Genomic DNA, 56,890 nt, shown 5'->3' on the forward strand with positions numbered 1-56,890 from the left:
AGTCGCGGGAGCTCTCGAGCGGGGTCTCGTCGATGCGCTGCTCGACCTGCCGGTAGTGCACCGGCACGGTCAGCCAGCGCGGCCCCTGCGGGGTCTTGATGCGGTTGCGGTTGCGCCAGTCGTTCTTGGTGTACTGCAGGTCGTCGTGGAACACGAAGAGGTCGACCTGGCGGATGAAGTCGAAGTACCCCCGCCAGGGGAGGTAGTTGGACTGGATGACCCCCACCCTCACCAGTCGACCTCGATGTAGCCGGTGGGGTTGCTGTGCCAGGTGAACTTGTGGAAGCGGGGCCGCCGGCCGAAGCGCGCCGCGAAGTACTCGTCCACCGCCTTGGTCTCGCCGCCGAAGGTGTCCACCGCGTACTCGTCGCAGACGATGACCCCGCCCGGCGCCATCAGCGGCACCAGCTGCTCCAGGGCGCAGCGGGTCGGCTCGTAGAGGTCGAGGTCCAGGTTGAGCAGCGCGATGCGCAGGCCGTGCCCCTTCTGGCGCACGAACTCCGGGATGGTCTGGACCGCGTCCCCCTTGACGAGCTCGACCCGCTCGACGTGGCGCAGGTGCCGGTCGTGGTTCATGGCCTCGCGGGCCAGGGCCAGGTCCTGCTCCACCGAGGCGCCGCCGAAGTAGCCGCCGGGGCGGACGTCGTTGCGGGCGTCGACCGGGCCGTCGGCCGGGCTCAGGGACGGGAAGCCCTCGAAGGTGTCGAAGCCGTAGACCACCTTGCGGGCGTCGGTGGGGCAGAAGATCTCGCAGAGCTTGGCCCAGGTGAAGGTCGAGGCGCCGCGGAAGACCCCCAGGTCCACGATGACGCCGGGGACGTCGGCCACCCGCTTGAAGATCTCGTAGTGGGCCAGGAAGCGCGCCAGGTTGAAGCGCGGCGTGAAGACCGGGAAGGACCGGAACATCTCGAAGGTCGAGAGCCCGGTGCCGGCGAAGAGCCGCTCCAGGGCCTCCCGCTGCAGCCGCTCCGGCTCGTGGCGCTGCGACATGTCGCTCATGGAGCCCCCGGCGGCGCCGGGCCCGCCCTCCGTGCCCACGCCGCTCATCGCCCCGCCTCCTTCTTGCGCGCCACGAAGAGCTTGCGGGTCAGCTGCTGGCAGCACTCGTAGGCCGGGTTGGCGAGCACCAGCTCGGAGATGGCCCGGTCGACGCCCTGGTAGACCGTGAAGGCGTCGTCGAAGCAGATCCAGCCGCCCGGCACCAGCCGCGCGTCGATGCGGCGGATGTCGCTGCAGACCGCCTCGTAGCCGTGGTCGCCGTCCAGGAAGGCCAGGCGGCAGGTGAGCCCCGGCCCGGCCGCTGCCAGCATGGCCTCCAGGTCGCCCTTGAACGGCCGGATGACGTCCTGCATCCCGCGCGCCGCCACCGTCTCCTGGAAGCAGTCGAAGACCCGCTCGTAGCGCTCGTAGATGCGGCCGGTCTGGGTCTCGTAGGCCTCCTTCCAGACCGTCTGCTCCTCGTAGCCGCCGTAGCGCTTGCCGTCGATGACCACCTGGAAGGAGTAGGTGCCGTCGGCGTTCTGCCGCCAGTCGGTCTTCTCCGGGAAGAGGTCGACGCAGATCACCTTGGAGCGGCCCCCCAGGCGGGCGGCCCGGGCCAGCACCACCGCCGAGCGGCCGCACCAGGAGCCCACCTCGATGATGTCGCCCTCCAGCCCGGTGGTGGCCATGGTGAGGGTGAAGAGCGCGGTGAGCTGGTCGATGGGCGTCCAGCCCGGCACGTCGCGGACCAGCTCCTCCAGCTGGGCGATGATGGGGCGCGTCACGGCGCCGGGCGGCGGTGGCGCGGGCGGCGCGGTGGTGGCGGCGGTGGTGGCGGCAGTGGTCATGGGGATCCGTCGGGGGTCAGGAGGCGAGGACGGCGGCGGCCGCCTCGACGCAGCGGTCTTCCTCGGCCGGCGTCAGGGCGGGGTGGATGGGGAGCGACACGGTGGAGGCGAAGTGGGCCACGGCCACCGGGAAGAGCCGGTCGTCGAGCCCCATGGCGCGGTGGAGGAGCAGGTCGACGCCGCGGCGCACCTGGACGCCGCGGGCCAGGAAGGCGGCCTGGCAGCCCTCCAGCCCACCGGCCGGCGCCACCGGGAAGCGGAAGAACATGCTGCGGGCCATGGCCGGGCGGCGCAGGCAGGCCGGAGCCGCCACCTCGAGGGCCGCGGCGTAGCGCGCGGCCAGGCGCCGCCGCCGCTCCAGCCCCTCGGGGTAGCGGTCCAGCTGGGAGAGGGCCAGGGCGGCCGCCAGGTCGGAGAGCGGCGCCGGCACGCGGGCGCAGGGCGCCTCCCGCGACCCGTCGCGCAGCCGCCGCAGCACCTCGGCCAGGGCGGGGTCGCGGGCCGCGGCCAGGCCACCCTCCCCGGCCGTCAGGCACTTGGTGGGGTGAAGGGAGAGCACGGCCACGTCGGCCTCCAGCGGCCGGGACCCCGCCGCGCCCAGCGCCTGGGCGCAGTCCTCGATGATCGGGACCCCGAGGGCGCGGAAGGCGCCCACCTCGGCGAAGACGCCGTACTGGTGCGGCACGATGACGGCGCGGGTGCGCGGCCCGAGGTGCCGGGCGGCGTCGGCGGCGCGGACCACCCAGTCGTCGCCCACGTCGCACAGCACCGGCGTCGCGCCGCAGGACAGCACCGCCTCCAGCACCGAGACGCAGACGTAGGTCGGCAGGATCACCTCGTGCCCCGGCCCCACCCCCAGGCCGCGCAGCGCCAGCACGAGCGCCGCGGTGGCGCTGCCCACGGCCACCGCCTCGGCCGCGCCCACCCACCCGGCCAGCCGCTGCTCCAGCCGGCGCGCCAGCGCGCCCTGCCCCAGCATGCGGCCCTCCAGCACGGCGGCCACCGCCGCCTGGTCGGCCGGGGTGATCCAGGGGCGGGAGTGCAGGACGGGCACCATCAGGCCCCCTTGAGCTCCTGGATGAGGTCGGCGTAGCCGCGCCCCTCCTCGGGCCAGCGGGTCTGCGCCCAGTCCGGGCACTGGCCGCAGAAGGCGTGAGACCGGTAGTCGCCGCCCAGGTGGGCCTGGCGCAGCCGGTCGTAGAAGGCGCCCCGCCAGGTCTCGGCGATGGTGGTGGTGCGGTAGTCGGCCACCGACGACCCGTGCGACCAGTCGGCCGGACAGAAGGCCAGGAAGCCGCGCGGGTTGAGCACCAGCCGCTCCCACGGGTAGACGCAGGCCCTGCGGGGCTGGCCCGCCTGGGCGGTCCGCAGCGCCGCGGCCACCGAGCCGACCGCGCCGGCGGCCGAGTGGAGCCGCCGCACCACCACCCGCTCCACCCCCTGGTCGGTCCAGTAGCGCTGGAAGTCGGCCGCCTCGGCGGCGTTCTCGGGCTGCTCGATGAAGCTGACCACCACCTTGGTGGCCGCGCGCGACTGGCGGATCCAGTCGAGCAGCCGGAGCACGTTGCGGCGGGTCACCTCCAGGTCCCCGTTCACCCGGATCTTCGCGTAGGTCTCCGGGCGGAAGGCGTCGATGCTGATGTCGATCATGTGGACGCCGGACTCGAGGAGCCGCTGCGTCCGCTGCTCGTTCATGATGGTGCCGTTGGTGGTGAGCGTGACGTAGACCCCGGAGGTCCGCGCCGCGTACTCGATCATCTCGTAGCCGCCCGGGTGGACCAGCGGCTCGCCCTCGCTGGAGTAGCGGATGTACTGGGTGTGCCCCCGGCCGTGGGTCCGGACCTCGTCCACCGCCTTGGCGTTCAGCTCCGCGCCCAGCTGGGCCCCGCTGTAGTGCTCCGACTTCTTGAAGGCCGGGTGCGGGCAGTGGGTGCAGGCCAGGTTGCAGATCTCGGTGACGTCGATGATCACCTGCGACGGGAAGACCGCCGAGAGGCGTCCCCCGAAGCCGTGGGCCGGGGCGGCCGGCGCCTCGGTCGCGGCGCTCACGGCGCCTCCAGGCGCAGCCCGGCCGACCGCGGCGCCGCCGCCGCCGGCCGCAGCGCGGCGCGGTACACCTCCGCGAACGCCGTCATGACGTCCTCGGCGTCGGCCAGGGTCATGCTGGCGCTGATGGGCAGCGTCATCACCGAGGCGGCCAGCGCGTCGGTGACCGGCAGCTCCGGCGCCGCGTTGCCCTGCGTGTAGAGCGGCATGCGGTGCAGCGGCGCGTAGTGGATGCTGGCGCCGATGTTCCGCTCGCGCAGCGCCAGGATGAAGGTGTCGCGGTCCTGGCGCAGCTTCTGGACGGGCAGCACCACCGGGAAGAGGTGGCGGGCGTGGGCCGCCTCCCCCAGGCCGCGCTGGACCCGGATGTCCGGGTCGAGGTGGCGCAGCGCCTCGAGGTAGAGACCGGCGACGCCGCGGCGGGTGGCCGCGAACTCCGCCTGGCGCGCCAGCTGGACCCGCCCGATGGCGGCGTTCAGGTCCGTGAAGTTCATCTTGTAGCCCAGCTCCTCGAGCGCGAAGTAGAGCATGGCGCGCGGCTGGGTGAAGCGGTTCCAGGCGTTGTTGGGCAGCGCGTTCTGGCGCAGCGAGCGCAGCCGGTCGGCCACCGCCGGGTCGGCCAGCGCGATGGCCCCGCCCTCGCCGGTGGAGAGGTTCTTGTTGGCGTAGAAGCTGAAGCAGGTGAGGTGGCCCGAGCTGCCCACCGTGGCCCCGCCCTGGAAGCGCGAGCCGAAGGCGTGGGCCGCGTCCTCCACCACCGCCACGCCGGCCGGCACCGCCGCGCGGATGCCGGCGATGTCGGCGGCCAGCCCGCCGTAGTGGACCGGCAGCACCGCCCGGGTGCGCGGGCCGAGGCGGGCCCGCACCGTCTCGGGGGTGAGGCAGAGCGTCTCGGGATCCACGTCGGCGAAGACCGCGGTGGCGCCCAGGTAGAGGGCGGCGTTGGCGGTGGCGCACCAGGTCAGGCTGGGCACGATGACCGCGTCGCCCGGGCGGATGCCGCTGGCCAGCATGGCCAGGAAGAGCGCCGAGGTGCAGGAGTTGACCGTCACCACGTGGGGGGCGCCCAGGTAGGCCGCCAGCTCCGCCTCGAAGGCCAGGGTCTCCTTGCCCATGCCGATCCAGCCGGTGCGCATGACCCGCGCCACCGCCTCGATCTCGCGGTCGGAGAAGTTGGGCTTGCCGAACGGCAGGTACTCCCGCTGCGGCCGCCCGGCGCCGGGCGCGGGGTCCTCGTGGCCCCTGGCCAGCTGCGTCGCCTCGCTCATGGCGCCTTCCTCCAGACGGTGCGGTTCACGTAGTCCACGTACGACAGGATGATCTGCACGACCTTCATCGAGACGTCGGGCTCCAGGTAGTCGGGCGGCAGGCCGGCCCGCTGGCCCGGGCCGCGGCTGGTCACCAGCGCCACCGCCTGCAGCACCCGCGCGGCGTCCAGGCCGCACATCACCAGGGTGCCGGCGTCCATCCCCTCGGGCCGCTCGTGGGCCTCGCGCAGGGTCACCGCCGGGAAGCCCAGCAGCGCGCTCTCCTCGGTGATGGTGCCGCTGTCGGAGAGGACGCAGCGGGCGCGCTGCTGCAGCGCCACGTAGTCGAAGAAGCCGAAGGGCGGCAGGAGGCGCACCCCCTGCCCCTCCAGCCCCTGGGTCCCGCCGGCCAGCGCCTCCAGGCGGGCCCGGGTGCGCGGGTGGGTCGAGACCACCACCGGCAGCCGCCAGCGCCCGGCCAGGGCCCGCAGCGTCTCCAGGATGGCGCCCAGCCGCGCCGGGTCGTCGACGTTCTCCTCCCGGTGCGCGCTCACCACGAAGTACCCGTGCGGCGCCAGGCCCAGCCTGGCCAGCACCGGCGAGGCGGCGATCTGGGCGGCGTGGTGATCCAGCACCTCCTTCATGGTCGAGCCGGTCTTGATGACCGTCTCGGGCCGCAGCCCCTCGGCCAGCAGGTAGCGGCGGGCGTGCTCGGTGAGCGGCATGTTCACGTCGGAGAGGTGGTCCACCACCTTGCGGTTCAGCTCCTCCGGCACCCGCTGGTCGAAGCAGCGGTTGCCGGCCTCCATGTGGAAGACCGGGATCTTGCGCCGCTTGGCCGGGATGACGCTCAGGCAGGTGTTGGTGTCGCCGTAGAGCAGCAGGGCGTCGGGCCGCTCGCGCTCCAGCACCGCGTCGGCCTTGACGATGACGTCGGCGATGACCTGCGCCACCCCCTGCCCACCCACGCCCAGCAGGTGGTCGGGCGCCCGGATGCCCAGCTCGTCGAAGAACACCTGGTTGAGCTGGTGGTCGTAGTTCTGGCCGGAGTGGACCAGCACGTGGTCGGTGTGCCGCTCCAGGGCCGCGATGACCCGGCTGAGCTTGATGACCTCGGGGCGGGTGCCCACGATGGTCATGACCTTGAGGCGCTTGGGTTCGGTCATGGTGGTCCCCTCAGGCCAGCAGCTCGCCGCCGTCCTTCACCACCGCCTGGTCCGGCATGAGGCAGTGGCGGCGCAGCAGGGCGGCGGTCTCCTCCAGGTCCAGCACCAGGTCGGAGGAGCTGAACTCCTTCTGCAGGGCCGGCGGCTGGCGCTGGTCGGCGTCGCGGATCAGCTCGGGCAGCATGGGCAGGATGGCGTAGTAGTCCCCGCGCACGATGCAGCGGCGGGCCTCCTCGTCGGAGATCATGATCTCGTCCAGCTTCTCGCCGGGGCGGATGCCGGTCACCTGGATGGGCACGTCGCGCTGGCCCACCAGCGCCCTGGCCACGTTCATGACCGTGGCCGAGGGGGCCCGCGGCACCAGGGTCTCGCCGGCCCGCGCCGTGCGCAGCGCGGCGATGAGGGTGTCCACCGCGGTGTCCAGGCTGAGCAGGAAGCGGGTCATCTCCGGCACCGTCACCGTGACCGGGCCGCCGTGGGCGATCTGGTCGAGGAAGAGCGGCACCACCGAGCCGCGCGAGGCCAGCACGTTGCCGTAGCGGATGCAGACGAAGCGGGTCTTCGGCACCAGGATGTTGGCGGCCACGAAGATGCGCTCCTGGATGGCCTTGGTCATGCCCATGGCGTTGACCGGCTTGCAGGCCTTGTCGGTGCTCACCCCCACCACCACCTCCACCGGGTAGTCGTGGTCCTTGAGCGCCTGCACGATGTTGGCGGCGCCCAGGCAGTTGGTGGCCACCGCCTGCTCCGGGAAGTACTCGCAGGTGGGGACCTGCTTCATGGCGGCGGCGTTGATGACCACGTCGGCCTCGCGCATGGCGGAGCAGACGTCCGGGTAGCTGCGCACGTCGCCGATGCGGAAGGAGATGGTGCGGGCGAAGTTCTCGTAGATGACCTCCTCGGTGGTGGTCTTCCGGTCGAGGTAGGCCAGCCGCATGACGTGCTGCTTGGCCTCGTCGCGCGAGAGGATGATGATCCTGGCCGGCACGCCCAGCTCGCCCGCCAGCAGGCGCCGCACCAGCTTCTTGCCCATCGAGCCGGTGCCGCCGGTCACCAGGACCCGCTTGCCGTGGAGGTTCATGTCCCGCTCCCTCTGCGCCGGACGGCCTCAGCCAGCTCGTCCAGCATGGCGTCCCAGCTGGGGACGCGGTAGGTGGTCCTGGCCCGGAGGGCCGAGGCGTCGAGGCTCCGGTCGCAGGTGAAGTCGTCGTCCGGCGTGAGCGTCACGTCGGTGCGTCCCAGCCGGCGCGCCAGGCGCGTCAGCAGGTCGTGCTTGTCGATGGGCTGCGAGGCCAGGTGCCACACGCCGCACAGGTCGGGCGCCTCGCTGACCAGCGCCTCGATGGCGCGGGCCAGCTCCTGGGTGGTGAGGCCGCTGTAGATGGCCCGGCGGTACCCCCGCACCGGCCCGCGCTGGGCCAGGAACCACTCCACCAGGCTGCCGGCCCGCCCCAGCTCCAGGCCGATGATGGAGGTGCGCAGGGTCAGGCAGCCGGGCCCGTCCACCTCGCCGAGCAGCTTGGTGCGGCCGTAGAGATCCGTGGGGTCGGGCGTGTCGGTCTCGCGGTAGTTGCCCCGCGCCCCGGAGAAGACGCAGTCGGTGCTGAGGTGGATGAGGCGCGCCCCGGCGGCCGCGCAGGCCCGCGCCAGCCGGTGCGGGTAGAGGGCGTTCACCTCCAGGCTGGGGAGCTCCTCGTGGGCGGTCGGGCGCTGCTTGACCAGGCCCACGGCGTTGACCACCAGCTCGGGCCGGACCGCGGCCAGCGCGCCCACCAGGTCGTCCAGCCGGCGCACGTCCACCCCGTAGAGCGCCCGGTCGCCGAAGCGGGCCCGGTGCGCCGCGTAGGCCGGCGCCAGCTGGCGCAGGGTGACCTGCACGTCGTGGCGGGGCGCCCAGCTCTCCAGGAGCTGGTGCCCCAGCATGCCGTCGCCGCCGAAGACGAGGATCTTCATGGTCCGTCCAGGAGCGTGAGCGTAGCGCCCCGCCGGGGGGGGGCCACAAATCGGCCGGTGGCGCGGGAGGGGCTCACCCGCTCCTCACCCGGCCCGGTTGACGCGCAGGCCGCGCGGCGCCTGGGCCCGCGGCGGGTCGATGAAGCGGCCGCCCGCCTGGTGGCCGGCGCCGGGGCCGGTGCGCACCCAGCGCGCCCGGGTGAACTGGCGCAAGGCCTCGAGCAGCTCGCCGGGCTCCAGCAGCAGGATCTCCGGGAAGCGCTCCTTGCCCGAGCGGCCGATCACCTGCATGACCCGCGCGCCGGCCTCCTCCACGGTGGGCTGGTCGGGCCGGCCGGGATCCAGCGCCAGCAGCAGGGCCACCGGATCGTCGGGCCCGAAGGCCTGCAGGAAGTCGAGCACGGTGGAGATCCACTCGCTGCCGTCCCAGGCCGGCTCGAGCAGGTAGGCTTCACGGAGAGTGGACACGGTGGCTCCAGGCGCGGCGGGCGCGCAGGGCGAGGGGGCTGGGGGTGGGGCGGGCGCGGGCGGCGGCGCCGCGGCGGCGCCCCGGCGCGCCGCCAGGGTCCGGTAGCGCGCCAGCCACCCCGCGGCGTCGGCCTCGATGGTGGGGGCCACCGGCGCCGGTCGCAGCCGCGCCAGCCTGGACGGGTCGTCGGCCAGCGACTGCAGGCAGGCGGCCAGCTCCCCCGGCGCCAGCGGGTCGAAGAGCAGGCCGTTCTCCCCGTGCCGCACCGCCTCGGGCAGGCCGCCCACCCGGGAGGCCAGCACCGGCAGGCCGGCCGCCAGCGCCTCCCGGGCGGTGAAGCAGTAGCTCTCCACCAGGGAGGGCACCACCACCACGTCGAGGCGGGCCAGCAGCCCGGGCAGGTCGGCGGGCTGGTAGGGGCCGCGCAGCGTGATGCGCGGGTCGGTGGCGCGCCGCGCCAGCTCGGCCAGCGCCTCGGGCGCGCCGCCTCCGGCGATCTCCAGGCGCACGTCGCCGCGCACCGCCGCGAAGGCCTCCACCAGGGAGAGGACGTTCTTCACCCCCTGGATCGAGCCGATGTAGCCGAAGGTGAGCGGCCGGGCCGGGCGCGGCGGCGCCGGGGCCAGCACCGGCAGCCCCAGGGGCGCCACCTCGATGGCGCCCCCACCCGCGCCGGCGCGGTCGAAGGCACGGGCCACGAAGGCCGACGGGGCGGTCACCAGGTCGGCGGCGGCCAGAGTGGCCCGCCCGGCCTCCAGGCGCGCCGAGAGGAAGCCCAGGGTGGGGGCGCGCTGGGCCGGGCCGAGCCCCTGCCAGGCCTCTCCCATGAGGCAGGCGGCGCAGCCGGCGGCCGACTCGGGGCCGTCGCAGGCCGGCCGGCCCGGCGCGACGAACAGGTGGGTGCGCGGGCAGATGAGCCAGAAGTCGTGCAGGGTGAGCGCCACCGGCAGGCCGGCCGCCCCGGCCACCGCCACCAGCGACATGGGGAACCGGAGGGTGTGGTGGAAGTGGACCAGGTCGTAGCGCCCGGCGGCCAGGAGGGCGGCGAAGGCCGCCTCGGCCTCAGGCTGCGACAGCGTGGCGGTCGAGTCGCCGGCCGGGGCCGAGAGCCGCCGGACCGGGACGCCCTGGAACAGGTCCGCCTCGACGGCGCTGCCCCGCGCCGACGGCGCCCCCGGGTGGAGGACCGTGACCTGGCACCCCTGCCCCTGGAGCGCTCGCGCCAGGTTGAGGGCGTAGGTCTCGACCCCGCCCCAGTTGTGCGGAGGGAAGCTGTGGGTGACGAGCAGGACGTTCACGGGCGATTCCCTGGCGAGGCGTCACGAGGGCGACAGCCCTGCTGGGATTGCAAGAACGTCGCCTGGCCAGCCCGGCCGCGAATCTCGGGGGAAACCGTCGGGTTGGCCGGGGCGCGGGCCCTGCCCGGCCGGAGCCGTCAGCGGGTTGACGCGGCCCCACCCTTGCAGTCAGGTCACCCGCGGCAGGCCCGTCCCCGCACGGGCGGGCGGAAAGGGATCACCCGAGATGGCCTCGACCGGTGTTGCAGGGGAGCCCCTCGTCTCCATCGTCATCCCGGCCTGGAACAAGTGGGACTTCACCTTCCGCTGCCTGGTCTCGCTGCTCGAGCAGACCCGCGGCGTGCCGTACGAGACCATCGTGGTGGACAACGGCTCCACCGACGAGACGGCGGTGGCCCTGCCGCTGCTGCCCGGGATCCGGGTGCAGCGCAACGACCAGAACCTGGGGTTCTCGCGGGCCTGCAACCAGGGCGCGGCCCTGGCCCGCGGCCGCTACCTGCTCTTCCTCAACAACGACACCGAGGCGCGGCCCGGCTGGCTGCCGCCCCTGGTGGCGCCGCTGGAGCGCGACCCCGGCATCGCGGTGGCGGGGGCCAAGCTGCTCTTCCCCGACGGCACGCTGCAGCACGCCGGCGTCGGGGTGGCCTACGCCGACCCGCTCCCGGTCTTCCCGTTCCACCTCGACTACCGCAAGCCGGCCGGCGCCAGCACCCGGCCGCTCGAGCTGTCGGCGGTGACCGCCGCCTGCCTGCTGATCCGGGCCGAGGTCTTCCGCGAGCTGGGCGGCTTCGACGAGGCCTTCCTGAACGGCTACGAGGACATGGACCTGTGCTTCAAGGTCCGCGAGTCCGGGCGGCGCGTGGTCTACGTGCCGGAGAGCGTGCTCGTCCACCACGAGTCGGTGAGCGACGGCCGCTTCCTCAAGGCCAGGGAGAACGAGGACCTGCTGCAGCGCCGCTGGATGGGGCGCTTCACCGCCTTCGACGTGGACCGCCGCCGGGGGCCGCCCCCGCCGCCGCCCGCGGCCGGGCGCCCGCCCCTCTCGGTGGTGGTGCCGACGCTGGACGCGCTGCGCACCATCGCGCCGTGCCTGGAGGACCTGGCCGCCAACCTCGGGCCGGCCGACGAGCTCCTGGTGGCCGACGCCGGCTCGACCGACTGCACGCTGCAGTTCGTCCGGCGCTTCGCCGCCGAGCACCCCGGCCTGGTGCGGGTGGTGGAGGGGCCTTTGGGCCTGCCGGCGGCGGCCCGGGCCGGCCTGGCCGCGGCCTCGCGGGGGGTGGCGCTGCTGGTCCACCCGGCCCTGCGCTCGCCGCTCGGCTTCGCCGACAAGCTGGCCTCGGCCCTGGCGCGCCTCGGGGCCGGCGCCCTGATCGCCATCCCCGTGCCGGGCGTCGGCTTCTGCGCCGCGGGCGGGCTGGCGGCGCTGCGCGCCCTGGGCGGCGCCGCGCCGGAGGTGCTCTTCCAGGACGCCGCCCCGGCCCTGGAGGCGGCCGCGCGGCGGAGCGGCGCCGGCCGGCTGGTGATCACGGCCCCGGCGGCCTGACGGCGCAGAGGGGCCTCTCAGGCGCCCGGCTGGCCGGCCGCCCCGCGCCCGGCCAGGTAGCCCGACAGGATGGCCACCCCGAGCCCGGTGCCGTCGGCCGCGTGCTCGTGGCCGCCGATGAGGGCGCCGGCGGCGAAGAGCCGGAAGTGGACCGGCAGGCCGTCCTCGCCGAGCGGCCGGCAGGAGGGGTCCACCATCAGGCCGGCCGCCAGCAGCGGCTGCGCCGAGAGCCGCTGCCGCACCGTCAGCGAGGCGGCCGGGCGGGTGGCCAGCCGGACGCCGGAGGCGCCCGACTCCGAGGCCAGCACCGGCAGGGCCAGCAGCGGCTCGCGCAGGGCGCCGCCGCGCACCAGCCCGCCGCCGAGGAACCGCCCGGTGGCCAGCACCCAGGCCGGCGCGGTGATCTCGAGGTCGGCGCCGGCCTCCCGCGCGGTGGTGACCGCCGCCGCCCGCCCCGGCCTGCCCCCGGGCGCGAGCTCGCCGTGCACCACCTCCACGCCGGCCTCGCGCAGCCGCGCCAGCAGGGCCGCGTCGAGCCGCAGGCCCGGCACGCTGGGCGGATCCGACATCACCTCGGCCACGGGCAGGCCGGCCGCCGCCGCCACCCGCTGCGCCACCCGCGCCGCCGGGTCGAGCCCCAGCACCGGCGGCAGCAGCGCCACCGCGGCCCTCGGCGGCAGCGCCAGGCGCAGCGCCGCGCCGAGCGCCTCGGCCGCCCCCGGCGCCTCCAGGGCCCGGGCCAGCTCGACCGGCCGCGCCTGGGCCAGCGCCGGCCCCACCGGCCAGGCCACCTCCACCGCCAGCGCCGCCGGGCCCCCCACCGCGGTGCGCGCCGCCACCCCGGCGGCCACCAGCCCGGCGTCGAAGCCGAGGTGCCCGCCGAAGCCGGCCACCACCAGGAGCCCGCGCACCCGCCTGAGGTCGCCCGCGGCCTGGGTGCGCTGGCAGAGCGCCGCCTCGGCCACCGCCCCGGAGACGTGGGCCAGGAAGCGCGGCCGCCCGTCGGCAGGCTCGAGGACCGCCGACAGCTCGGCCCCCGCGAACCCCAGCGCCTCCTCCAGCGCCGCCACCCCGAGCCGGGCGTAGGGGTGCTCGGGGCGCCGCTCCGCCAGCCGCCGCGCCGACTCGAGGGGCGAGCGGCGGTCGAGCAGCAGGTCGGACGGCAAGGCGTCCAGGTCCGGCGCCACCCCGATGGCCCCGCCGGAGAGCGCGCTGGCCCCGGGGGCGCGCCGCACCAGGATCACCGTGGCGCCGGCGGCGCGCGCCGCCAGCGCCGCCACGGCGCCGGCCAGGCCGCCGCCCACCACCAGCACCTGCGCGGAGAGCGCCCTCACCGGCCCACCCCCCAGTGGGCGCCGCGCAGGAGCTCCTCCTGCTGGAGCTGGGCGCCGTCCAGCACCACCCGCCGCTCCCGCCACCCCACCTCCAGCAGGTCGGCCAGCTCGGCGCGCACCTGCCCGGGCGACCAGCCCAGCTCGCGCCCGGCCAGCTGCGCCGCCAGGCGGGCGCAGTCCAGGCCGCCGCAGCCGCAGACCGCCAGCTTGCAGCGCGAGCGCAGGTCGCGCAGCCGCCGCACCAGCTCGTGGCGCAGGCAGTGGACCACCTCGGCCGCCAGCAGGCCGGCGTCCCGGCACACCACCAGCCGCAGCCGCGGGTCCTCGTCGCACAGCCGGAGCACGGCCTCGGCCCGCGCGCCGTGGCGGTAGGCCACCCTCGCCACCACCGGGGCGGCCACCTGGTGGCGCGCCGCCAGCGCCGCCACGTCGGGCACGGCCTCGCCGCCCGGCAGCGCCACCTGGTGGGTGCGGCACGGCACCGGGGGGTTGGCCCAGCAGCGCCAGGATCCGGTCGGTGGCCTCCTCGGCCTGCACCCGGTAGGAGGCCAGCTTGCCCCCCACCAGCGAGAGCAGCCCGGCGGCCCCCTCGGCGGCGTGGTCGCACAGCTCGTGCTCGCGCGACAGGGCGTCCTCGTTCGGCCCCCAGGCGTGCAGGGTGGTGCGCAGGCCGCACCAGGCCCGCGTCACCCGGGCCTGCCGCACCGCCGGCAGCAGCGAGGCGGCGCCGGCCAGGAGGTACTCGACCTCGTCGTGGGTCACCTCCAGGTCGTCCGGGTCGCCGTGGAAGTCGTCGTCGGTGGTGCCGATCCAGGTCTCGTCCTCGTGCGGATAGGCGAACATCTGCCGCCCGTCGATGGCGGCGCAGATCACCGCGAAGTCCGACAGCCGCCGGTCGAGCGTGAGGTGGACCCCCTTGCCCGGCCGCATCCGCACCGTGGCGCCGCTGCGGGCCGCCAGCCCCGGCGACCAGGCGCCGGTGGCGTTGAAGACCACCGGGGCCCGGGCCACGCCGGTCTCGCCGGTCAGGGCGTCGAGCCAGCGCACCCCGGAGACCCGCCCCCCCTCGCGCAGCACCTCGCGCGCCTCGGTCCAGGTGCGCACCTCGGCGCCGTGCTCGCGGGCCGCCAGGGCGTTCACCACGCAGAGCCGGTGCCCGTCGATGCCCCACTCGTCGAAGGTGACGGCCCCGTGCAGCCCCGGGCGCAGCCCCGGCTCGAGCGCGTAGAGCTCGGCGGCCGTGAGCCGCGCCGAGGGCTGGCCGCGCTTGAGCGGCTGGAACTTGTCGTAGGCGCCGAAGAAGGCCTCGGTGGCGTAGTGGACCGCCCGCTCCCAGGGGCCCGGCGCGGCGCCCCTGGAGGTGAAGGGCAGCAGGAACGGCACGCGGAAGAGCAGGTGCGGCGCGATGCGCTGGATGAAGCCGGAGTCGGTGGCGGCCAGCCGGGTGACCGCCGGGTCGGACAGCATGTAGCGCGGCCCGCCGTGGATCATCCCGGAGCTGGCGCCCGACGCGCCGCTGGCCAGGTCGCCCTTCTCCAGCAGCAGCACCCGCAGCCCGCGCTGGGCGCAGTCGCGGGCCGTGCCGAGCCCGTTGACGCCGCCGCCGAGGATGATGACGTCGTAGGTCACGGGGCCCCTCGGGTCAGGCGCCGCGCTGCACGTCCACGCCCACCAGCCGCGCCAGCGCCAGCAGCGCAGGCTGGGGCCCGGTCATGATCCAGGTCCCGGCCCCGGCCAGCAGGCGCGTCCAGCCGGCGTCGTCCACCGGCGCCTCGGTGAGCAGCAGGTCCACCTCGACGCCCTCGACGGCCCGCACCAGCGCCTCCGGCGGCGGGGACAGGAGCCCCGGCGGCAGCGCCACCCCCAGGGTCACGCCGGCGTTGCCGGAGAGGCCGGCGGCCAGGCCGGCCACCGCCTCCAGCCAGGCGTCCTCGGGGTTGTCGAGGTCCGGGGTGACCAGCACCTTCACGGCGCGCGAGCCGCGCCAGGGGTCGGGCAGGGCGGCGGCGGCCTGGCCGAGGGGCTCGGCGGGCCGGGCCGTCAGCACCGCCCGCACCAGGGTCAGCCCGTCGGCCACCTTGGCCGCCTCGGCGCCCAGCGCCTCGCAGAGCTTCCGCAGCACCTCGGCGGCCTCCCCCGGGGCGGAGCGCACCACCGTGACGTCGTCGTCCACCAGGAACCCGGCGGCCAGCACGGTCTCCAGCGCGGTGCCGATGGAGCGCGGGCTGCGGCCGGCGCTGGCCGGCCAGCGCCCCTCCCCGAGCAGCGCCAGCAGCGCGGCCTCGTGCGAGCCGTTGTGGGCCGCCGCCACCAGCCGCCCGCCGTCGGAGAGCCAGCGGCGCAGGTGCTGCAGGGTGGGCCCGGGCGCCAGCAGGCTGGAGAGGTCCTCCACCAGCAGGACGTCGAAGTAGCCGTCGGCGTAGGGCAGCTCGGGGGCGGCGTCGGGCGAGACCCGGTAGGTGGCGGTCAGGCGGGACCGGGTCAGGCCGCGGGCGCAGGCGTCGAGGCCCACCACCTCCAGGGCCCCGGCGGCCAGCAGGCCGGCGCCGAGCTCGCCGTCGCCGCAGTTGAGGGCCAGGATCCGCTTGCCGGCCGGCGCGGCCATGGCCACCACGTCCTCGAGCGAGAGCGGCGGCGTGGCGGGCGAGGTGGCGGTGGACATGGGGGGGCTCCTCTGGTCGGCGGATGGCTCGCGGTGCGGCGGCGAGGGGGCGGTGGAGGGCGCGGCGGGCGGCGGCGGGGGCGCCGGGCGGGCCGGGGTGGAGGCGGCGGGCCGGACGGGCGGCGTGCCGCCCACCAGCGGCGCCAGGATGGCCGCGGCGTCGCGGCGCGACATGAGCTCGAACCCCAGGGCGGCGCGCCGGGCCCGCTCGGCCGGGTCCTGCACCAGCCGCCGGCAGGTCTCCACCAGCCCCTGGTACGGCGCGAAGGCCACCGCCGCCTCGAGCTCGCGCTCCTCGGCCGGGTCGGCGCCGCGCTCCGAGACCACGCAGCGCCGATTGGCCAGCAGGTAGGAGACCCGCACCACCTCGAAGACCTTGGCCTCGAAGTAGTGGACGTTGAGCACCACCTTGGCGCGGGCGATGAGCCGGTCGCGCGCCTCGCCGTACACCCCGAAGACCGCCTCCACCCGCAGCCCGGCGGCGCGCAGGGCGTCGAGCACGGCCAGGCGGCGCGGGTTGACCGAGCCGTAGAAGAGGACGTCCAGGTCCTCCAGGGGCGCCGGCGGGATGCGGGTCAGCTCGGGCACCCAGCCGATGGGCACCACCCGGGGGCGGTCCAGGCCGAGCTCGGCGTAGCGGGCGGCGTTGCGCTCGCTGTAGTCCCACACCGGGTGGCGCCGGAAGAGCGCCAGGAGCTGGGGCGTCAGCCAGGGCGAGCCCGGCTCGATCTGCTCCAGGTTGTAGAGGATGGCGTCCGGCGCCAGCCGCAGCGGGTGGCCGGGCAGCAGGTTGGAGCCGAGGACGATGGCGGTGCGCCCGGCCGGGGCGTCGGGCCCCAGCACCACGTCGTGCCCCAGCGCCGCCAGGGCGTGGAGGAGCGTCTCCCCCACCTCCTGGAAGGCGGCCGCGTGGAGGTATCCCGGCGGCTGGACGACGGTGACGGCGTAGCGCGCCATGGTCCCCCGCCAGGGCCCGCTACGTGCTCGGCTCCACCGTGCTCTTCACGTACAGGTCGCGCAGCTGCTTGGGGTCGACGTCGCCGGGGGCGCCGGTCATGAGGTCGGTGCCCTTCTGCGACTTGGGCCAGGCCACCACGTCGCGCAGCGACTCGGCGCCGGTCAGCAGCATGACCAGGCGGTCCATGCCGAGGGCGATGCCGCCGTGCGGCGGGGCGCCCATCTTGAGCGCGTCGAGCAGGAAGCCGAACTTGCTCCGGGCGTCCTCGTCGGAGATGCCCATGGCCTTGAAGACCCGCGCCTGCACGGCCGGGTCGTGCAGGCGGATGGAGCCGCCGCCGATCTCGAAGCCGTTGAGCACGCAGTCGTAGCGGTAGCAGTCCACCTTGCCCGGGTCGGTCTCGAGGTACTGGAGACACTCGTCGTGCGGCCGGGTGAAGGCGTGGTGGGCCGCGGCCCACTGGCCGCTCTCCTCGTCGAACTCGAAGAGCGGGGGGTTGATGACCCAGAGGAAGCGCCAGCTCCCGCCCGAGCCGTACTCGGGGATCAGGCCCATGCGCTTGCCGAGGTGCAGCCGCAGGTTGGCCATGACGGTCTGGACCACCGACTCCTTGCCGAACTGGAAGAGCAGCAGGTCGCCCGGGGCCGCGCCGCAGGCGGCGTTGATGGCCTGGCGCAGCTCGGCGGTGATGGTCTTGGCGAAGGGTGACTGGGTCCACTCCCCGCCCTCGCCCACCTTGGCGCGGGCCAGCCCCTTCGAGCCCATGCCCTTGACGTACTCCTCCAGCTTGTCGATCTCGGTGCGCGAGAGGTTGGCGGAGGCCGGCACCTTCATGCCCTTGACGAGGCCCTTGGCCTCGACCGCCTCCTTGAGCAGCGGCACGCCGCCGCCGTCGTGCTGCCGCACCAGGTCGGTGAGCACCACGTGCTCCATGCCGAAGCGCAGGTCGGGCTTGTCGTTGCCGTACCGGTCCATCGACTCGTAGAAGGGCATGCGCTGGAACGGGCGCGGGATCTCGACCCCCAGCACCTCCTTCCAGAGCTTCACGATCAGCCCCTCGATGGCGTCGAAGATGTCGTCCTGGACCACGAAGGACATCTCCACGTCGATCTGGGTGAACTCGGGCTGGCGGTCGAGGCGCAGGTCCTCGTCGCGGAAGCAGCGCACGATCTGGAAGTACTTGTCGAAGCCCGCGATCATGTAGAGCTGCTTGAAGAGCTGCGGGCTCTCGGCCAGCGCGTAGAACTTGCCGGGGTTGAGGCGGCTGGGCACCAGGAAGTTGCGGGCGCCGCCCGGCGTGTACTTCACCATGAACGGGGTCTCGAGCTCGAGGAACCCCTTGTCGGTGAAGTAGTTGCGGGTCAGGTGGTTGACCCGGGCGCGGGTCATCAGGGAGCGCTGCAGCGGGGCCCGCCGCAGGTCCAGGAAGCGGTACTGCAGGCGCTTCTCCTCCGCGGTGTCGAGCTTCTCCTCGATCTGGAAGGGGGTCGGCTCGCTGCGGTTGAAGATCTCCAGCTCGAAGGCGTGGACCTCGATCTCGCCGGTCCTGAGCTTGGAGTTGACGTTGCCGCCGCGCGAGACCACCTTGCCGCGCACGCCCACGCAGTACTCCAGGCGCAGCTGGCCGGCCAGGTCGTGCACCTCGGGCCGCACGTCCTCCTCGAAGACCACCTGCGTCACGCCCTCGCGGTCGCGCAGGTCGATGAAGACCGCGCCGCCGTGGTCCCGCCGGTTGTTGACCCAGCCGAAGAGGATGACCTCCTGCCCCTCCTCCGCCTTGGTCAGCTGTCCACAGCTGTGGGTCCGCTTGAGCTCGGTGATGAAGCGCGCCACGTCTGGCCTCCAGAAGGTCCTGCGCAGGTGAAGACGGGCAGCTAACACCGCGAAAGGACGGAGGTCAAGGACGTGCGACGGGCGCGGCGCGGCGACGCTGCCCGCGGCCGCCGGGAGTGTTCGGGCTGCATTCCTGACCGTTCGCCGCCCGGTAAAGAACGCCACCCGGCCACCCCTCCTCGGGCCTAACCATCCGGGATCACGGGGTCAGGCCACCTGGCCCGGTGTGTGCTTTCCCTCCAGGCATGGAGCAGGCGCGCCGTCCCAAGGCGCTGCAGAGGAGCACCCGTGACGATTCGAGTCGGTCTGGAGCGCGAGGACTTCGGCGTGGAGCCTGGCGAGGCGCGCGACGGCGTGGCGGTCGACCCGGTCTGCGGGCAGCTGGTCCAGGCCTCGGGCGCCGCCACCCAGGCGGTCTGGCACCACGGCCGCACCTGGCACTTCTGCGGCCTCGCCTGCCAGGAGGAGTTCGTCCGGATGGCCGAGCGGATCCGGGTGGTGGAGCTGGCCCGGCGCGGCGGCCTCTTCACCCCGCTGCAGCGGGTCCGCTGGGGCGTGGCCTGAACGGCCGTGAGGCCATCCCCTCCCGTCGCCGCACCGGCCGCTGAGCGGGCCCGCTACCCCGCCGCCCGCACGTCCCGCACCTTGAGCTGCAGCCGCCTCAGGCCGTTCCAGTCGTCGAAGCCGAAGGTGAAGGCCACCTCCACCGGCCCGCGGCAGAGCGCGGCGTGGCCGCCCAGCCCGAAGCCGATGGCGTCCAGCCCCTTCCCCACGGTCAGCTTGAGGTGCTGCTGCTCGGCCCCCACGGTGCGGGCCTGGCTGGCGTCGGCGCGCAGGGCGAAGACCGGCTCGGGGTGGCCGGCGCCGTAGGGGCCGAGCTTCTCCAGGTCCTCGGCGGCCCGGGCGGTCAGGTCGCCGGCCTGCACCCACCCGTCGATGCGGCAGCGCGGCGTGAGCTGCTCCTCGGTGAGGGCCGCGCCGGCGTGCGCCTCGAAGGCCTCGCGGAAGGCGGCCACCCGCGCCGGCTCGATGGTGACGCCGGCGGCGTGCCGGTGGCCGCCGAAGCGGGCCAGGTGCCCCTGGCAGGTGGCCAGCGCGTCGTAGAGGTGGAACCCCTCGATGGAGCGCCCGCTGCCCTTGCCCACCCCCTCGGCCACCCCGATCAGGACCGCCGGCCGGTGGAAGCGCTCGGCCACCCGCGCCGCCACGATGCCCACCACGCCCGGGTGCCAGCCGGGGCGGGACAGCACCAGCCCGCGGGCGCCCCGCGCCACCGCCGCGGCGGCGTCCAGCAGGGCCTCCTCGAGCATGGTCCGCTCGATCTCCTGCCGGGCCTGGTTCTCGCGGTCCAGCTCCTCGGCCAGCGCCCGCCCGGTGGCCTGGTCGGCGTCGAGCAGCAGGCGCACCCCGCGGCCGGCGTCGTCGAGCCGGCCGGCCGCGTTGATGCGCGGCCCGAGCCGGAAGCCCACCTGCCCGGCCGTCACCGGCGCGCCGTCCACCAGGCCGGCCACCCGCTTCAGGGCCGCCAGGCCGGGGCGCCGGGTGCGGGCGATCTGCTCCAGGCCCCAGCGGACCAGGACCCGGTTGGCGCCGGTGAGCGGCACCACGTCGGCCACCGTGCCGAGCGCCACCAGGTCGAGGGCGTCCTTCAGGTTGGGCTCGGGGCGGGTGGCGCCGAAGCGCCCCTGCTCGCGCAGGCGCCGGCGCAGCGCCATCACCAGCGCGAAGGTGACCCCCACCGCCGCCAGCTCCTTGGAGGGGTAGGCGCAGCCCGGCTGGTGCGGGTTCAGGATGGCGGCCGCCGCCGGCAGCTCCACCGGCACGGTGTGGTGGTCCACCACCACCGTGTCGAGCCCCAGCGCCGCGGCGGCGCGCACCTCCTCCACCGAGGTGATGCCGCAGTCCAGGCTGACCACCAGCTGGACCCCGGCGGCCGCCAGCTTCTCCACCGCCCCGGTGTTGAGCCCGTAGCCCTCCACCAGCCGGTGGGGCGTGTAGGTGACCACGTCGGCCCCGGCGGCGCGCAGGAACCCGGCCAGCAGCACCGTGGAGGTGACGCCGTCCACGTCGTAGTCGCCGTAGCAGGCGATGCGCTCCCCGGCCGCCACCGCGCGGGCCAGGCGCGCCACCGCCCCTTCCATCCCCTTCATGCTGAACGGGTCGGGCAGGTCGGCCAGGCTGGCGGCCAGGAAGCTGGTGGCGGCGGCTGGCTCGGCATGCCCGCGGGCCGCCAGCACCCGGGCCGCCAGGGGGTGCAGCCCCAGCGCGCGCCCCAGGGCCAGGGCCCCCTCGCCGGCGGGGGGCCCTTCGATCCAGCGCTTGACCACCGGTTGGTTCACGAGGGGGGCGGATAGCAGCCGGGTCTGACAGGGTGCCACCCCGCGCTTTACGGCTGGCGGTCCGCCACCTACAGTCAACCACCCATGCCGACCCGCCTCCCTCGCCGCCCCTCGCGCCGCCTGGCGCGGGCCACCCGCCCCGCCGCCCTGCCCTGCCTGGCCGCCCTGGCCGCCCTCTCCTCGCTGGCCGGCTGCGCCGGCGGCCAGCGCGGCGACAGCGCCGTGGTCCCCCCTCCCGCCGACCCGGTCGTGGCGCTGGCCGGCTGCCGCTCGGCCCAGGTGGAGCGGGTCCGCTGGCGGGTCGAGTGCGGCGGCCTGGTGGCGGAGGTGGTCGACCCCTACGGCGAGACCGACGCGGCCCTCCGGACCACCGGCCAGGCCGAGGTGGCGCTCACCACGGGCGGGCAGCCCACCGCCGAGGTGGTGACGCTGCCGCTGGCCGGGGCGCGGCGGTCGGTCACCCGCCTGGGCCTGGCCTCGCGGGCCAGCCCGGCCCGCAGCCGCGGCACCGGCCTGGTGGTCACCGTCCCCTTCGGCGAGGGGCGGACCCGGCTGGTCTGGTGCGCCGCCCAGGCCGGGGTGGCGCCGGCCCGCTGCGAGCTCGTGGCCGACGCCACGGGGGCGCTGCCGTGGCGGGCCGGTCCGCCCCGGGCCGCGCCGCTGGCGCCGCTCCTGGCGGGCCGGCCTGTGCTGGTGCCGGCGGGGTGCGAGGTGGCCGCCCACCCGCAGGGGGGCGACGTCTCCTGCTCCGCCTCCGACGGCTGGCGCTGGCGCCGGGTCGGCCTGCCCAAGGAGATCGCCCCCTCCGACCTGGAGTACGCCGACAGCGCCGCGGAGGCGGTCGGCCAGGCGCCGCCGCCGCTGGAGCCGGTGCCGGCGCCGCCGGCCGACGGGCGGCCCTGCCTGGTGGATGGGGTGGCCACCCGCTGCGGCGTGGCCGAGGCCTGGGGCGGCGCCATGGTCACCGTCTCCACCGTGGCCACGGTGCGCGGCCAGCCGCTGGAGCTGACCTGCAGCTTCTTCGGCTCGCCCGACGACCTGCCGCTGGTCTGCGACGGGCTGGAGTGGGCGCCCTGAGGGGCCGTGGCGGGCTCTCCTCCCGACCCCTCTACGCGGCGCGGCCCCATCACCGCCACGGGTGAGGGGGCCGCGGTCCGCCGCGGGTGGCGGCCCGGCTACTTGGTGGCCACCGCGGGCTGCTGCGGCCCGGCCTTCCGCTTGGCGGCCCGCTCCTCCAGCCAGATGGTCATCGGCGCGGCGATGAACCAGGTGGAGTAGGTGCCGGAGACGATGCCGATCAGCATGGCGAAGGCGAAGTCGAAGATGGTGCCGACGCCGAAGACGAGCAGGCCCACCAGCGACAGGGCGGTGGCGAACGAGGTCAGGAAGGTCCGGCCCAGGGTCTCGTTGATGGCCAGGTTGACCATGTCGCCGAGCGACTTGCCCTTGTACTTGGTCTGGTTCTCGCGGATGCGGTCGTAGACCACCACGGTGTCGTTCACCGAGTAGCCCACCACCGTGAGGATCACCGCGATGGAGGTCAGGTTGAACTCGCGGCCGGTGAAGGCGAAGTAGCCCAGGGTGACGATGGCGTCGTGGACGATGGCGATGATGACGCCCGGGCTGAAGCGGAAGTCGAAGCGCAGGCCGATGTACACCACGATCAGGGCCATGGCGTAGAGGATGGCCTTGAACCCCTGGTTGCGCAGCTCGCGCCCCACCGCCGGGCCGACGAACTCGACGCGCCGCACCTCGGGCGTGGCGGTGGCGAAGCGGGCGTTGAGATCGTGCTCCACCTTCTCGCGGATGCCCTGGGTGATGACCGCGTAGGACTTGGTGCCGGCGGTCAGGCCGGCCTCCTCGCGGACCTCGCGCACCTTGATGCCGGCGCCCTCCACGGCCGCCTGCAGGTCGGCCACCGCCACCGGACCGGTGAACTGGAAGTCGATCTTGTCGCCGATCTCGGCGTTGAAGGAGGTGGAGGCCACCGGCAGCTTGGCCTTGACCGCCTCCTCGACCCGCTTGACGTCGGCCTCGCCCATCAGGGCGATGCGGCCGACGCGGATCAGGAAGGTGTTCTCGGACTCGGCGCCGTAGACCTGCACCGAGGCGTCCTTGAAGCCCAGCTCCTCGATGCTCTTGCGGATGGCGCCGGGGTCGAGGGCCTCGCCGAACTTGACCTCCATCTCGGTGCCGCCGGCGAAGTCCACGCCGAAGTTCAGGCCGTGGATGGCCGGCAGCGCCCAGAGGATGACGGTCAGGTTGACGATGAGGGACAGCACCACCGCGATGCGGCGCTTGCCGACGAAGTCGAAGGTGGTGCCGTGCGGCAGGATGTCGAAGGTCTTGAATTGCATGGCCGCCTACACGGAGAGACGCGCCGACTCGTGGCGCGTGAGGTATTCCATGATGACGCGGGTCACCACGATGGACGTGAACATCGAGGCGATGAGGCCGATGGCCAGCGCCACCGCGAACCCGCGCACCGGGCCCGAGCCGTACTGCATGAGGACCACCGCGGCCACCAGGGTGGTGACGTGGGAGTCGACGATGGTCCAGAAGACCTTGTCGTAGCCCGCCTGCACCGACTGCTTGACGGTGCGGCCGGCGCGCATCTCCTCGCGGATGCGCTCGTTGATGAGCACGTTGGCGTCCACCGCGATGCCCAGGGTGAGCACGAAGCCGGCGATGCCGGGCAGCGTCAGGGTGGTGCCGATCATCGACATGACGGCCAGCACCAGCAGGCCGTTGAGCAGCAGGGCCACGTCGGCCACCAGGCCGGAGACCCGGTAGTAGAGGGCCATGAAGAGCAGCACCGCGGCCAGCCCGACCAGCGCCGCCAGGGTGCCCTTCTTGACCAGCTCGGGCCCGAGGGTGGCGCCCACGGTGCGCTCCTCGAAGATGGTGACCGGGGCCGGCAGCGCGCCCGCCTTGAGGACCAGCGCGATGGCGTTGGCCTCCTCGAAGAGCCGGTTGTAGTCGCTGCTGGAGCCCAGCGTGATCTGGCCGTTGGAGGAGATGGTGCCCTGGATGTAGGGGGCGGTCTCCACCTTGTCGTCCAGCACGGTGGCCATGCGCCGGCGCAGGTTGGTGGTGGTCAGCTTCTCCATGAGGCGCGCGCCGTCCGGCGACATGGTGAAGGTCACCACCGGCTTGCCCTGCCCGGGGCCGCTGTTGTCCACCGAGGCGCGGGCGTCGGCGATGTAGTCACCGGTCAGCTCGGTCTTGGCGCGGATCAGGTAGGTCCGGTAGTAGGTGTTGCGCACCAGGTCGGTGCTCACCTCGCCCTCGCCGATGCCGATGACGTTCTTGGCCGGGTCGATGAGGGGCGTCACGTGCTGGGCGATGGCCGCCTCGAGCTCGGGGCGCTTCTCGGCGGCCAGCAGCAGGGCCTGGCGCGACCCGCCGCTGGGCAGCTCGATGCCCTCCACCGTCCAGCAGCCGCCGGCCGGCAGGGGGAAGGTCAGCCCGGCGCGGGTGCTCTGGCAGGGGGGCAGCTTGGACTGGAGCTGGTCCAGCACCGCGTTCTCGTCGTCGCAGATCTTGAACTCGAGCTGCGCGGTGCGGCCCAGCAGGTCCTTGGCCTTCTCCGGATCCTTGAAGCCCGGCAGCTGGATCTGGATCTGGTTGTTGGCCTTGCGCTTGATGTCGGGCTCGCTGACGCCCCACTTGTCGACGCGGTTGCGGATGGTCTTCTCGGCCTGCTCGACGGCCTTGCCCTTGAACTCGCGCAGCACCTGGTCCTTGAAGGCGAACAGGACCTGGCCGGCGGGCGAGCCGCCCGGCGCGTAGAGCTCGGCGCCGTAGAAGTCCAGCGCCTCCTTCTCGACCTCGGCGGGCGCGGTGGTGGCCACCGCGATGCGCAGGCCGCTGGCGTCCGGCGCCGCGGCGGTGAAGGCCAGCCCCTTGGTCTTGAGGTGCTCGGCGATCTCGTCGGCGCGCCGCGCGATCTTGGCCTTGACGGCCCGATCGACGTCCACGCCCATGGCCAGGTGGATGCCGCCCTGCAGGTCCAGGCCCAGGTTGATGTGCTTGCGCGCGTCGGGCGCCCAGCCGGGCACCGAGGCGTCGTACACCTCGCCGAGCCGCTGGTCCGGCGGGAGCTTGAAGTAGTACCAGCTGGGGACCAGCTGCCAGATCGAGAAGAGGGCGACGGCGACCACCAGGCCGACGCGCCACGACCAGTTCCGTTCCATCTACTTCTTCTCCTGCTTGGCGGGTGAGGCCGGCAGCTTCTCCTGCCAGGCGCCCACCACGTTGCCCTTGAGGACGCGGACCTTGTTGCCGCCCCCCACGTCCAGGGTCACGGTCCGGTCCTCGACCAGGACCACCGTGCCGATGAGCCCGCCCTGCGTCACCACCTCGGTGCCCTTGGCGAGACCCGCCAGGAAGCCCTGGTGCTCCTTGGCCTGCTTCTGCTGGGGGCGGAAGAAGACGAAGTAGAACACCACCGCGATGAGGATGAACGGCAGGAACTGGACCAGCGGGTTGGGCGCCGGCTGCGCCTCCGCGGTCTGCGAGAGGAAAGCGTGGAGGACGGGAACCATGGCGACTCCGGTGAGGACGGGAAAAGGCCCCGGTTTCTAACAGCATTTTCGCGGCGGGGGCAATGGTTATCTCGGGAGCGCCGGGGGGGCCTCCCCGGCGTGCCGCGCCAGCCCTCGATCACCCGTCGAGGCCCGCCCTCCAGGCGGCGGTCCGCTCGGCCCGGAAGGCCTCGAAGCGCCCGGCCTCGATGGCGGCCCGGGCGTCCGCCATCAGCGCCAGGTAGTAGTGCACGTTGTGGATGGAGTTGAGCCTGAGGCCGGTCAGCTCGTCGGCCCGGAACAGGTGGCGCAGGTAGGCCCGGGTGTGGGTGCGGCAGGTGTGGCAGCCGCAGGCCTCGTCGAGGGGGCGCTGGTCCTCGGTGAAGCGGGCGTTCTTCACGTTGAGCCGCCCTTGGCTGGTGAAGAGCAGGCCGTTGCGGGCGGTGCGGGTGGGCAGGACGCAGTCGAACATGTCGATGCCGGCGGCGATGCCGGCCAGCAGGTCCTCCGGCGTCCCGACCCCCATCAGGTAGCGGGGCCGGTCGGCCGGCAGGAGCGGGGCGTCGCGCGCCACCCCCTCCCACATGGTGGCCGGCGTCTCGCCCACCGCGTAGCCGCCCAGGGCGTACCCGGGCAGGTCCAGGGCCGCCGCCTCCTCGATGGCCCTGGCCCGCAGGTCCGGGAAGAGGCCGCCCTGGGCGATGCCGAACAGGGCCGAGGGGGTGAGCCCGGCGTCGGCGCGGCGGCCCGAGCCCACCTGCCAGGCGTGGCGGCAGCGCACCAGCCAGCGCTGGGTGCGGGCCAGCGACTGCTCGTGGTAGGCGCGGTCGGCCAGCGAGGGCGGGCACTCGTCGAAGGCCATGATCACGTCGGCGCCCAGGGCCAGCTGGATGTCGGTGGCCCGCTCCGGCGAGAGGAACTGCTTCGAGCCGTCCAGGTGGGAGCGGAAGGTGACCCCCTCCTCGGCGATGGTCACCAGCCCCGGGCCGGGCCGCGGGGCGCCGCCGCCGGCCTTCTCGGCCCGCTCGCCCAGGCTGAAGACCTGGAAGCCGCCCGAGTCGGTGAGGGTCAGGCCGGTCCAGGCCATGAAGCGGTGCAGCCCGCCCAGCTTCTCGATGAGCTGGTGCCCGGGCCGGAGGAACAGGTGGTAGGTGTTCCCGAGCACGATGCGCGCGCCCATGGCCTCCAGGTCGCGCGGCTCCAGCGTCTTGACGCTGGCGGCGGTGCCCACCGGCATGAAGACCGGCGTCTCCACCGTGCCGCGCGCGGAGTGGAGCCGGCCGCGGCGCGCCGCGCCGTCGGTGGCCAGGAGCTGGTAGCGGATCACGCCCGCGGTTTCCCCCGGGGCGACGGCCGCGTCAAGGCCCCGGGCCCAAGGGACCGGGCCGGGCCGAGCGGCTACGCGGCGCGGGCGCCCGACCGGGCCACGTCGGCCACCAGGGCGCGCCAGGCCTTGCCGGCCCGCCCCTCGGCGATGACGCGCAGGCCCACGCTCCGCTCCACCGGGCCCCCGGGCTGGTTCCAGCAGACCACCACGCGGGCCGACGGGGCGAAGAGCCCCTCGCCCAGCCGGAGCTGCAGCACGTCGCCCACCAGCGGGAGCTGGCCGGCCCAGCGGACGGCGCAGCCGCCCTCGGAGAGGTTCAAGGTGGTGGTGTCCTGCACGGTGTCGCCGTGGGTCACCGGGACGCGCCGCTCCACGGCGTAGCGCGGGAAGCGCTCGCGGAAGCTGACCGGCTCGCCGCGCGCCGCCATGGCCAGGAACCCGGCGGCCGGCTGGCTGGCCCGGTCGAGGGTCAGCTCCACCCCGGGCGGCAGCGCCGGGCGTCCCACCCGCCTGACCATCGAGACCTTGCCGAAGACGGTGGCGCGGATGGCCTGCCCGTAGATGCCGACCCGCACCGCCACCTGGTCGCCGACGCGGGACTCCGAGAGCGCGGGCAGGAACAGCACCCCCGTCTCGGGGCGCCACCCGGCGAGGTACTGCGGCGGCTCCAGGTTGACGGCCACGCTCTGCACCCGAATGCTCCTTCCGGTCATCGGAAGCCTACACCATCGGACCCGGGGTCGAAGCGCCCCGGGTGAGGAGCATCGCGTCCCCGTAGCTGAAGAACCGGTACCGGCACGAGACCGCCTCCGCGTACGCCGCCAGCACCCGTTCGCGGCCTCCGAAGGCGCAGACCAGCATCAGGAGGGTAGATCTCGGGAGGTGGAAGTTTGTGACCAGGGCATCGACCACGCCAAAGGTGTGCCCCGGACGGATGAACAGGGCCGTCCGGCCGGCGCCGGCCTGCAACCGGCCGTCGCAGAAGGCCGATTCGAGCGTGCGGACCGCCGTGGTCCCCACCGCCACCACCCGGCCCCCCCGCCCCCGGCACGCCGCCACCGCCTCCACCGTCGCGGCGCCCACCTCGAACCGCTCCTCGTGCATCCGGTGCTGCTCCAACGACTCACCGCGCACCGGCAGGAAGGTGCCAGGCCCCACGTGCAGGGTCACGGCGGCGCGCGCCACCCCCCGCGCCTCCAGCCTGGCCAGCACCTCGGGGGTGAAGTGCAGGCCGGCGGTGGGCGCGGCGGCGCTGCCGGGGCGGCGGGCGAACACGGTCTGGTAGCGCTCGGCGTCGTCGGCCGTGGGGGCCCGGCGGATGTAGGGCGGCAGCGGCAGGCGGCCGGCCACCGCCAGGGCCGCCTCCAGCGCCGGCCCCTCCCGGTCGAGCAGGAGCGCGTAGAACCCCTCCCCCTCCACCCGCTCCACCACCGCCAGGAGCTCGCCGAAGCGCAGCCGGGCCCCTTCGCGGATGGGCTTGGCCGCCTGGCCCATGGCCCGCCAGCGGCGGGGCAGGTCGCCGCCCACCGGATCGACCAGCAGCATCTCCACCTTCCCGCCGGTCCCCTCCTTCACGCCCACCAGGCGCGCCGGGATGACCCGCGTGTCGTTGAAGACCACCAGGTCGCCGGGCTGGAGCAGGTCGGGCAGGTCGGCGAAGGCGCGGTGGTCCGTAGGTCCGGTCCCGGCCAGGCAGAGCAGCCGCGAGGCGTCGCGCGGCGACACCGGCGCCTGGGCGATCAGCTCCTCGGGGAGCGGGTAGTCGAAGTCGGAGACCTCCATCCGGCGGCCATCTACCACGCCCGACGGACCCGTGCCCGGGGGCCGGCCTCCCGGCCGGGGCCTGGCCCTCCGGGTGGCCTCGCGCCGCTCACCCCGGACCGACCGCCCGGGTCGCCGGCAGCCCGGCCCTGAGCGCCCGCGCCTCGTCGAGCAGCGGCGCGCCGGGCTCGGCCCCCGCAGAGGCCCAGAGCAGCCGGTCGAGCGCGGCGCCGGCCCGCTCCGGCTCCCCCAGCGCCGCCTGGCTGCGCCCCAGCAGGAGCTGCGCACGCGGCCAGGCCCAGCTGCGCCACATCTGGCGCCAGACGTAGCAGCCCTGGAAGCGCTCCAGCGCCTCCACGGCCTCCTCGTGGCGCCCCGCCCGGGCGCACAGCTCGCCGAGCAGGTAGAGCGGCGCGACCCGCCAGGTGAGGACCGGCGCGCGCTGGCAGGCCGACCGGAGGCCCTCCAGCGCCTCCTCCGGCCGGCCCTCGTGCCAGGCCACCAGCGCCCGGCAGGTGGTGGCGTGCACGCCGCCGGGCGGCAGGCCGGCGCCCAGCGCCGCAGCCCCCGGGAGGTCGCCCAGCCAGGCCAGCGAGCAGGCGTGCTCGGCGGCGGCGCGCGGCTCCAGGTCGGCCAGCACCGCCACCGCGGCGCGCACGCCCGGGAGGTCGTCGTCGCCCATGAGGTAGTCGGCGCGCACCGCGTGGTAGTTCCAGTCGCCGCGCACCGCCGGGACCTCCCGCGCCAGCTCGTCGAGCAGCGCCAGCCCGGCGCGGCGCCGCCCCTGGTAGGCCTGCAGCGCCGCCAGGCCGTAGTAGCCCATGCGCCGGACCGGGCTCTGCGGCGAGGCCAGGGGACGCACCGCCTGCTCGGCGGCGGCGAACTGCCCGGAGAAGAAGAGCGCCGCCAGCTGGTCCTCGCGTCCGGCCACGCCCCCGCCCACGGCCACGGCCCGCTCGCCGGCCGCGTGGGCCGCCGCCAGGTCCCCCAGCCAGCCGTAGGCCAGCGAGAGGCCGTGCAGCGCCCCCGGCCCGGGCGCCTGCTCCAGCCGGCGCACCCAGGCCGCCAGCGCGTCGCGCCGCCCCAGCGCCCCCAGGGCGTCGGCCAGGTGGCCGGCGGCCCAGCCGAACTCCGGGTCGAGCGCCACCACCTGCTCGAACCACGGCAGCGCCGCCGCCGGCTCGTCGCGGTGGCGCAGCAGGTCGCCGGCCTGGTACCAGGCGCGCACCTCGTCGGGCCAGGACGCCACCACCCGGCCGTAGAGCTCCAGCGCCTCGTGGTCCAGCCCCGCCACCTGCGCCGCCAGGGCCTGGATGAGCAGCTGGTCGCGCGGGGAGGCCTCGCCGGCGTGGCGGAGGGCGGCCTGCACCGCCGCCTCCTGGTCGCGCCGGGAGCCGCCGAACCAGCGCAGCCAGGCCGCCAGCTCGTACTGCGCCATCGCCAGGCCGGGGTCGAGGGCCACGGCCCGGCGCAGCAGCGCGCCGCAGTCCTGGCCCAGCGCCGGGTGGCGGGCGCACTGCTCGCCCAGCACGTACTGGCGGAAGGCCTCCAGCCGGCTGGCCCCGGCGGGCTGGCGGCCGTCCGCCGCGACGGCCGCGCCGCCCTGGCCGCGGCCGCCCTCCGCCCCGTCCGGCGGGGCCGCGGGCCCGGGCGCGGCGCGGCCGGCGTCCCAGTCGCGCTCCAGCGCCAGCAGCGCCTCCAGCACCTCGCCGGCGCTGGCCGGGCGCCGGGACGGGTTCGGGTCGGCGGCGCGGGCCACCAGCGCCTGCAGGCCCGGGGGGGCGCCCGGCGCCGAGAGGGGCCCCGGCGGCGCGCCCGCCGGGCCCGGCCGGTCGCCGCTCACCATCTCGTGCAGCAGCACCCCCAGCGCGTAGACGTCGGTGCGCACGTCCTCCGGCCGGCCATCCACCTGCTCGGGCGCCATGTAGCCCGGCGTGCCCCCGCTGGCGGGCCCCAGGGTGCCGCAGGCGTGGGCCAGCCCGAAGTCGAGCACCTTGGCCGGCCCGCCCTCGACCAGGAAGACGTTGCCCGGCTTCAGGTCGCGGTGCAGCACCCCGGCCCCGTGGGCGTGGACCAGCGCGCGGGCCACCTGCACCGCCACGGCCACCGCCTGGCGGACCGGCAGGCGCCCCCGCCCCAGCCGCTCGGCCACCGACTCGCCGCGCAGCAGCTCCATCACCAGCCAGGGACCGGCCGGGCCCCCACCCGCGTCGTGCACGGTGACGATGTTGGGGTGCTGCAGCTGGGCGGCCGCCTCGGCCTCGCGGTGCAGCAGGGCGGCCCGGCCCGGGTCGGCGGCGTCGCCGGCGCGGCCCGGCCGGAGGAGCTTCAGGGCCACCTGGCGGCGCAGCTCTGGGTCGTGCGCCTCGAACACCTGCCCGAACCCGCCGCGCCCCAGCTCGCGCACCAGCCGGAACCGCCCCACCGCGGCGCCCGGGCGCGGCGAGGGCCCGCCCGGCTCCAGGGCTGGTCCGCGCGCCAGCTCCGCCAGCAGCGCCGAGAGGGCCCCCGGGGCCGGGCGCGGGCCGGCCCCGGTCACTCCAGGAGCCCCTGCTCCCGCGCCAGGCGGCCCAGCCGGCCCTTGAGCCGCTCGAACCGCTTGCGCAGGGTGGCGGCCTCCACCGGCGCGCCCTCGGCGGAGAGCACCGCCGCCACCTCGTCCCACTCCAGCTCCCGGTCGACGCGCAGCACCAGCAGCGTCCGCTCCTCCGGGTCGAGCGCCTGGCGCAGCTGGCGGAGGGCGTCGCGCCGGCCCCCCGGCAGCAGGCTGGCGCCGGCGATGGTGGCGGCCAGGCGGGAGGCGGCGCTGCTGGGCAGCCGCTCGCCGCGCCGCCGGAAGGGATCGCGCCGGAAGCGCGCGCTGGCGTGCCAGGCGAGGCGGAAGGCCCAGGCGCGCAGCGAGCACTCGCCCCGGAAGCCGGGCAGGCCGCGCCACAGGTCCTCGGCGAAGGTGGAGAAGACGTCGCGCGCGTCGTCCTCGTCGTGCAGGCTGCCCAGGTACCCGAGCACCGCGGGGCCGAGCCCCGTCAGCGCGGCGGTGGCTGCCTCCCCCACCTGGCCTCGCTCGAGGAGCGACGCCACCTGATCGTCGAGTGCCATGCCGCGGAAGCATATTGGATGCGCCCGGAGCGGTTCCACCCCGCGGCCGCGCCGGCGCGGGCGGCTCCCCCGCTCGGGCGAGACCCGGCGCGCTGGCCCGCGGCCGCCGGCGCCACCGGGCCGCGCGCCGGCCGTGCGTGACGCCTCAGTACAGCTTCACCACCCGCGCGCCCGGGTAGTAGTGGGCCAGGATCTCCAGGTAGTCCTTCCCCTGGCGGGCCAGCCCGGCCGCGCCCCACTGGCAGAGCCCGGCGCCGTGCCCCTGGCCGCGCCCCTCGAAGGTGAAGCCGCCGCGCCGCGCCGACACCTCGAAGGCCAGCGAGGCCAGCGCGCCGTAGCCCAGCCGCTGCCGCAGATCGGCGGCCGCCAGGGTCACGGTGCGCCCGCCGGCCGCCAGCTCGACCCGGGCGGCCCGCCCCGAGGGGCTGCGCTCCAGCACCCGGACCGCGCTCACCGGGCTCGCCAGCCCGACCGCCCGCGCCAGCTCGGCGCCGCTGCGGGTGAGCTTCCAGCGGGCCCCGGGCGCCCCGTTGCACCGGCCGCACGGCACCGACGCCAGGTAGGGCAGGTCGCGGCCCAGGGCGGCCAGGCCGCCCTCGGTGGCGCCGCCGCAGGCCGCGTGGAAGAAGGCCTCCACCGGCTCGTTGCCCGACACCAGCACCTCGCCGCGGGTGGCGTCGGCGGCGGCCCGGGCCACCGGGTTGGGGGCCGCGCCGGCGTAGACCTGCGAGAGCACGCCGGCGCCCAGGTGCCAGCCGCGGCCGGCCGCCTCGGCCTCGATCTTGCGGATCAGGGCGTAGCTGCGGGCGGCCACCGCCTGCGCCTTCTGCGCCTCCGGCGGGAAGCTGCGCGGCAGCTCGCCGGAGAGCACCCCGGCCACGTAGTCGTCGAGCGGCAGCTCCTCGATGACGGTGAGGCCGGCGGCGCCCAGCTCCACCTGCACCAGGCGGTGCAGGGTGCGGGCGCCCATGCGGATGGGGCCGGTGGCCTCCACCACCACCGCGGCGGGCAGGTCGTCGCCGTCGGCGGTGAGCACCCCGTCGTCCACCTCCAGCTCCAGCCTGCGACCCACGGCGCGGCCAGGCCCCTCGGCCTCGGGCGCCCGCAGCGAGAGCCCGTCGCCGGCCAGCGTCACGGTCCGGAGCCGCTCGGCCACCACCACCCGGATCAGCTCCTCGGCGCGGGCCGCGGCCGGGGCGGCCAGCGCGGCGGCGACGAGCGCGGCCAGCAGCGCGCGGGCGGGGTGGTGGGGGGGCACCGCCCGATGCTAGGGACGGTCCGGCGGGCCGTCCAGTCGGCGGCGCGCCGGCCGGCGGCCGCGCCGGCGCCGCAGCCGGAGCGCCGCAGCCGGGGCGCCCGGCCTGGGCCCGGCGCGCCGGCCCCGCGGGTGGCGCGCGCTCCCGCCCGCGGGGTACAAGGGCGCGTGCACCTGCTCCAGTGGCTCATCGACCTCATCCGGAACCCGGGAGCGCTCATCACCTGGGGCGGCTACCCGGGGCTGGCCCTCATCGTCTTCCTCGAGACCGGGGCGCTGATCTTCTTCCTGCCGGGCGACTCGCTGCTGGTGATGGCCGGCTTCTACGCCGCCAAGGGCGACCTCGACATCCTCTGGCTCAACGCCCTGCTCATCCCCATGGCCGTGCTGGGCGACGCCACCTCCTACTGGATCGGGCGGCGCGCCGGGCCACACCTCTTCAACCGGCCCCGCTCCCGCTTCTTCAACCCCGACCACGTCCGCGCGGCGCACGAGTTCTACGAGCGGCACGGCGGCAAGGCCATCATCCTGGCCCGCTTCATGCCCCTGGTGCGCACCTTCGTGCCGGTGGTGGCCGGCGTCGCCGGCATGACCTACAAGCGCTTCGCCACCTTCAACGTGGTGGGCGGCGCCGCCTGGGTCGGCTCCATGACGCTCATCGGCTACGTGCTCGGCACCCGCTTCCCGCTGCTGGTGCAGCACATCGAGAAGGTGATCGTGGTGGTGATCGTCATCTCGTTCCTGCCGGGCCTCTACGAGTGGTGGCAGGCCCGCCGGCGCGCCGCCGCGGCCAGGGGCTAGGTGGCCGCGCGGTCCGGCCCGTACCAGGCCTCGTCGTAGCTGCAGCGGCAGTCCGCCTCCGGCGGGTCGGGGTACCACACCGGGTCGCCGCGGTGGTTGACGAGCCAGGTGCCGCCCTCGCCGCGCCGGAGGCCCGCCGTGCCGGTGTAGTCCGGCGCCAGCACCACCTTGCCGCTGCCGTCCGGCAGGTCCACCGCCAGGTGCGGGATGGCCAGGCCGCTGAGCCGGCCGCGCAGCTGGCGCAGCAGCTCCACCCCGGTGGCCAGCGGCGTGCGCAGGTGGCCGGTGCCGGCCGCCAGGTCGCCCTGGTGCAGGTAGTAGGGGCGCACCCGCCAGGCCAAGAGCCCCTCGAAGAGGTCGCCGAGCAGCCGGGCGGTGGAGTTGACGCCGCGCAGCAGCACCGCCTGGTTCTCCACCGGCACCCCGTGGTCCACCAGCCGCTCGCAGGCCTGGCGGGCCTCGGGCGTCAGCTCCTTGGGGTGGTTGAAGTGGGTCACCACGAAGAGCGGGGCGAAGCGGCGCAGGGTGGCCGCCAGGTCCCCGGTGACGCGGGCCGGCAGCACCGCGGGCGCGCGGGTGGCCACCCGCAGGAGCCGCACGTGCGGGACGGCGCGCAGCGCCGCCAGGGTGGCCTCCAGCCGCTCGTCGGAGAGCGTCAGCGGGTCGCCGCCGGAGACGATGACGTCGCGGACCTCCGGGTGGGCCCGCACGTAGGCGATCCCCTCCTCCACCGCCGCCCGGTCGAAGGCCCCCTCGGCCCCGCCGGTGATGCGCCGCCGGGTGCAGTGGCGGCAGTAGACGGGGCAGGTGTCGGTGACCAGCAGGAGCACGCGGTCCGGGTACTTCCGGACCACCGCCCGGGTCGGCCGGTGGACCTCCTCGCCGGTGGGGTCGGCGAGGTCGCCGGGGGCCAGGTCGCCCTCGGCGGCCACCGGGATGGCCTGCCGCCGCACCGGGCAGTCGGCGCGCTCGGGGTCCATCAGGGCCGCGTAGTAGGGCGTGACGCCGGTGCGCAGCCCGTCCAGGGCCAGCCCGCGCCGCTCGTCCTGGGTGAGCCGCACCAGCCGCTCCAGGTCGGCGGCGCCGCGCAGCACGTGGCGCTGCTGCCAGCGCCAGTCGCGCCAGTCGGTCTCGGAGACGCCGGGGAATCGCTCGCGCCAGGGCATGGACGGGTGGGCTCTCGTGGCGCCGGCGCCTCCCCGGCGCGGCGGCCGCGGAACGTACCCGCGCGGCGACGGCCGAGTCAAACCCAGGGGAGCGCGTCCCAGGGGTGTCGCCGGTGGTGTCCCCGGGCGGCTTCGGCGCTATGAATGGCGCGAGGCGCCCGCGCGCCCGAAGGGAGCGTCCATGGAGACCGTGCCCCTGCCGAGCACCCCGGTCCGCAGCCAGCCTGAGGCCGCCGCCGAGGCGCCAGCCTCGCCAGCCGCCCCCACCAGCGGCGCGGGGTCGAACGGCGCCGCCAGCGCAGGCCCGCCGCCGGACGGCGCGGAGGCCGCCGTGACTCCGCCCGCCACGACCGCCGGCGACGTCCGCCCGGTGGCCCACGTCCGCTCCCGCTTCCCGCTCGGGCCGCGCGCCATCTGGCGCGGGGTGCCGGACTCCAGCTGGAACGACTGGCACTGGCAGCAGCGCGAGCGGATCACCAAGCTGGACCAGCTGGAGAGGGTCATCCGGCTCACCGAGGACGAGCGCCAGGCGGTGGTGGCCACCGACGCCGAGTTCCACATGGGCATCACGCCCTACTACGCGGCGCTGATGGACCCGGAGGACCCCACCTGCCCGGTGCGGCTGCAGTCGGTGCCCACCATGGGCGAGCTCACCGTGGCGGCGGCCGACCTGGAGGATCCGCTGGCCGAGGAGCGGGACATGCCGGTGCCGGGGCTGACCCACCGCTACCCGGACCGCGTGCTCTTCTACACGACGCACAACTGCCCGGTGTACTGCCGCCACTGCACCCGCAAGCGCAAGGTGGCCGACCCCTCCAGCGCGGCCGCCAAGAAGCAGATCGAGGACAGCCTCGCCTACATCGAGCACCACACCGAGATCCGCGACGTGGTGGTCTCGGGCGGCGACCCGCTGTCGCTCTCCGACGACCGGCTCGACTACATCCTGGGGCGGCTGCGGGCCATCCCACACGTCGAGATCTTCCGGCTGGGCACGCGCAACCTGGTGACGCTGCCCCAGCGCATCACCGACGACCTGGTGCGGATGCTGCGCCGGCACCAGCCGGTCTACGTCAACACCCACTTCAACCACCCCCGCGAGTGCACCGCCGAGGCCTTCGACGCCTGCCGCCGCATGGCCGACGCCGGCTGCGCCCTGGGCAACCAGATGGTGCTGCTCAAGGGCGTCAACGACGACCCGCGCACCGTCAAGGAGCTGAACCACAAGCTCCTGCTGATGCGGGTGCGCCCCTACTACATCTACCAGTGCGACCTGGCCAAGGGCATCAGCCACTTCCGCACGCCCATCGAGGCCGGCCGGCGCATCATCCGCTCGCTGCGCGGCCACACCTCCGGCCTGGCGGTGCCGTACTTCGTGGTGGACGCGCCCAGCGGCGGCGGGAAGATCCCGGTCAACCCCGACTACGTGGTGCGCCACGAGGGGAAGAAGTGGACCCTGAGGAACTTCGCCGGCAAGGAGTTCACCTACGACGAGCCGTGAGCGGGCGGCGCCGGCGCGCCGGCCGGGCGCCCTCAGAGGCCGGGCGCCGCGATGGCGTCGATCTCCACCCGGGCCCCGCGCGGCAGCGCCGCCACCTGCACCGTGGCGCGGGCCGGCGGGTGGGCCGGGAAGTAGCTGCCGTAGACCTCGTTCACCCGGGTGAAGTCGGACAGGTCGGTGAGGTAGATGGTGGTCTTCACCACGTCCTGGAAACCGGCCTGGCCGGCCGACAGCACCGCCCGCAGGTTCTCCATCACCCGGCGGGTCTCCTCCTCGATGGTCCCCTTGACCAGCTCGCCGGTGGCCGGGTCGAGCGGGATCTGCCCCGAGAGGAAGAGCAGCCCCGCGAGGGCCGGGGCCGGGACGGAGACCGCCTGGCTGTAAGGGCCGATGGCCCGGGGCGCGTCGGCGGTGGCGATGACGTGGCGCTGGTGGCTCGGCATGGGATGGGCTCCGCGCGGATGGGCGGTCCGGGCCGCGCGGCCTAGACCCGTTTGACCGTCTGCACCCCGTCGATCCGCTCGATCGACCGGATGATGCCGGTGAGCTGCTTCAGGTCACCGATGGTGACCTCGAGGTCGAAGACCGCCTTCTCGGCGGTGGTCCGCACCGTGGCCTGGGAGATGTTGACGTCGGCCTCGCCGAAGGCCCTGGAGATCTTGGCCAGCAGGCCGGGCCGGTCGGCGCCCACCACCCGCAGCGCCACCGGGCGCTTGAAGTCGCCCTTGACGTCCCAGGTGACGTCGACGCGCCGCTCGGTGGCGCTCTCCAGCACCTTGTCGCAGGTGGCGGTGTGCACCGTGACGCCGCGCCCGCGGGTGATGAAGCCCACGATCTGGTCGCCCGGCACCGGGTTGCAGCACTTGCCGTAGCGCACCAGCATGTCGTCCACGCCGCTGACCCGCACCCCGGAGAGCGAGCGGCGCGCCACCTTGCGGAAGAGCTCGGAGAGGCGCGAGGGGGCCGCCTCGGGCGGCGGCGGCGCGGCCAGCTGGTCCTGGGGCAGCAGCAGGGCCAGCAGCTGGGCGGTGGTCACCTTGCCGTAGCCCACCGCGGCCAGCAGGTCGTCGACGCCGCGGTAGCCCAGCTTCTCGCCGGCCCTGGTGAGCTCGCCCGACTTCTCCAGCTTCGCCAGCGAGAGGCCGTACTTGCGCAGGTCCTTCTCGGCCACCTCCTTGCCGATCTCCAGCGAGCGGCGCTGCTCCTCGCCCCGGATGTACTGGCGGATGCGGGCCTGGGCCCGGCTGGTCTTGACGAAGGTGAGCCAGTCCTTGGACGGGTGGGCGTGCGGCGAGGTGAGGATCTCCACCGAGTCGCCGTTCTTCAGCTTGTGGCGCAGCGGCACCAGCTTGCCGTTGACCTTGCCGCCCACGCAGTGCTGGCCGATCTGCGAGTGGATGGCGAAGGCGAAGTCCACCGGGGTGGAGCCGCGCGGCAGCGCCTTCAGGTCGCCCTTGGGCGTGAAGACGAAGACCTCGTCGGAGAAGAGGTCGACCTTGACGGTCTCCAGGAACTCGCGCGGGTCGTCCACCTCGCGCTGGAACTCCACCAGCTGGCGCAGCCAGCCGTACTCGGCGGCGTCCTTCTTGGAGAGCTGCCCGGCGCCCTTGCCGTCCCGGCCCTGCTCCTTGTAGGCCCAGTGCGCCGCCACGCCCTCCTCGGCGATGCGGTGCATCTCGCGGGTGCGGATCTGCACCTCGACCCGCTCGCCCCGGGGGCCCACCACGGTGGTGTGCAGCGACTGGTAGCCGTTGGGCTTGGGGATGGCGATGTAGTCCTTGAAGCGCCCCGGCACCGGCTTCCACAGGGTGTGGACCACCCCCAGCGACTCGTAGCACTGGGCCACCGAGTCGACCAGGACCCGGAAGGCGATGACGTCCTGGATCTGGTCGAAGTCCACGTCGAGCTGCCGCATCTTGCGGAAGACCGAGTAGGCGTGCTTGAGCCGCCCCGAGACGTCGGCCTCCAGCCCCTGGGCGGCCAGCTTCTCCCGGATGATGCCCACCACGTCCTGGACGAAGCGCTCCTTCTCCTTGCCCTGGGCGGCGATGCGCCCGGTGATGTCGGCGAAGTCGGCCGGCATGAGGTACTTGAAGGACAGCTCCTCCAGCTCGGCCTTGACCCACTGGATGCCCAGGCGGTTGGCCAGCGGCGCGTAGATGTCGAGGGTCTCGCGGGCGATGCGCTCCTGCGACTCCGGCTTCATGTGGTCGAGGGTCCGCATGTTGTGGGTGCGGTCGGCAAGCTTGACCAGCAGGACGCGGATGTCCTTGGCCATGGCCACCACCATCTTGCGGAAGTTCTCGGCCTGCTTCTCCACCTGGGTGTTGGCGGCGCTGAACTGGGAGAGCTTGGTGACCCCGTCCACCAGGTCGGCGATCTCCTCGCCGAACAGCTCGGCGATCTCGGCCTTGGTGGCCAGGGTGTCCTCGATGGTGTCGTGCAGCATCCCGGTCACCACCGAGGCCTCGTCGAGCTTGAGCTCGGCCAGGATGCCGGCCACCTCCAGCGGGTGCACCAGGTAGGGCTCTCCCGACTTGCGCAGCTGCCCCTGGTGGACCTTGGCCGAGTAGACGTAGGCCTTCTTGATGAGGTCCAGGTCGGGGTCGGGGTGGTAGGTGGCGACCCGGTCCAGGATGTCGTTGAGTCGCAGCAAGGACGGACAGCCTAGCGTCCCACCTCCGGGGGCGGCAAGGCGGGCCAGGGAGCGGTGGCGCCGGGGCGCCCCGCGCACCCCGGGCGCCCGGCCCTCGGGCGGGTGGGGCCGGGGCCTGGCAGCCCCCCCGGCGAGCCGGCCCGCGCCCGGGAGTTGAGCGCGGAGCCAGCCGCGGGGTAGAGATCCTCCCGGAGGTCGTCCCCCGTGCTCACGTGCAAGTCCTGCGGCGCCGCGCTCGATCTCACCATGAGCGACTGTCCCGCCTGCGGCGTGGCCCTGGAGCTGGGGCGGCTCACCGGCATCCTCGGCATCGTCTGCCGCGCCTGCGACGCCTACAACGAGCCCGGGGCCAGGGCCTGCGCCGCCTGTGGCGCGGCCATCGGCTCCGCGGCGGCCACCCCGGCGGTGGCGCTGGCGGCCGCGACCGCGCCCCCGGCGGGCGACGCCGCGCTCGACTTCCAGGTCGACCTCCCCCTGGACCTGCCGGTCGAGGGGCTCGAGGTGCCGGAGCCGGGCGGCGCCCCCACGCCCGTGGCGCCCTCCCTCGGCGCGCCCGGGGCGGCGGCGCCGTCCCAGCCTGGCCAGCCGGTGGTGCGCGCCTTCCGGAAGGGCGCCCCGGCCGCCACCCGCCTGGTGCCGCTGGTCCCCTCCTCCCCTGGCCTCGGCGCCAGCGCGGGCGCCACCGGGCCACGCTGCGCCCGCTGCGGCGAGGAGACCGGCCCCAGCCAGTTCTGCCAGCGCTGCGGGCAGGCGCTGGGCGCGCATGGCACCCAGGTGCTGCAGCAGCCGCCCCCGGCCCGCAGCGCCACCCAGGTCTTCGGCGCCCTGGCGCCGGGGCGGGCCAAGCTGGTGCTGGAGCGTGGCGAGGGGCTGGACGGCGCCACCTTCCGGCTCAACGCGGAGCAGGTCACGGCCGGCAGGACCCAGGGGCAGGTGGTCTTCCCCGGCGACCCCTGCCTGGCGCCGCACCACGCCACCTTCTTCTACCGGGACGGCGCCCTGCACGTCCGCGACGAGGGCGCGCCGGGTGGGCTCTACCTCCGCCTGCGCGGCCCCTCGGCGCCGCTCCGTCCCGGCGACCTCTTCGTGGTGGGCGACCGGCTGCTCCGCTTCGCCGGCCCCCTGCCGCCCGCCCCGCCGGGCCCGCCCGACGGCACCCGGCGCTTCGGCGCCCCCCGGCCTGGCGGCGCGGCGCCCGCGGCCGTGGTGGAGGAGTGGCTGGAGGGCGGGGTGGGAGGCCGGGTCTTCGTGCGCCCCGGCCCCTCGGTGACCATCGGCCGCGCCGGCTGCGCCGTGAACCTGGGGGACGACCCCTTCCTGTCGCAGGCCCACGCCGAGCTGGTGCTGGACGCCGAGGGCGGGGCGCGGCTGCGCGACCTGGGCTCGTCCAACGGCACCTTCGTGCGCATCCCCCCACACGCCGAGCGCGAGCTGCACGACGGCGATGGGCTCAGGATGGGGCGCGAGGTGCTGCGCATCGCCATCGCCTGACCGCCCGGCCCAGCGGCCGCGGCGCCCGCCACCCCGGAGGAGCCACCGTGCCCGTCGCCTTCCTCACCATCACGCCGCTCGGCACCGCCACCACCAGCGTCTCCCGCTACGTGGCGGGGGTGGAGCGCCTCCTGCGCGAGACCACGCTGACCCACCAGCTCACCGCCATGGGGACCATCATCGAGGGCGACCTCGACGAGATCCTGGCGGTGGTTCGCCGCATGCACGAGCACCCGTTCACCCAGGGGGCGCAGCGGGTCTCCACCTCGCTGCGCATCGACGACCGGCGGGACAAGGTCCACACCATCGCCGGCAAGATGCGCTCGGTGGAGGAGCGGCTGCGGGGCGAGGCCGAGGGGCGCGAGCCGTAGCGCTCGGGCGCCGCGGCGCAGCCCCGCGCCGCTACTGGAGCGTGGAGAGGATGGCCTTCACCTTGGCCGCGTCGGGTGGGTCGGTGGCCAGGTAGCGCCGGTACCGCGCCGCCGCCGCCTGGTCGTTCCCCTGCTGCTGGTAGCAGAGCGCCAGCTTCTTCTGCAGCTCGGCCAGGGACGGGTCGGCCGCCTCGGCCGCCAGGTAGCTGCGGATGGCGCCGTCGAGGTCGAGCTGGCCGCGGGAGGCGTCGCCCCTGGCCAGGAGCGCCCTGGCCCGGGCCCGGTCCGGGCGGGGCGGCTTCGGCGGGGAGGTGGTCGCGGTCTGGGCCGGCGCCGTGGGAGCGGTCGGGGGCGCGGGCTCGGTCGGGGTTGCGGTTGCGGTCGGGGTCGGGGTCGCGGTCGCGGTCGGGGTCGGGGTCGGGTCGGGGTCTGGGTCGGGGTCGGGCGGGGTCGGGTCGGGTCGGTCGCGGTCGCGGTCGCGGTCGGGGTCGGGGTCGGGGTCGCGGTCGCGGTCGGGGTCGGGGTCGCGGTCGGGGTCGCGGTCGCGGTCGGGGTCGGGGTCGCGGTCGGGGTCGGGGTCGGGGTCGCGGTCGCGGTCGGGGTCGGGGTCGCGGTCGGGGTCGGCGGCCCCTGCTCCTTGCCCAGGAACACCGCCGCGCCCACGCCTACCAGCGCGACCACCACCAGCCCGGCGACGAGCGGGAGCTTGGAGCCGGAGGGTGCCGGTGCCGGCGCGGCCACAGGTGGGGGCGCCGGCGCCGGCGCCGCGGGTGGGCGCGCCGCGGCCCGGGCCGGCGGGGGCGGGCTCGCGGCGGGTGCGGGGACGTCCTCGGTGATGTCCACCATCAAGGTGGGCGGCGGCGCGGGCCGGGCGGGGGCGGCGGGCCGGGCCGGGGGGGCGGCCGTGGCGCAGGCCAGCAGCGCCTCGCGCATGGCCACCGCGTCGGCGTGGCGCTGGCCCGGCTCCTTCTCCATGGCCCGGCGGATGAGCCGGTCGAGCGGCTCCGAGAGCTCCGGCCGCTTCTGCCGCGGCGGCACCGGCACCTCCACCAGGTGCTTGGTGAGGAACCCCACCGGCGTGTCCGACTGGAAGGGCAGCTCGCCGGTGGCCAGCTGGTAGAGGATGACGCCCACCGAGTAGAGGTCGCTGCGGGCGTCCAGGTCGGCGCCGCGCGCCTGCTCCGGGCTCATGTACTCGGGGGTGCCGCACACCAGCCCGGCCTGGGTCAGCTTGGGCTCGTTCTCGGCGGCGGCGGTGATCTTGGCGATGCCGAAGTCCAGCACCTTGACGAAGTCCGCCTCGTCGCGGCGCGGCTCCACCATGACGTTCTCGGGCTTCAGGTCGCGGTGGATGATCCCCTGGGCGTGGGCCTCGGCCAGGGCCGACAGGATCTGGGCGCCGATGCGGATGATGCGCGGCTCGGGCAGCGGGAAGTCCTCGGCCACCACCCGGGCCAGGTCGCGCCCGGCCAGGTACTCCATGGCCATGTAGAGCGTGCCGTCCTCGGCGGCGCCGAAGTCGAGCACCGCGATGGAGTTGGGGTGGTTGAGCCGGGAGGCGGCGCGGGCCTCGCGCTGGAACCGCTGCACGATCTGCGGGTCCTCGGAGTAGGCCTTGTGCAGCATCTTGAGGACCACCAGCCGGTCCAGGGTGAGGTGGCGGGCCCGGTAGACCCGGCCCATGCCCCCCTGCCCCACCAGCCGCTCCACCTTGAACTTGCCGCTGACGGTGGCCCCGATCATCGGGTCGACCGGGACGGCCGCGGCGCTGGCGCCCCCGCAGAAGGGACAGAAGCGGGCCTCGTCGGCGATCGGCTGCTGGCACTCCGGGCAGGGGCGCATGGGCCGGCCCATACTACACGGCGCGCGTCCCACGAACACGGCGCGTTGACCCCCCGGGCCGGCCGTGGCGACAATGGCGTCATGTCGAAGCCGGTGAAGTGCGCGCGCTGCGGGCGGGAGAACGATCCCAGCTTCGCCTTCTGCCTCGACTGCGGCCAGCCGCTCAAGCCGGCCGCGCCGCCCCCGGGCCCGGCCGCGCCGGAGGCCTTCTGCACCGCCTGCGGCACGCGCCTCCAGGCTGGCTTCAAGTTCTGCGGCCACTGCGGCACGCCGGTGGCGCCCCGCCCCCCCACGCCGGCCCCCGCGCCCCCGGCCACCGGGCGCGCCCGCCCCGCCACCGGGGGCGGCCTGGCCCCGGCCCGCCCGGCCGGCGAGCCGGCCGCGGCCGCGTCGGCCGCCCCGCGCCTGGCCACCGTGCGCCACGACGGCCTGCCCGGCGCCGTCTTCCCGCTGGACCGCGAGCAGACCTGGTGCGGCCGCGCCGAGGGGGAGATCCGGCTGGCCGACGACCCGGCCGTCTCGCCCCGCCACGCCCGCTTCACCCGGCGCGGCGCGGCGGTGGTGGTGGAGGACCTGGGCAGCGTCAACGGCACCTACCTGCGGCTCAAGGCGCCCCACCGCCTGGGCGTGGGCGAGGAGCTGCGGCTGGGCCGGCAGCTCCTGCGGCTGGAGCCCGTGCCGCGCCCTGCGGCCGCCGACGAGCGGGGCGTGCGCCCCTGGGGCAGCCCCGACGGCGGGGCCACCCTGCGCCTCTCCCAGCTCCTCGACGGCGGCGGGCTGGGCGAGATCTTCCCGCTGCGGGACGGCGAGAACACCCTGGGGCGCGAGGCCGGCGACGTCACCTTCCCGGGCGACCGCTACGTGTCGGCGCGCCACGCCCGGCTCGACCTGGCCGACGGGGTGATCACCCTCACCGACCTGGGCAGCTCCAACGGCACCTTCGTCCGGGTGGCCGGCGCCGTGGAGCTGGCCCCGGGCGACCAGCTGCTGCTGGGGACGCAGCTCCTCCGGCTCGACGCCTGAGCGACGGCGCGCCGGCGCGCCGGCCCCAGGACGGCGAACGGCCGGATCCCGAAGGGACCCGGCCGCCTGGTGCCGTCCGACGCCTGGCCACGCCGGGCGACTAGCCGAACGACTTCTCCTTCTGCTCCTGCTCTTCCTTGCAGCGGATGCACAGGGTGGTGACCGGGCGCGCCTCCAGGCGCTTCACCGAGATCTCCTCCTCGCACTTCTCGCAGACGCCGAAGTTGCCGGTCTCGACCCGCGCCAGGGCCTTGTCGATCTTGGCCAGCAGGAACTTCTCGCGGTCGCGCAGGCGGAAGATCATCGACTGCGTGTACTCGCTGGAGGCCTGGTCGATCTCGTCGGGCAGATCGTCCGTGTCGAAGCTGGCCTCCTCGGTCAGCGTCTTCTTGGCCGAGGCCAGCAGCTGGCGCTTCGACTCCTCGAGCATCGCCTTGAACTTCTTGAGATCCTTCTTGTTCAAGCGACTTCCTCCGGCCCGTGGGCCCCCCTGGGCCGCGTGAAAGAGCCGAGACCCTATTCGCCCGTCTTCGAGGTGTCAAGGCGCTGCGCCGCGTCCTTTGACTCCCCCCGGGACCGGCCTGATACTCGGCCCATGTCGGAAGGGAAGTTCGACCGTGAGTTCCTCAAGTCCGCCCTGGCGCTGACCACCCGCCCCGAGGTGGACCGGCTCCTGCTGGTGTCGGACCAGCCGCTCTCGCCGAACGAGATCCGCGGCCGCCCCATCAAGAAGAAGCTGGTCTACGCGGTGACCAGCGAGGGGCTGGCGCACCAGCTCAAGTCGAGGAAGTACCACGCGGTGGTGATCCCGCCGTACGACTACACGCGGGTGGAGAAGATCAAGGTGGCGGTGGTGGCGGCGCAGTCGGCCGGCCTGCTGCGCGACGGCGACACCGTGCTGGCCTGCTGCGGCCCCGGCGACGACAAGGTTGCCGACACCATGATCAAGGTGACCATCGGCTCGGAGGACCCGGAGGAGAAGATCCGGGTGGACACCCTCGGCCTGCCCACTGGCTTCAGCACCCAGGTCATCGAGGGGCTCATCCACACCGCCATGGAGATCGGCGCCGAGGGCTACGAGGGGCACGCCATCGGCACCATCGTGGTGGTGGGCGACGCCACCAAGGTGATGGAGAAGAGCCGCCAGCTCATCCTCAACCCGTTCCAGGGCATGAGCGAGGCCGACCGCAACTCGATGGACCCGCCCATCCGCGAGGCGGTCAAGACCTTCTCGGCCCTCGACGGCGCCTTCGTCATCCGCGAGGACGGGGTGGTGCTGGCGGCCGGGCGCTACCTGCTCAGCATGAGCCGGGACGTCAAGCTGCCCATGGGGCTGGGGGCGCGCCACTCGGCGGCCGCCTCCATGACCGCCGAGACCAAGGCGGTGGCCATCACCGTCTCGCAGACCACCGGCACGGTGCGGGTCTTCCGCGAGGGCGAGATCGTCCTCGAGCTCCGCCAGCGCATCCGCCGCGTATGAGCCGCCGCCCCGCCGCCCGCCGCCGCGCCGGTGGCGCGTCGTGAGCGTCCGGCCCGGCTGGGCCAGCCGCCTCCCGCCGGCCCGCGCCGCCCTGCTGCTGGCGGCCGCCTCGCTCGGCCTGCACGTCCTCTACGCGGGCCTGATCGGGCTGTCGCCGCAGGAGGCCTACTACTGGTCCTGGTCGCGCCGGCTGGCCCTCTCCTACTTCGACCACCCGCCGCTGGCGGCCTGGACCATCCGGCTGGCCACCGAGGTGGCCGGCGGCACGCCGCGCGCCATCCGCCTGGCCGCCACCCTGCACGCCGGGCTCTTCCTGCTGTTCCTCTTCCTGGCCGGGCGGCGGCTCTTCGGCTCCAGGGCCGCGCTGCTGGGGCTGGGCTTCGCCCTGCTGGCGCCCATCACCGCGCTCGGCCAGGTGATCATCACCCCCGACGCGCCGCTCCTCTCCGGGTGGGCCGCCGCGCTCTACTTCACCGTGCGGGCCATCGACGAGGAGCGCGGGCGCTGGCTGGTGCTGGCCGGCCTGGCGGCCGGCTGGGCCGCGCTCGGCAAGTACACCGGCTTCCTGCTGCTGCCGCAGATCTTCCTGGCGCTGCTGCTCGACCCGCGGGGCCGCCGGCTGCTGGCCACGCCGTGGCCCTGGCTGGGCGTGGCCGTCGCCGCCGCCACCTTCTCGCCGGTGCTGCTCTGGAACGCCGATCGCCAGTGGGTCTCCTTCCTGTTCCAGTCGGAGGGGCGCACCAGCACCTTCGCCCTGCGGCCGGTGCTGGTGGGGCGCTTCGTCGGGCTGCAGGCCCTGCTGGTCTCGCCGCTGCTCTGGGTGGCGGTCATGGTGGTGCCCTTCCTGGCGGCGCGCCGCTGGCGCGAGCCGTCCTACCGGGTGGCGGCGCTCTTCTCCCTGCCGCTGGTGCTGCTCATGCTGGGGCTCTCGCCGGTCCACTGGGTGAAGGGCAACTGGGGCGCGCCGGCCTACCCGGCCGCGCTGCTGGCCTTCGCGGCGCTGGCGCTGGAGCACTGGCGGCGGCGCTGGGTGCGGGTCTTCACCTGGTCGGCAGGCGGGCTGGCGGCGCTGGCCACCGGCCTCTTCCACCTGGCCCCCTTCCCGGCCCTGCTGCCGGCCGCCACCGACCGGCTGCTGGCCCGCGACGAGAACACCGCCGGCTGGACCCAGCTGGCGGCGCGGGTCGAGGCCGAGCGGCGCGGGCCCGGCGGCGAGCGGCTGGTGGTGGGCTGCACCTACAAGCCGGCGGCCGAGCTCATGTACCACCTGCCCGGCCAGCCGCAGGCGCAGTCGTCCGGGATCTTCGGCGAGAACGGGCTGCAGTTCGACGAGTGGCTCGACCCGGCGGCGCTGCGCGGCCGGGAGCTGCTGCTGGTGGTGGACCGCCGCGAGAAGGACGTGTGCGGCCGGCGCGTCGAGCTGTGCCGGCCGCTCGAGGCCCTGGCGCCCGAGGTGGTGCGCCGGCGCGAGGCCACCGTCACCACCTTCGACCTGTGGCGCTGCACCGTCCCGCCGGACGCGGCGATCCCGCTGGCGCGCTGGCGCCGGCCGACCCCCTGAGCGGCGGGCTCAGCGGCGCGCCGCGCCCTGGCAGGCCTCCGCCAGCGGGCAGGCCTGGCAGCGCGCCGGGCTGCGCCGGGCCGGGCAGCCGCCGCTCATGCCGAGGTGGCAGAGGGCGAAGTCGAAGCGGACCGGGTCCTGGGGGTCGAGGCGGCGCAGCGAGCGGGTGATCTCCTCGGCGGTGCGCCAGGAGGCGTCGGCGCGGCGGGTCAGGCCCAGGCAGCGGGCCACCCGCATCACGTGGGTGTCCAGCGGCACGACCAGCGCCGACCGCGGCACGCCGCGCCAGGCGCCCAGGTCCACCGCGTCCGGGCCGCGCACCATCCAGCGCAGGTAGAGGTTCCAGCGCTTGGCGGCGCCTGGCCCGGCGGCGTCCGGCAGGAGGTGCCGCAGGCCGCGCTGGCCCCGGCCCGCCAGGAGCGCCGCCACCGGCGGCGCGCCGCGCAGCTCCTCGCCCAGGGAGGCCAGCGCCGGCCGCAGCGCCGGCGGGCCCCCGCCCGCGGCGGCGAAGAGGGCTGCGAAGCGGGCGCCCAGCGAGCCGTGCACCCGCCGCAGGTGGCCGATGGCGGCCAGCAGCGCCGCCAGGTCCGGCGGCTGGTTGAAGCGGTAGCGGAACCAGCCCAGCGCCCGCGGGTCCGGCGCCGCCGCGAAGGCCTCCACCGCGGCGGCCGGCGAGGGGCCGAGCTGGTCGAGCAGCCGGGTGAGGATGGGCTTGAAGAGGTCGGCCCGCCCGTAGGCCAGCGCCGCGGCCAGCAGGCCGGCCACCTCCTGGTCGTGGGGCGAGGCGTAGCGGCGCGGCAGCTCCACCGGATCGGCGGCCAGCCGGGCGGCGCGGTCCAGCGTGGCGTCGAGCCGGTCGAGGAGCGGCCGGAGCGCGGCGGCGCGGGCCGGCGTGAGCGGGGTGGGCAGGACGCGCCCCGGACGCGCGGCCACGCCACGCCCGGCGGGCCGGCCTCCCCCGCGGCGCGACCCTCCCCGCTGCCCGGCGCCGCCCACGGTGCGCCTCAGCCGCGCGGCGGCCGGTCCTTGCGCAGCTCGCGCACCAGGTGGCCCAGCTCGGGACCGATGAGCCGCTCCCAGGCCAGCCGCACCGCCGGCAGGGAGCCCGGCACCGAGAAGACCACCCGCCCGTCCCAGGTGCCCGCCACGGCGCGGGACAGCATGGCGGCGCTGCCGATCTCGGCGAAGGAGAGCATCCGGAAGAGCTCGCCGAAGCCGTCCAGCCGCTTCTCCAGCCGGCCGGCCACCGCCTCGTAGGTGCGGTCCCGCCCGGCGATGCCGGTGCCGCCGTCCACCACCACCACCTCGGCGCCGGCCTCCGCGGCCGCGTCCAGCGCGGCGCCCAGGGCGGACGGCTCGTCCCTGACCACCCGGTAGAAGGCCACCTCGTGACCCGCCGCCGCGGCCGCCTCGCGCAGGAAGCGGCCGCTCTCGTCCTCGGCCTCGCCGCGCGTGTCGGAGGCCGTGATGACTCCCAGGCGCACCCGCCGCGGCCCCTCCTGCCTGTGCTGGTGGTGTCCCATCTCAGTTCCCCGAAGGCGAGCGCCTGGTCGGCACGTCGTAGGTGGTGCGCCCCTCGTCCAGCCGCCGCTCCACCGCGGCCGCGTCCGGGGCGTCCGGCACCAGCAGGAGGTAGCGCGCCCAGGCGGCGCGCGCCTCGCCGCGGCGGCCCAGCCCGGCCAGGGCGTCGCCCAGCGCCCGCTGCGCCAGCGGCAGGCGGGGGTCCAGCGCCGCGGCGCGGCCGGCGTAGTCGAGGGCGTCGGCGTGCCGCCCGGCCCGGGACAGCGCCACCGCCGCCTGCGCCAGCCCGGTGGGCTCGTCCAGGTCGAGCGCCCGGCCCGCGCCGAAGCCGTCCGGCGCCAGCACCAGGCCCACCCGCACGCCGTCCAGCGAGCCCGCCGGGAGGCGCCGCTCCAGCGGCTCGAACCCCTCGGCGCTGGCCACCAGCACGTGCTCGCCCGGCTCCGGCGCCTCGACGGCCCGGCTGCCGCGGCCCACCCCCACCCCGTCGAGCTCGAGCAGGGCCTGCCGCGGCAGCACCTCCACCAGCAGCTCCGGCGGGGCCACCGAGCGGAAGGGCTGCTTCTCGGCGGCGCAGGCGAGCAGGCCCAGCGCCAGGGCGAGGAGCGCCAGGGCGAAGGTGGCGGTGGTGCGGGGGATCGGGCGGCGCATGGAGGCGCAGACGGTACCCGGGGGGATGGGAGGGGACAAGGATCCGCTCGGGGTCGAGGTCGAGGCCGGGGCCGGGGTCGGGGTCGGGGTCGGGGTCGAGGTCGAGGTCGAGGTCGAGGTCGAGGTCGAGGTCGAGGTCGAGGTCGGGGTCGAGGTCGGGGTCGGGGTCGAGGTCGAGGCCGGGGCCGGGGCCGGGGTCGAGGTCGAGGTCGCGGTCGAGGTCGGGGTCGAGGTCGAGGTCGAGGTCGAGGTCGAGGTCGAGCCCCTCACCCCGGCCCTCTCCCCGAAGGGGAGAGGGAGGGCACAACCCTGGGGTCGGGAGAGGGAGGGCACAACCCTGGGGTCGGGAGAGGGAGGGCACAACCCCGGGGAGGGAAGAGGGAGGGCACAACCCTGGGGTCGGGAGGGGGAGGGCACAACCCCGGGGTCGGGGCCGGCACGTTCTGCTCTCCCTCTCCCCCAGCCTGCTGGGGGAGAGGGCCGGGGTGAGGGGGCGCTGCGGCCAGCGCCGCGAACTTGTCGCTCCCTGGGGCCGGGACTACGCTCCCCCGACCGTGGCCAAGCGCATCGTCTTCACGAAGCGGATCCAGCTCCTCGGGCTCCTCTCGGTCCCCTCGGGCATGCCGCTCGGCTGGGTCTTCACCACCTTCCAGGTCTTCCTGGTCGACCTCGGCTTCACCCGCAGCCAGATCGGCCTGCTCTCCTCGGTCTCCCTGCCCTGGACGCTCAAGTTCCTCTGGGCGCCGCTGGTGGATCGCTACGCCCTGCCCTGGCCCGGGCGGCGGCGCAGCTGGGTGATGCTGACGCAGCTCGGGCTGGCGCTCACCTTCGGCGGCCTGGCCGCCTTCGCCTGGCGGGCGCTGGCGGCCCGGGCGGCCGGCGACCCGCTCGGGTGGGTGCCGCTGGCGGCTGGCCTGCTGGCCCTCGGGGTGGCCTTCCTGGCCGCCACCCAGGACATCGCCTACGACGCCTACGCCGTGGAGCTCCTGCGCCCCGAGGAGCACGGCGCCGCGCCCGGCGTCCGCTCCATCTACTACCGGCTCGGCATGCTGCTGGCGGGCGCCGTGGCGGTCGGGCTCTCCGACCTGCTCGGCTGGCCGCTGGTCTTCCTGCTGCTCGGCCTGCTCTTCGCCGCCTGCATCCCGCTGGTGCTGGCCTGCCCCGAGCCCGAGAACCCGGTGGTGCCGGCCCGCTCCCTGGCCCAGGCGGTGGTCGAGCCCTTCCGCAGCTTCTTCTCGCGCCGCGACGCCCTGGCCATCGCCTTCTTCCTGATCACCTACAAGCTCGGCGACAACATGGCCGGCACCATGGTGAACCCCTTCCTCAAGGACCTGTGCTTCTCCAACGCCGAGCTGGGCGCCGCGGTGAAGACCATCGGCATCGTGGCCTCCATGCTGGGCAGCGCCGCCGCCGCCGCCCTGACGCTCAAGCTCGGGGTGGGGCGGGCGCTCTGGATCTTCGGCGCGGTGCAGGCCCTGGCCAACCTGCTCTACACCGGCGCCGCCCTCTCCCGCGCCGTCCCGCTGGAGGCCTCGCTGTGCGCCGCCGGCCTGCCGCCGCTCGACACCGCCACCCGCCTGTGGGCCTACGCCGCCATCGCCGGCGAGCAGGGCGCGCAGGCCATGGCCTCGGTGGCGCAGGGGGCGCTCCTGCTGCGGGTCTGCAGCCGGCAGACGGCCGTCACCCAGTTCGCCCTGCTCACCAGCCTCTTCGCCCTGGGCCGCTGGGGGGCCGGCCTCCCCTCCGGGTTCCTGGTGGAGGCGCTCGGCTACCCCGTCTTCTTCGCCGCCTGCGCCACCGTGGTGGCCGTGCCGGGGTTCGTCTTCCTGCAGCGCCTGGCGCCGTTCGGCCAGGCCGACGTGACCAGCGCCCCGCCGCCGCCGGCCGCCGCCGGCTGAGGTCAGGGGGGGCGGCCGGGCGCCAGACCCATCACGTCCACCGTCTCGCGCCGCTCCAGCAGCACCACCGGCCAGAGCCCGTAGGCGCGCAGCCAGCGCTCGGCCTCGCGCTCCGGCGCGGCGCCGCGCGGCCGGCAGAGGCGCAGCCCCTCCCGCGGCCGGCCCCACCAGGCCCCCACCGTCGGGTTGGCGCGGTGGGTCACGCCGTACACCGCGCGGTCGAGCCCGCGCTCGTGCGCCGTCAGGGCCACGTGCCACACCGCCGGCCAGACGCTCCAGTAGTCGCCGGCCACCAGGTCGCAGCGGGCCGCCAGCACGTCCTCGGTCCAGCGCCCCGCCACGCCGTCGAGGTCGCGCCGCACCCCGGCCAGCGAGGGCGGGCCGCCGGCCACCAGGGCGGCCAGCGGCAGGGCCGCCAGCGCCGCCAGGAAGGCCGGCCGCGCCACCCGGGCGGCGCGCGCCAGCGGCTCGGCCAGCAGCGAGGCGGCCGCCAGGTGCACCAGCACGGCGCTCGGCGCCAGGTAGCGCCAGTGGAAGCGGTTCTCGGCCACCCAGCGGAGCGCCCCGGCGAAGGCGGCGTAGAGCAGGGCCGCCCCCACCAGCGCCGCCGCCCGCAGCAGCGCCCCGCGCCGCGCCGGGCGCAGGCCTGGCAGCGAGAGCAGCGACACGCCCACCACCGCCAGCGCCCCCGCGGCGGCGAGCCAGGGCCCCTGGTCCGCCAGGGCCGCCGCGGCGGTGGCCCGCCAGGCGGCCGGCCACTGGCCTGGCGGCAGGAAGCCGACCGGGAGCCGCAGCGGGTTGCCGGTGAGCCAGGGGTAGGCCCAGACCGACACCTGGCCCAGCGCCAGGCCGGCCGCCAGGAGCGCCGCGTCCACCCGCACCCGGCCGACCACCAGGCGGTGGTCCTCGCCCTCCAGCAGGTCCTCGGTGGCCCGGGCCAGGGCCAGCGCCCCCAGCAGCACGCCGGTGGCGGCGTTGACCCAGTGCGCCAGCAGCACCAGCGCCAGGCCGGCGGCCAGGCGCACCGGGTGACGGCGCCAGGTGGCCTCGCCGCCCTCCCCGCGCCAGGGGCGCGGCTCGGCCAGCGCCAGGCCGGCCAGGGCCAGCGCCAGCGAGAGGCCGTAGGGCTGGTCCCCCAGGAACTCGAAGGACCAGGCGGCCGGGGCCAGGAGGAGCAGCAGGGCGGCCGCCAGCGCGCCGGCCAGCGGCCAGTCGCGCCCCGGCAGGACGTGGCGGGCCAGCAGCACCACCGCGCCCAGGCCGGAGAGGATCAGCAGGCCGCGCTGCAGGAGCAGGTTGGCCAGCGGGTGGCGCAGCGGCAGCGCCAGCGCCGGGACCAGCATCCCGTAGCGCTCCTGGTCCCAGTAGAACGGGGTCCAGGCCTGCAGCGAGACCAGCACCGGCACCAGCGAGTCGCCGTGCTCCAGCCGGTGGATGGCCCCGAGATCGAGCAGGGCCGCGGCGGCCAGCAGCGCCGCCAGCAGGGCCAGGGTGCGCCGCAGGCCCGGCCCGACCAGGGGCCCAGCCGCCGCGCCGGGGTGGGCGGGCGGGCCGGCGGCGCCCTCGCTCACCGGGCGCCCCCGCGGCCGGCGGCCGGCCGCGCCGTTAGCGGCCGCCCCGCTCGGAGCGGGCGCGGGCCTCGGCGGCCAGCGCCTTCACCGAGAAGCCAGGCGTCTGGGCGTACTCGTCGGTGGCGTCCGCCGGGTACGGCGTGGCGGCCGCCTTCATGGCCGCCAGCTTGTCGGCCGGGATGGAGGGCGCGGCGCGCTTCAGCCAGGGGTCGCCGGCGTAGTCCACCGACGGCCCGCGCAGCAGCGCCTGCTCGTGCAGCTGCTGCACGTCGCGCTCGTAGCTGGGCGGGGCGTGCTCGCCGGTGTCCATGCGGATGGCGTCCTTGGGGCAGGCCTCCACGCAGAACCCGCACACCACGCAGCGCAGCTCGTCGATGACGAACTTGACCGGGTACTTCTCCACCGGGTCGCCGGGGTACTCGCCGGCCTCGATGTAGATGCACTGGGCCGGGCAGGCGGTGGCGCACATGTAGCAGGCCACGCAGCGCGGCAGGCCGTCGCCGCGCGGCACCAGCCGGTGCAGGCCGCGGTAGCCGGGCGGGTACGGCGCCTTCTCCTCCGGGTAGAAGATGGTGACGTTGTCCGACTTCCCCAGGCCGCGCGGCCGGTCGAGGATGTCCGGGTTGGCGTCGCGGGTGAAGAAGAGGTTGCGCAGGAAGTGGGCCGTCACCGCGCCGATGCCCCGGATGATCTCCGGGAAGTACATCTGCTCGCGCAGGTCGGCCGGGCGGTTGTCGAGCTGGTAGGGCATGTCAGTGACCCCCGCCGTGGGCGTGGGCGGCGGCGGGGGCCGCCCCCTTGCCTGTGGCGCCGACCAGCACCGCCACCACCACCATGGTGAGGAGGCCCAGGCCGGCGAGGAGCTGCAGCGACGGGTCGATGAGGATGGCGGCGCCGGTCACGAAGACGTTCACCAGGGCGGCCGGCAGCAGGATCTTCCAGCACAGCTGCTGGATCTGGTCGTAGCGGAAGCGGGGCAGCAGCCAGCGGATGGTCAGCTGCAGCCACATCAGCACGATCATCTTGGCCAGGAAGATGCCGCCCCCCACCGAGGCGAAGGCCAGCGGGTGCAGGTGGGCGCGCAGCCACTCGGTGGCGCCTGCGATGGGCAGCGGGTGCCAGCCGCCCAGGAAGACCGCGGTGATGACCCCGGCGAAGATGGCGATCTCCAGGAACTCGGCCAGGAAGAACATGCCGAACTTCATGCCGGAGTACTCGAGGAAGTAGCCGACGATCTCGCTCTCGCCCTCGGGCAGGTCGAAGGGCGCGCGCTTGGTCTCGGCGAAGCCGGAGGTGAAGAAGATGAGGAAGCCGACCGGCTGGAGCAGGAGGCCCCAGGCCGGCGCGATGCCCAGGACGCCCTGCCCCTGGGCCACCACGATCTCGTCGAGCTGGAGGGACTTGTAGGCCATCATGGCGCCCACCAGGGAGAGCCCCAGCGAGACCTCGTAGCTGATCATCTGCGAGGAGGCGCGCACGCCGCCCAGCAGGGCCAGCTTGTTGTTGGAGGCCCAGCCGGCCAGCGAGGTGCCGTAGACCGACAGCGAGGAGATGGCGAAGAGGAAGAGCAGGCCGGCGTCCATCTTGGCCACCTGCAGGGCGATGGTCTGCCCCGCCCCGGCGGCCCCGGAGAAGATGGAGCCGAGGTCGATGGCGGGCCCGACCGGCACGATGGCGAAGAGGCAGAAGACCGGGGCGAAGGCCATCACGGGCGCCAGCTCGTAGAGCATGCGGGTGGCGGCCTGCGGCTCCATCTTCTCCTTGGTGAGCATCTTGAGCGCGTCGGCCGCCAGGTACGGGATGCCGCCGAGCGGGTTCCCGAAGACCTTGATCCGGTTGGCGCCGACGCGGTTCTGCAGGAGCGCCGACCACTTGCGCTCCGCCACCGTCAGCAGCGAGCCGGAGATCATGAGCACGACCATCATGAGCGTCAGCACGTTGGCCAGGCTGGCGCCGTAGTGCACCAGCGCCGGGTCCACCCGGCCGGGCTCGCCGAACCAGACGTTGAAGCCCCAGCCCAGGCCGGCGGCCGCCAGGTAGAAGAGGCCGCTCAGCGCCATCAGGGCGCCGACCAGGATCACCAACGCCAACGACATCCCGAAGAAGCGCTTCACGCGTCCCTCCCCTTCACCAGCTGGTCGGGGCGACGCCGCGCTTGGCGGGTTCGCTCCCCTCGGGTGGCAGCCGCTCCTTCTGTCCCGCGAGCCGGCCGTCCACGGTGCCCGCGGCCAGCGGCAGGTGCCCCTTGCGGCGCCCCACCGACGGCAGCGAGTCCCACTTGAAGTCCCACAGGGCCACCCCGGCCAGGCGTGGCGAGAGCGCCAGCCAGGTCTCCCGGGCGGTGCCCCACGGCACCTTGAGGCCCAGGGCCCGGCCCAGGGCGCCGGCCAGGGCCAGGTGCGGGCGGGCCTCGCCGCGCGGGTGCCAGGCGGCCTCGAAGCGCTGCGCCCGGCCCTCGAAGTTGACGAAGGTGCCGTCGCCCTCGGCGTGCGGCGAGGCCGGCAGCAGCGCGGTGGCCGCGGCGGCCAGCGGCCCCTCGTTGACCGCCTGCACCACCAGCACCGGCAGCGCGGCCAGGGCCTCGGCCCCGGCGGCGTCCGGCACCTCGGCCCCCACCACCCAGAGCGCGCCCACCCGACCGGCGCGCGCCGCCGCCACCAGGTCGGCGAAGGGGCGCACCGCCAGGCCGTAGGCCTGCGCGGCCAGCTCCAGCCCCTTGCGGTTGGGGTTCTCGTCGGCCTTCTTGAGGAAGTCGTCCTGCCACCCGTCCGGCCGCCCGCCCACGAAGACCTCGGCGGCGCCGAGCCCCTCCTTGGCCACGTGGCAGGCCGCCAGCAGGTCCTCCAGCGAGGCCACCGGCGAGAGCAGCACCGCCACCCCGCCGGCGCGCCTGGCCTCGGCCAGCGCCAGCCCGGCCGCCTTGAGCGCCTCGTCGCGCGTGGCCCGCGCCGCCGCGGCGCCGCGGCCCAGCCGGGCCGCCAGCACCCGCCCGGCGTTGAGCGCCTTGTAGGTGGTGCGGCCCTGGTCGCACATCCACTCCTGGTTGACGTCCGCGTTCTCGCGCGGGCGCAGCCGGTAGGCGGTGGTGTCCAGGTAGTCGAGCGCCACGTTGCAGCCGCGGGCGCACCCGGTGCAGAGCGAGCGGGCCGAGCTCATGAACCAGACGCGGCCGCGGAAGCGGAAGTCGGTGGCGGTGAGCGCGCCCACCGGGCAGAGGTCCACCACGTTGCCGGCGTACCGGTCGTCGAGCGGCTGCCCCGGGAAGGTGGTGATGACGCTGCGGGTGCCGCGGTTGGCCACGCCCAGCTGCGGGTTCTTGGCCACCTCGCGCATGAAGCGGACGCAGCGGGTGCAGAGGATGCAGCGCTCCTGGTCGAGCGTGACGGTGGGCCCGAGCTCGATGCGCTTCCCCTTGGTGTTCTTGGGGATGTCGAGGCGCGACGGCTGGGCGTCGAACTGCATGTAGTAGTCCTGCAGCTTGCACTCGCCGGCCTGGTCGCAGATGGAGCAGTCGACCGGGTGGTTGAGCAGCAGGAGCTCCAGGTTGGCGCGCTGCTGATCCTTGACCCTGGGGGTGTCGGTCTTGACGACCACGCCCTCGGTGAGCGGCACCTGGCAGGACGGCACCAGCTTGCCGCCCGGCGCGTTGGACATCTCCACCAGGCACTGGCGGCAGTTGGCCGCCACCGAGAGGCGCTTGTGCCAGCAGTAGTAGGGGATGTCGATGCCCATCCCCTGGGCGGCCTCGATGACGGTGGTGCCGGGCTTGACCACCACCTCGCGGCCGTCCACCACCGCCGTCACCAGGCCCGGGTTCTTGGGCGGCGGCGGCGCGGGCGGACCCGGCGGCGGGGGCGGCTTGGGGGCCGCGGCGGCGGGGGCTTCGGGCTTCTTGTCCTCGGCCATCGTGTTCCTCTCCGAGTAGGCGGGCCGCTACTGCTCGACCTCGCCGCCGATCATGTTGATGGAGTCGAAGGTGGGGACGAGGTCGGCCAGCAGCGCGCCTCGCAGCATCCAGGGCAGGGAGGCCAGCATGGGCCAGCCCGGGGCGCGCAGCCCCAGCTTGTAGGGCCGGCCGCCGCCGTCGGAGACCAGGTAGAAGCCCAGCTCGCCGTTGGCGGCCTCGGTGTAGCCGTAGGCCTCCCCGGCCGGCACCTGGATCCCCTCCATGATGAGCTTGAAGTGGGCCATGACGCCCTCGATGGAGGAGTACACCAGCGGCTTGGGCGGCAGCGCGTAGCGGAAGTCCTTGACCACGATCTCGCCCGGGGTGAGCTGGGCGAAGCACTGGCGGATCATCGAGTCCGACTGCTTCATCTCCTCGATGCGCATCAGGTAGCGGTCGAAGTTGTCGCCCTTCGAGCCCACCGGGATGTCGAAGTCGAGCCGGTCGTAGGTCAGGTAGGGGGCCGCCTTGCGGATGTCGTAGGGCTCGCCGGAGGCGCGCAGGCACGGCCCGGTGTAGCCCAGCTCGATGGCGTCCTGGCGCGACACCACCGCCACGTCCTTGGTGCGGTCCACGAAGATGCGGTTGCGGGTCAGCAGGCCGTCCAGCTCGTCGCGCAGCAGCACCACCCGGTCCAGGGTGCGGGTGGTCTTCTCGACCCAGCCGTCCGGCAGGTCGCGGGAGACGCCGCCGACGCGGGCGTAGTTGGAGGTGAGGCGGGCCCCGCACAGCTCGGTGAGCCGGTCCCACAGCAGGTCGCGCCCCT

The 56,890-nt window shown here is 75.2% G+C and carries 46 protein-coding genes and 2 pseudogenes (2 of these 48 cut by a window edge); 11 read left to right on the forward strand and 37 right to left on the reverse strand.

The annotated features are described in order from the left end of the window. The 10 genes from IPO09_10900 to IPO09_10945 all read right to left on the reverse strand — a co-directional run. Nucleotides 1-232, reverse strand: partial view of a WbqC family protein gene (locus tag IPO09_10900; GenBank protein ID MBK9517844.1) — the 5' end (the start) only. 470 nt of this gene lie to the left of the window's left edge; the window shows 232 of its 702 coding nt (coding positions 1-232); its start codon is at nt 230-232; the stop codon falls past the left edge of the window. After that, nucleotides 229-1,047 carry a class I SAM-dependent methyltransferase gene (locus IPO09_10905; protein ID MBK9517845.1) on the reverse strand — a complete coding sequence of 273 codons (819 nt, stop codon included), beginning with the start codon at nt 1,045-1,047 and terminating at the stop codon, nt 229-231. The genes IPO09_10900 and IPO09_10905 overlap by 4 nt, the downstream gene beginning before the upstream one ends. Then, nucleotides 1,044-1,829: a class I SAM-dependent methyltransferase gene (locus IPO09_10910; protein MBK9517846.1), complete on the reverse strand. Its 786-nt coding sequence runs from the start codon at nt 1,827-1,829 to the stop codon at nt 1,044-1,046. The genes IPO09_10905 and IPO09_10910 overlap by 4 nt, the downstream gene beginning before the upstream one ends. A gap of 16 nt (nt 1,830-1,845) precedes the next feature. Further along, a complete protein-coding gene (locus IPO09_10915; GenBank protein MBK9517847.1) occupies nt 1,846-2,886 on the reverse strand; it encodes a DegT/DnrJ/EryC1/StrS family aminotransferase in 1,041 nt (346 codons plus the stop codon). Continuing rightward, nucleotides 2,886-3,794: a radical SAM protein gene (locus IPO09_10920; protein MBK9517848.1), complete on the reverse strand. Its 909-nt coding sequence runs from the start codon at nt 3,792-3,794 to the stop codon at nt 2,886-2,888. Before IPO09_10920 ends, IPO09_10915 begins: the two co-directional genes overlap by 1 nt. A gap of 80 nt (nt 3,795-3,874) precedes the next feature. Next, nucleotides 3,875-5,143, reverse strand: a complete 1,269-nt coding sequence (locus IPO09_10925) for a DegT/DnrJ/EryC1/StrS family aminotransferase (protein ID MBK9517849.1) — start codon at nt 5,141-5,143, stop codon at nt 3,875-3,877. After that, nucleotides 5,140-6,288, reverse strand: a complete 1,149-nt coding sequence (wecB, locus tag IPO09_10930; GenBank protein MBK9517850.1) for a UDP-N-acetylglucosamine 2-epimerase (non-hydrolyzing) — start codon at nt 6,286-6,288, stop codon at nt 5,140-5,142. The genes IPO09_10925 and wecB overlap by 4 nt, the downstream gene beginning before the upstream one ends. A gap of 10 nt (nt 6,289-6,298) precedes the next feature. Beyond that, a complete protein-coding gene (locus IPO09_10935; protein MBK9517851.1) occupies nt 6,299-7,369 on the reverse strand; it encodes a polysaccharide biosynthesis protein in 1,071 nt (356 codons plus the stop codon). Beyond that, nucleotides 7,366-8,241, reverse strand: a complete 876-nt coding sequence (locus IPO09_10940) for an SDR family oxidoreductase (GenBank protein ID MBK9517852.1) — start codon at nt 8,239-8,241, stop codon at nt 7,366-7,368. Before IPO09_10940 ends, IPO09_10935 begins: the two co-directional genes overlap by 4 nt. A gap of 84 nt (nt 8,242-8,325) precedes the next feature. Beyond that, a complete protein-coding gene (locus IPO09_10945; protein ID MBK9517853.1) occupies nt 8,326-10,008 on the reverse strand; it encodes a glycosyltransferase in 1,683 nt (560 codons plus the stop codon). A gap of 226 nt (nt 10,009-10,234) precedes the next feature. Here IPO09_10945 and IPO09_10950 point away from each other — a divergent pair, with 226 nt between their 5' ends. Next, complete coding sequence (locus IPO09_10950) at nt 10,235-11,554, forward strand: glycosyltransferase family 2 protein (protein MBK9517854.1); 1,320 nt, start codon at nt 10,235-10,237, stop codon at nt 11,552-11,554. 17 nt (nt 11,555-11,571) lie between these two features. Here IPO09_10950 and IPO09_10955 read toward each other — a convergent pair whose 3' ends face one another. The 4 genes and pseudogenes from IPO09_10955 to aspS form a co-directional block, all read right to left on the reverse strand. Next, complete coding sequence (locus IPO09_10955; GenBank protein ID MBK9517855.1) at nt 11,572-12,888, reverse strand: FAD-dependent oxidoreductase; 1,317 nt, start codon at nt 12,886-12,888, stop codon at nt 11,572-11,574. Next, a pseudogene (locus tag IPO09_10960) lies at nt 12,885-14,517 on the reverse strand (glycerol-3-phosphate dehydrogenase/oxidase). The gene IPO09_10955 and the pseudogene IPO09_10960 overlap by 4 nt, the downstream one beginning before the upstream one ends. A 13-nt stretch (nt 14,518-14,530) precedes the next feature. Then, a complete protein-coding gene (locus tag IPO09_10965) occupies nt 14,531-16,507 on the reverse strand; it encodes a methyltransferase domain-containing protein (protein MBK9517856.1) in 1,977 nt (658 codons plus the stop codon). 19 nt (nt 16,508-16,526) lie between these two features. Continuing rightward, nucleotides 16,527-18,341, reverse strand: coding sequence for an aspartate--tRNA ligase (gene aspS, locus IPO09_10970; GenBank protein MBK9517857.1), 1,815 nt, complete (start codon nt 18,339-18,341; stop codon nt 16,527-16,529). A 288-nt stretch (nt 18,342-18,629) separates the two neighbouring features. Between aspS and IPO09_10975 the strand changes: the two genes are divergently transcribed. Next, complete coding sequence (locus IPO09_10975) at nt 18,630-18,905, forward strand: YHS domain protein (protein MBK9517858.1); 276 nt, start codon at nt 18,630-18,632, stop codon at nt 18,903-18,905. Nucleotides 18,906-18,958: 53 nt separating this feature from the next. Here IPO09_10975 and recJ read toward each other — a convergent pair whose 3' ends face one another. After that, nucleotides 18,959-20,653, reverse strand: a complete 1,695-nt coding sequence (gene recJ / locus IPO09_10980; GenBank protein MBK9517859.1) for a single-stranded-DNA-specific exonuclease RecJ — start codon at nt 20,651-20,653, stop codon at nt 18,959-18,961. 111 nt (nt 20,654-20,764) lie between these two features. On the opposite strand from recJ, the gene IPO09_10985 reads away from it, so the two are divergent. Then, the gene (locus IPO09_10985; protein ID MBK9517860.1) at nt 20,765-21,757 is read left to right on the forward strand and encodes a hypothetical protein; all 993 of its coding nucleotides are present in this window, start codon (nt 20,765-20,767) and stop codon (nt 21,755-21,757) included. A gap of 98 nt (nt 21,758-21,855) precedes the next feature. Here the strand turns inward: IPO09_10985 and secF are convergent, their stop codons facing one another. The 9 genes from secF to IPO09_11030 all read right to left on the reverse strand — a co-directional run bounded on the left by secF (nt 21,856) and on the right by IPO09_11030 (nt 32,363). Next, nucleotides 21,856-23,037, reverse strand: coding sequence for a protein translocase subunit SecF (gene secF, locus IPO09_10990; protein MBK9517861.1), 1,182 nt, complete (start codon nt 23,035-23,037; stop codon nt 21,856-21,858). Between the two features lie 6 nt (nt 23,038-23,043). After that, complete coding sequence (gene secD, locus IPO09_10995) at nt 23,044-24,876, reverse strand: protein translocase subunit SecD (protein MBK9517862.1); 1,833 nt, start codon at nt 24,874-24,876, stop codon at nt 23,044-23,046. Continuing rightward, nucleotides 24,877-25,227: a preprotein translocase subunit YajC gene (gene yajC, locus IPO09_11000; protein ID MBK9517863.1), complete on the reverse strand. Its 351-nt coding sequence runs from the start codon at nt 25,225-25,227 to the stop codon at nt 24,877-24,879. It lies immediately after the preceding gene. 118 nt (nt 25,228-25,345) lie between these two features. Then, nucleotides 25,346-26,533 (reverse strand): tRNA guanosine(34) transglycosylase Tgt, encoded by a 1,188-nt coding sequence (gene tgt, locus IPO09_11005; protein ID MBK9517864.1) that lies wholly within the window; start codon nt 26,531-26,533, stop codon nt 25,346-25,348. A gap of 71 nt (nt 26,534-26,604) precedes the next feature. Further along, the gene (locus tag IPO09_11010) at nt 26,605-27,225 is read right to left on the reverse strand and encodes a PilZ domain-containing protein (protein ID MBK9517865.1); all 621 of its coding nucleotides are present in this window, start codon (nt 27,223-27,225) and stop codon (nt 26,605-26,607) included. A 28-nt stretch (nt 27,226-27,253) separates the two neighbouring features. Continuing rightward, nucleotides 27,254-28,315, reverse strand: a complete 1,062-nt coding sequence (queA, locus tag IPO09_11015) for a tRNA preQ1(34) S-adenosylmethionine ribosyltransferase-isomerase QueA (protein MBK9517866.1) — start codon at nt 28,313-28,315, stop codon at nt 27,254-27,256. Nucleotides 28,316-28,403: 88 nt separating this feature from the next. Next, nucleotides 28,404-30,833 (reverse strand): protein kinase, encoded by a 2,430-nt coding sequence (locus IPO09_11020; protein MBK9517867.1) that lies wholly within the window; start codon nt 30,831-30,833, stop codon nt 28,404-28,406. Beyond that, nucleotides 30,830-31,393, reverse strand: a complete 564-nt coding sequence (locus IPO09_11025) for a sigma-70 family RNA polymerase sigma factor (GenBank protein ID MBK9517868.1) — start codon at nt 31,391-31,393, stop codon at nt 30,830-30,832. The genes IPO09_11020 and IPO09_11025 overlap by 4 nt, the downstream gene beginning before the upstream one ends. A gap of 145 nt (nt 31,394-31,538) precedes the next feature. Beyond that, nucleotides 31,539-32,363 carry a SpoIID/LytB domain-containing protein gene (locus IPO09_11030; protein MBK9517869.1) on the reverse strand — a complete coding sequence of 275 codons (825 nt, stop codon included), beginning with the start codon at nt 32,361-32,363 and terminating at the stop codon, nt 31,539-31,541. A 294-nt stretch (nt 32,364-32,657) separates the two neighbouring features. On the opposite strand from IPO09_11030, the gene IPO09_11035 reads away from it, so the two are divergent. Beyond that, nucleotides 32,658-33,449: a VTT domain-containing protein gene (locus tag IPO09_11035; GenBank protein ID MBK9517870.1), complete on the forward strand. Its 792-nt coding sequence runs from the start codon at nt 32,658-32,660 to the stop codon at nt 33,447-33,449. Here the strand turns inward: IPO09_11035 and IPO09_11040 are convergent. Next, a complete protein-coding gene (locus IPO09_11040) occupies nt 33,446-34,615 on the reverse strand; it encodes a KamA family radical SAM protein (protein ID MBK9517871.1) in 1,170 nt (389 codons plus the stop codon). The genes IPO09_11035 and IPO09_11040 overlap by 4 nt on opposite strands. A gap of 370 nt (nt 34,616-34,985) precedes the next feature. Between IPO09_11040 and IPO09_11045 the strand changes: the two genes are divergently transcribed. Continuing rightward, entirely contained in the window at nt 34,986-36,113 is a 1,128-nt protein-coding gene (locus IPO09_11045; GenBank protein MBK9517872.1) for a KamA family radical SAM protein, read from the forward strand. Between the two features lie 32 nt (nt 36,114-36,145). Here IPO09_11045 and IPO09_11050 read toward each other — a convergent pair whose 3' ends face one another. Then, the gene (locus tag IPO09_11050) at nt 36,146-36,556 is read right to left on the reverse strand and encodes a RidA family protein (GenBank protein ID MBK9517873.1); all 411 of its coding nucleotides are present in this window, start codon (nt 36,554-36,556) and stop codon (nt 36,146-36,148) included. A gap of 41 nt (nt 36,557-36,597) precedes the next feature. After that, nucleotides 36,598-38,769 (reverse strand): bifunctional (p)ppGpp synthetase/guanosine-3',5'-bis(diphosphate) 3'-pyrophosphohydrolase, encoded by a 2,172-nt coding sequence (locus IPO09_11055; protein MBK9517874.1) that lies wholly within the window; start codon nt 38,767-38,769, stop codon nt 36,598-36,600. Between the two features lie 246 nt (nt 38,770-39,015). Here IPO09_11055 and IPO09_11060 point away from each other — a divergent pair, with 246 nt between their 5' ends. Further along, on the forward strand, nt 39,016-40,260 hold the full coding sequence (locus IPO09_11060; GenBank protein ID MBK9517875.1) for an FHA domain-containing protein: 1,245 nt from the start codon (nt 39,016-39,018) through the stop codon (nt 40,258-40,260). Between the two features lie 47 nt (nt 40,261-40,307). Continuing rightward, nucleotides 40,308-40,631 (forward strand): MTH1187 family thiamine-binding protein, encoded by a 324-nt coding sequence (locus tag IPO09_11065; GenBank protein ID MBK9517876.1) that lies wholly within the window; start codon nt 40,308-40,310, stop codon nt 40,629-40,631. Nucleotides 40,632-41,558: 927 nt separating this feature from the next. Here the strand turns inward: IPO09_11065 and IPO09_11070 are convergent. Continuing rightward, nucleotides 41,559-42,374 (reverse strand): annotated as a pseudogene (locus IPO09_11070) (serine/threonine protein kinase). Nucleotides 42,375-42,554: 180 nt separating this feature from the next. On the opposite strand from IPO09_11070, the gene IPO09_11075 reads away from it, so the two are divergent. Continuing rightward, nucleotides 42,555-43,496: an FHA domain-containing protein gene (locus tag IPO09_11075; GenBank protein ID MBK9517877.1), complete on the forward strand. Its 942-nt coding sequence runs from the start codon at nt 42,555-42,557 to the stop codon at nt 43,494-43,496. A gap of 100 nt (nt 43,497-43,596) precedes the next feature. Here IPO09_11075 and IPO09_11080 read toward each other — a convergent pair whose 3' ends face one another. Then, on the reverse strand, nt 43,597-43,959 hold the full coding sequence (locus IPO09_11080) for a TraR/DksA C4-type zinc finger protein (GenBank protein ID MBK9517878.1): 363 nt from the start codon (nt 43,957-43,959) through the stop codon (nt 43,597-43,599). 132 nt (nt 43,960-44,091) lie between these two features. Here IPO09_11080 and IPO09_11085 point away from each other — a divergent pair, with 132 nt between their 5' ends. Both IPO09_11085 and IPO09_11090 read left to right on the forward strand, forming a co-directional pair. After that, the gene (locus tag IPO09_11085) at nt 44,092-44,976 is read left to right on the forward strand and encodes a DNA integrity scanning protein DisA nucleotide-binding domain protein (GenBank protein ID MBK9517879.1); all 885 of its coding nucleotides are present in this window, start codon (nt 44,092-44,094) and stop codon (nt 44,974-44,976) included. Between the two features lie 40 nt (nt 44,977-45,016). Further along, nucleotides 45,017-46,537: a glycosyltransferase family 39 protein gene (locus IPO09_11090; GenBank protein ID MBK9517880.1), complete on the forward strand. Its 1,521-nt coding sequence runs from the start codon at nt 45,017-45,019 to the stop codon at nt 46,535-46,537. Between the two features lie 9 nt (nt 46,538-46,546). Here IPO09_11090 and IPO09_11095 read toward each other — a convergent pair whose 3' ends face one another. From IPO09_11095 to IPO09_11105, 3 genes are all read right to left on the reverse strand, one after another. Continuing rightward, nucleotides 46,547-47,446: a TIGR02757 family protein gene (locus IPO09_11095; protein MBK9517881.1), complete on the reverse strand. Its 900-nt coding sequence runs from the start codon at nt 47,444-47,446 to the stop codon at nt 46,547-46,549. 95 nt (nt 47,447-47,541) lie between these two features. Next, nucleotides 47,542-48,060, reverse strand: a complete 519-nt coding sequence (locus tag IPO09_11100) for a molybdenum cofactor biosynthesis protein MoaB (protein ID MBK9517882.1) — start codon at nt 48,058-48,060, stop codon at nt 47,542-47,544. A 1-nt stretch (nt 48,061) separates the two neighbouring features. After that, nucleotides 48,062-48,979, reverse strand: a complete 918-nt coding sequence (locus IPO09_11105) for a hypothetical protein (protein MBK9517883.1) — start codon at nt 48,977-48,979, stop codon at nt 48,062-48,064. 284 nt (nt 48,980-49,263) lie between these two features. Between IPO09_11105 and IPO09_11110 the strand changes: the two genes are divergently transcribed. After that, nucleotides 49,264-50,607 (forward strand): MFS transporter, encoded by a 1,344-nt coding sequence (locus IPO09_11110; GenBank protein ID MBK9517884.1) that lies wholly within the window; start codon nt 49,264-49,266, stop codon nt 50,605-50,607. A 2-nt stretch (nt 50,608-50,609) separates the two neighbouring features. Here IPO09_11110 and IPO09_11115 read toward each other — a convergent pair whose 3' ends face one another. The 5 genes from IPO09_11115 to IPO09_11135 form a co-directional block, all read right to left on the reverse strand. Beyond that, nucleotides 50,610-52,124 carry a hypothetical protein gene (locus IPO09_11115; protein ID MBK9517885.1) on the reverse strand — a complete coding sequence of 505 codons (1,515 nt, stop codon included), beginning with the start codon at nt 52,122-52,124 and terminating at the stop codon, nt 50,610-50,612. Between the two features lie 88 nt (nt 52,125-52,212). Continuing rightward, entirely contained in the window at nt 52,213-52,929 is a 717-nt protein-coding gene (locus IPO09_11120) for an NADH-quinone oxidoreductase subunit I (protein MBK9517886.1), read from the reverse strand. Between the two features lies 1 nt (nt 52,930). Then, nucleotides 52,931-54,292 (reverse strand): NADH-quinone oxidoreductase subunit H, encoded by a 1,362-nt coding sequence (locus tag IPO09_11125; protein MBK9517887.1) that lies wholly within the window; start codon nt 54,290-54,292, stop codon nt 52,931-52,933. Between the two features lie 13 nt (nt 54,293-54,305). Continuing rightward, complete coding sequence (locus IPO09_11130; GenBank protein ID MBK9517888.1) at nt 54,306-56,084, reverse strand: (2Fe-2S)-binding protein; 1,779 nt, start codon at nt 56,082-56,084, stop codon at nt 54,306-54,308. A gap of 27 nt (nt 56,085-56,111) precedes the next feature. Next, nucleotides 56,112-56,890, reverse strand: partial view of an NADH-quinone oxidoreductase subunit D gene (locus IPO09_11135; protein ID MBK9517889.1) — the 3' portion only. It continues 391 nt past the right edge of the window; the window shows 779 of its 1,170 coding nt (coding positions 392-1,170); the start codon falls outside the window, past its right edge; it ends in the stop codon at nt 56,112-56,114.

This window comes from Anaeromyxobacter sp. (assembly GCA_016718565.1).
In the GTDB taxonomy this organism is placed as follows: Bacteria; Myxococcota; Myxococcia; order Myxococcales; family Anaeromyxobacteraceae; genus JADKCZ01.

What these genes read in the sequence shown, in the direction of transcription:
- IPO09_10905 (MBK9517845.1), bottom strand. Translation starts at nt 1,047, where the DNA reads ATGAGCGGCGTGGGCACGGAGGGCGGGCCCGGCGCCGCCGGGGGCTCC.
- IPO09_10910 (MBK9517846.1), bottom strand. Translation starts at nt 1,829, where the DNA reads ATGACCACTGCCGCCACCACCGCCGCCACCACCGCGCCGCCCGCGCCA.
- IPO09_10915 (MBK9517847.1), bottom strand. Translation starts at nt 2,886, where the DNA reads ATGGTGCCCGTCCTGCACTCCCGCCCCTGGATCACCCCGGCCGACCAG.
- IPO09_10925 (MBK9517849.1), bottom strand. Translation starts at nt 5,143, where the DNA reads ATGAGCGAGGCGACGCAGCTGGCCAGGGGCCACGAGGACCCCGCGCCC.
- wecB (MBK9517850.1), bottom strand. Translation starts at nt 6,288, where the DNA reads ATGACCGAACCCAAGCGCCTCAAGGTCATGACCATCGTGGGCACCCGC.
- IPO09_10935 (MBK9517851.1), bottom strand. Translation starts at nt 7,369, where the DNA reads ATGAACCTCCACGGCAAGCGGGTCCTGGTGACCGGCGGCACCGGCTCG.
- IPO09_10940 (MBK9517852.1), bottom strand. Translation starts at nt 8,241, where the DNA reads ATGAAGATCCTCGTCTTCGGCGGCGACGGCATGCTGGGGCACCAGCTC.
- IPO09_10950 (MBK9517854.1), top strand. Translation starts at nt 10,235, where the DNA reads ATGGCCTCGACCGGTGTTGCAGGGGAGCCCCTCGTCTCCATCGTCATC.
- IPO09_10965 (MBK9517856.1), bottom strand. Translation starts at nt 16,507, where the DNA reads ATGGCGCGCTACGCCGTCACCGTCGTCCAGCCGCCGGGATACCTCCAC.
- IPO09_10985 (MBK9517860.1), top strand. Translation starts at nt 20,765, where the DNA reads ATGCCGACCCGCCTCCCTCGCCGCCCCTCGCGCCGCCTGGCGCGGGCC.
- secF (MBK9517861.1), bottom strand. Translation starts at nt 23,037, where the DNA reads ATGCAATTCAAGACCTTCGACATCCTGCCGCACGGCACCACCTTCGAC.
- secD (MBK9517862.1), bottom strand. Translation starts at nt 24,876, where the DNA reads ATGGAACGGAACTGGTCGTGGCGCGTCGGCCTGGTGGTCGCCGTCGCC.
- yajC (MBK9517863.1), bottom strand. Translation starts at nt 25,227, where the DNA reads ATGGTTCCCGTCCTCCACGCTTTCCTCTCGCAGACCGCGGAGGCGCAG.
- queA (MBK9517866.1), bottom strand. Translation starts at nt 28,315, where the DNA reads ATGGAGGTCTCCGACTTCGACTACCCGCTCCCCGAGGAGCTGATCGCC.
- IPO09_11025 (MBK9517868.1), bottom strand. Translation starts at nt 31,393, where the DNA reads ATGGCACTCGACGATCAGGTGGCGTCGCTCCTCGAGCGAGGCCAGGTG.
- IPO09_11030 (MBK9517869.1), bottom strand. Translation starts at nt 32,363, where the DNA reads ATGGGCGCCCGCACCCTGCACCGCCTGGTGCAGGTGGAGCTGGGCGCC.
- IPO09_11035 (MBK9517870.1), top strand. Translation starts at nt 32,658, where the DNA reads ATGCTAGGGACGGTCCGGCGGGCCGTCCAGTCGGCGGCGCGCCGGCCG.
- IPO09_11040 (MBK9517871.1), bottom strand. Translation starts at nt 34,615, where the DNA reads ATGCCCTGGCGCGAGCGATTCCCCGGCGTCTCCGAGACCGACTGGCGC.
- IPO09_11050 (MBK9517873.1), bottom strand. Translation starts at nt 36,556, where the DNA reads ATGCCGAGCCACCAGCGCCACGTCATCGCCACCGCCGACGCGCCCCGG.
- IPO09_11060 (MBK9517875.1), top strand. Translation starts at nt 39,016, where the DNA reads ATGAGCGACTGTCCCGCCTGCGGCGTGGCCCTGGAGCTGGGGCGGCTC.
- IPO09_11075 (MBK9517877.1), top strand. Translation starts at nt 42,555, where the DNA reads ATGTCGAAGCCGGTGAAGTGCGCGCGCTGCGGGCGGGAGAACGATCCC.
- IPO09_11085 (MBK9517879.1), top strand. Translation starts at nt 44,092, where the DNA reads ATGTCGGAAGGGAAGTTCGACCGTGAGTTCCTCAAGTCCGCCCTGGCG.
- IPO09_11100 (MBK9517882.1), bottom strand. Translation starts at nt 48,060, where the DNA reads ATGGGACACCACCAGCACAGGCAGGAGGGGCCGCGGCGGGTGCGCCTG.
- IPO09_11120 (MBK9517886.1), bottom strand. Translation starts at nt 52,929, where the DNA reads ATGCCCTACCAGCTCGACAACCGCCCGGCCGACCTGCGCGAGCAGATG.
- IPO09_11130 (MBK9517888.1), bottom strand. Translation starts at nt 56,084, where the DNA reads ATGGCCGAGGACAAGAAGCCCGAAGCCCCCGCCGCCGCGGCCCCCAAG.